This window comes from Litchfieldia stipae (assembly GCF_014837155.1).
In the GTDB taxonomy this organism is placed as follows: domain Bacteria; phylum Bacillota; class Bacilli; order Bacillales; family Bacillaceae_L; genus Litchfieldia.
This window is the reverse complement of record NZ_JACYHA010000015.1, coordinates 1-56,910: the sequence shown is the minus strand read 5'-3', so window position 1 is coordinate 56,910 and position 56,910 is coordinate 1. Positions and strand designations below refer to the sequence as shown.

Sequence of the window (56,910 nt, the reverse complement as noted above, 5' to 3'; positions counted from 1 at the left end):
TTTTAGTTCTTGCCTATCGTTCTTACAAGGAGCTTGGAACGGACAACATGGATAATTTGAGGGGAAATGATCGTCATGAATAATTTTGTCATTCTACCAATACTTATCCCGCTTGTCACAGGGATTGTGCTCATATTTTTCAAAAATAATATTCCCTTGCAAAAGTGGATAAGTGTTATTGCATCAGTCGCAACTATTGTAGTCTCTGCCATTTTAGTACAATCTGTATTCACTGGTGGAATCCAGACACTTCAAATCGGTAACTGGAATCCACCTTATGGGATTGTCTTAGTAGCTGATATGCTTGCAGCACTTTTAGTGTTAACAGCAAGTATCGTTAGTCTAGCTACTCTCTTGTTTGCCTTTAGAACTATTGGGGAGCCACGTGAAAGATTTTATTTCTACCCAGTTGTTCAATTTTTAATGGTCGGTGTGTTTGGAGCATTTATGACTGGAGACTTGTTCAATCTATTTGTATTCTTTGAAGTTATGCTTATGTCTTCCTATGTCTTAATCGTGCTTGGAGGAACAAAAGTTCAGTTAAGAGAATCGATTAAGTACATTCTTGTGAATATCATTTCTTCTGCATTATTCGTTGCAGCAGTTGCTTTACTTTACGGAGTGGCCGGAACGTTAAACATGGCTGATTTATCACAGAAGATCAGTGAATCTGGCCAAACTGGACTTCTCACTGTCATTGCTGTTATGTTCTTAATTGTCTTTGGGTTAAAAGGAGCTATTTTCCCATTATTCTTCTGGTTACCAGGCTCATATCAAGCACCACCGACAGCTATAACTGCTCTATTCGGTGCTCTTTTAACAAAGGTTGGGGTATATTCAATCACGAGAGTGTTTACACTTATTTTCCATCATGATACAGCCTTTACACATACAATCATCTCTGTGTTAGCTGCGTTAACGATAGTTGTTGGTGTCATCGGTGCGGTTGCATATTGGGACGTGAAGAAAATTATCATCTACAACATTATGACTGCTGTCGGCGTGATTTTAATTGGGGTAGCGACAATGTCAACTACTTCTCTTGCTGGGTCAATCTTCTATGTTGTTCACGATATGATTGTAAAAGGTGCTCTCTTCTTCCTTGTTGGTGCAATGGCTATCCTGTCTGGCACATTTGATTTAAAGAAGATGGGTGGATTAATTAAGAATCATCCAGTCTTAGGTTGGTTGTTTTTCATTGCTGTTGTGACAATCGCTGGTATTCCACCTTTAAGTGGATTTGTTGGGAAGCTACTGATTGTTCAAGGTAGTCTTGAAAATGGGGATTACATTTTAGCAGGTGTTGTTTTACTTTCAAGTTTACTTGTTTTGTATTCTGTTATGAAAATATTCATGAACGGATTTTGGGGAGAAACAAAACTAAGTATACAAGAGGAAAAAGGAACGACCAAAGGCCTTATCTTACCAACCGCTCTCCTTCTCTCACTATCAATTGCGCTCGGTTTAGGTGCAGAATGGTTCTTACCATACTTCAATGAAGCTGCTGAAACATTGATGAACCCTTCTATCTATATCGATGCAGTTTTAAAGGAGTAGATACTATGGCATTACAATTATTACTAAATATATTCCTAGCGTTCACCTGGATGTTTCTAGGAAATTCATTTACTGTCGGCTCCCTATTCGGAGGATATTTGGCTGGTTTGCTCATGATTTTTATGATGAGACGTTTTTTCCCACAACGTTTTTATTTATTAAATGTGATTGCAGCTATTAAGCTTGTCTTGCTATTTATCAAAGAGTTAATCCTATCAAATATTGAGATTTTCAAAATCATTTTAAGACCTAAATTAGATATGACTCCTGGGATTTTCGCATTGCCTACTGATTTAGAAAAGGATTGGGAAATTACTATGCTCGCAAATCTAATTACACTTACACCAGGAACACTCGTGCTAGATATATCTGATGATCGAAAAACCTTATATATCCATGCGATGGATTTGCAGAGCGTTGAGGAATCGATTGAAGGAATAAAGAATTCGTTTGAAAAAGCAATTAAGGAGGTGAGCCGATAATGATTAATGTACTCTTAAATATTGGTTTACTACTCTTATCGTTATCGACTCTGGGCTTTGTCTATCGTGTGATTAAAGGCCCGACGACTCCTGATCGCGTTGTTGCTCTAGATGCCATTGGAATTAACTTAATTGGTATGACTGCAATTACTTGTGTTGTACTAAGAACACAGGCCTTTTTGGAAGTCATCTTATTACTGGGTATCTTAGCTTTCATTGGTACTGTCGCCTTTTCAAAGTTTTTAGAGAAGGGAGTTATCATTGAGAATGAAAGAGAATCTTGAAATCATTTTTGCTGCTGTCATTGTGCTTGGAGCATTTGTAAATCTCGTTGGTGCGATTGGTGTAATTCGTCTACCCGATATTTATACAAGAAACCACGCTGCATCTAAAGGAGCAACATTAGGTACCTTACTTATTCTTACTGCTGCTTTTCTATTCTTCTGGGTTGAGGACGGACATATGAATGCGAGATTGGTTCTTGGAATCATCTTTGTCTTTGTCACTGCGCCAGTTGCTGGTCATTTAATTAGTCGAGCTGCCTATAATTCCGGAGTACCACTTTGGGAAAAAAGCGGTCAGGATGCGTTAAAGGCAAAGAAACAAAAAGCTCAAAGTAAATAGACATACAAAAAAACCGCCGATTGGCGGTTTTTTGTTAGATTGTTTGAAGAAAGTCTATGAACGCAGTTTTGCCTTGTTCAGTTCGTTTGTAGACACCACAATGTTCAAGGATTTCAGAGAACACTAGTCCAACTTCCTGCTTAAGAATTTCATCAATCGTTGATTCATTTATCTCACTGTACTTTTCTTTGATCGCCATTGCCCACTCTAAATGCTTCTCAATGTCTTCATTCTTCTTGATTTCTTCCTGGAATTGATCGTGGAGCATTAATTCTCCAAGGTGCTGTAATTCGTCCTTAAGTCTCCCTGGAAGAACTGCAAGCCCCATGACCTCAATTAAACCGATATTCTCTTTCTTAATATGGTGAACCTCTGCATGAGGATGGAATATTCCTAGTGGATGCTCATCATTTGTTCGGTTATTTCTAAGAACTAAATCAATCTCAAATAGTGAATTTCTCCTTCTTGCGATTGGTGTAATCGTGTTATGAGGGACATCACCTGTCATTGCATGAATCCCAACACTTTCATCACTATAGCCTCTCCACTTAGTTAAGATCTTCTCAGCTAACTCACTAAGCTCGTGTCTGTCTTCACCTTGTAATCGAATCACAGACATTGGCCATTTAACAATACCCGCTTTTATACTTGGATGATCCTTAAATGTGAATTCAGTTTCAATCTCAGCCTTTGCCATAGGAAAATCGTGATGACCACCTTGGTAATGATCATGACTTAAGATTGACCCACCAACAATCGGTAAGTCAGCATTTGACCCTAGGAAATAATGAGGCATTTGCTCAACAAATTCCAACAGAATATCGAATGTTCTTTTCGAAATTTTCATCGGTAAATGCTCACCTAAAAATACGATGGCATGCTCATTGTAATACACATAAGGTGAGAATTGTAGATACCATGCTTCTTTCCCTAATTCAACGGGAATCGTTCGTAAATTCTGTCTTGCTGGGTGATTGATTCGGCCAGCATAACCTACGTTCTCTTTACATAATAAGCAGCTAGGATAAGTTGATTGACTTGCATTCTTTGCATTTGCAATCGCAATCGGATCCTTCTCAGGCTTAGATAAATTAACGGTGATTTCAATATCTCCATACTCGGTTGGTGAGAACCAATGGTCATTTTTCGCGATTCGATCCATTCGAATATAATGACTTTCCTGAGATAATTTATATAAATACTTAGTTGCCTTTACTGGTCCCTCTTTTTCATATAAGGATGCAAAGGTACGATTTACAACAGAAGGCTTGGGCAAGAAACAGCCCATAATCTTTGTATCTAATAAATCACGATAAGTTACCGTGTTAGCTTCTAGCTTCCCATTTTCCGCAGCCCAATCTAGAATGGAATCAAGGAAGGGAGCTGGTGTATCAGTCTCAACTTCTGGTAGATCTTCTACGACATCCTTCCATTCTTCAATCTCTAGTATTTCTAGGATTTGATTTCTTGTGAAAATCATATCCTCTTGTTCGATTAATCCCTTTTTAACCCCAAATAAGAGAAGTTGCTGTATGTTTTCATAAATATGATTCATCATAATTCAGTCCCTCTTCCCGAACGTTTTTTATTTATCTCCATATCCTTCGGGGTGATTTTGGTGCCATTTCCATGCAGTCTCAATTATTTCTTCTAATGTGTCATGCTTAGGCTTCCACCCAAGCTTAGCAAGTGCTTTTTCTGATGAAGCAACAAGCATTGCTGGGTCACCTGCTCTACGTGGAGCAATTGTTGCTTTAATTTCTTTTCCTGTCACTTTTCTTGCCATATCAATTACTTCTTTAACAGAGAAACCATTACCATTCCCTAAGTTATAGATATCACTTTCTCCACCTGCACGTAATTTTTCAATCGCTAAGATATGCGCAGCGACTAAGTCACTTACATGGATATAATCACGGATACATGTGCCATCTGGAGTTTGGTAATCATCACCAAAAATCTTGATATCCTCTCTCTGACCTAATGCAACCTGAAGGATAATTGGAATAAGGTGAGATTCTGGCTGATGATCTTCTCCAATATCCTCTACAGTATGAGCTCCAGCTACATTGAAATATCTAAGGATGGTGTATTTAATTCCATATGCTTGCTCTGCCCATTTCAACATTTTCTCGATTGCTAGCTTCGTTTCACCATATGGATTCGTTGGAATCGTTGGATCACTTTCAACAATTGGAATTGAGTTTGGTTCACCATACGTTGCTGCAGTTGAAGAAAAGACGATACGTTCAACCTTATGCTTCACCATCGCTTTCAGTAAGCAAAGTGCCCCATTAACGTTGTTATCATAATATTTTAGCGGATCAACAACACTTTCTCCTACTAATGAATCTGCTGCAAAATGCATGATCGAATCAATGCTATGCTTTGTAAAAACCTCATCAAGAAATGCAAGGTCACGCAAATCACCAATTTCAAGTGTTGCACCGTTTAATACAGCATTTTTATGACCTGTTTGAAGGTTATCAACGACAACTACTTCCTCACCTTTTGCTACTAAATCTGCCACTGCATGACTTCCGATATAACCTGCTCCACCACATACTAAAACAGCCATGTTTTATTCCCTCCACTTTTTAAGATAATGTAATTTCTGAAGCTCCGTTTCCTACACTTACAATATAGAAGTCAGCTTGAAGTCCTGTTCTTTCACTGTACGTCTTGCCAACATTCTCAATGAAGCGTTCAACAGCGCTATTCTCAACAATACTCACTGTACAACCACCAAAGCCGGCTCCTGTCATTCTAGAACCAATGACTCCTTCTTCATTCCATGCTGATTCAACTAATGCATCTAATTCTGTTCCTGTTACTTCATAAAGGTCTCTTAATGAGATATGTGATTGGTTCATTAACTCACCAAACCCTTTGATATTACCTTGCTTTAATGAAACAACGGCATTCTTTGTACGCTCATTTTCATAGACGGCATGCTCTGCACGTTTACGGTCAATTTCATTCTTAATAAGATCCTTGTTCTTCTCAAATTCAGTAATTGTTAAATCACCTAATGAAGAGATTGCTAGCTCAGTTTGAAGGTCAGCAAGAGCACGTTCACACTCTGAGCGACGTTCATTGTATTTAGAATCAGCAAGTCCGCGTCGCTTGTTTGTATTCGCAATAACAAGTGTTGCTTCACCAAGTTCTACTGGACTGTACTCATACTTTAATGTATCACAATCTAACAGGATTGCGTGATTTGTTTTCCCCATACCGATCGCAAATTGGTCCATAATCCCACAACTTACGCCGATATATTCATTTTCAGCTTTTTGACTGTACTTGACCATATCTACCATTTCCACACCAAGGTCAAACAATGTGTTTAGCATAACAGATGTTGCTAATTCAATTGAAGCTGATGATGATAACCCTGCACCGTTTGGAATATTCCCGAAAAATAATACGTCAAATCCATTTTCAATTTCCAACCCTTGATCTTTGAAAATCTTTAATACTCCCTTAGGATAGTTGGCCCAGTCATGTTTTTCATTATAAGCAAGATCCTCTAGATCCACTTCGATTACACCAATTTCTTCAAAATTTGTAGAATACAATCTTACCTTTGTATCTTCTCTTCGTCTTGCAATCACATAAGTACCTACGCTTAACGCACATGGGAATACATGACCACCATTATAGTCAGTATGCTCACCTATTAAGTTAACTCTTCCTGGCGCAAAGAATGCTTTTACATTCTCATGACCACCAAATATTTTTATGAAATCGCTTTTAAGTTGTTGTAACATCATTTTTCCTCCTTCATGTATATGCTTAATACTTTGTTAATTTAATTAATTAAGTTCTTGTGTTCATTATAATATCATTTCAAATAACTAGCAATTGTTTTATTAAAATAGATGAAAAATAACCTATCGACCCATTCTTTTATTAATTAAATTAATTAAGTTATGCTATAATAAAAAAATATAATCATGACAAAGGTGGAAATTAGGATGCAGCAAGGGCAAAGAGGAAGCTTTCAGTTAATGAAATCACTGAATCGCTCAATCATTTTAAATAAAATTAGGGTAGACGGCCCAATTTCAAGGGCAGATATAGCTAAGGAAACAACATTAAGCCCCCCTACAGTAAGTAATATTGTCAAAGAACTACTTACAACTGAATTGGTTGTGGAAATCAGCCAAGGAGAATCAAGTGGTGGTCGCAAACCTACACTTCTTTCTATTAACTCAAATGGTTTTTTCCTGATTGGTCTTGATATTGGCCCAAAGTATTTACGTTCCATTTCAACAGATTTATCAGGTGAAATCCTCACTTCCTTCATTGAACCCATTCCATTCCCTGTCACAAATGAAGGCTTGTTAGACGTAGTAAAGCAACAAATAAATATGATTCTTGACGTTCATCAATCTGATTCAAAGAAATTAATCGGGATCGGCATTGGAATGCACGGTGTCGTAAAAGTTGACACTGGTGAGTCGTTATATGCACCAAGTCTTCAGTTACGTCATATCCCTCTTAAGATGGAGCTTGAATCGGAATTTAATACAATTGTTTTTGTTGAAAATGATGCAAGAGTGATGGCACTTGGAGAAATGTGGTTTGGAAAGCGTACACAGTACAATCATTCCATTACGGTTAATATTGGGAGAGGAATTGGAGCAGGTGTTATCATCGGTGGACAGCTTTTCCACGGAGAACATTTTATTGCAGGTGAAATTGGACATATGACGATCGACATCGGGGGTGCACGTTGTAGCTGTGGTAATTATGGGTGTCTAGAAACAGTTGCAGCAGGACCAGCTATTGCTGAAAGGGTAAAACGAGAATTAGCGATGGGTACATCAAGTCTGATTACTGACATGGTAGGTAATGACTTAGATCAAATTGATGGACAACTAGTGTATGAAGCAGCAAAAAAGGGAGATACATTATGTCTGGAAATCCTAAAGCAAACTGGTCGTTATATCGGGATTGGATTAACAAACTTAATTCATATTATCAATCCTCAACAAATCGTTTTGGCTGGTGGTGTATCAAAGGCCGGACATCTTATATTGGATAGCATTATTGAAACGATTGAACAACGTGTGTTAACTCAAGCTGCCAAAAAGACTGAAATTCGATTATCCGAATTTGCCGATAATGCGACAGCTATTGGAGCGATTACACTCATCCTAGAACATCTCTTCTCACCTACATCAATGAAGTAACCCCTCAATAATCGAGGGGTTACTTATTGAATAGGTAGGATCGCCATTGTACATCTTGAAACACAAACTAAACGTTCCTGTTCATCGACAATTTTAATCTCCCATACCATCGTTTTTCTTCCTTTATGTAACGGCGTTGCAACAGCTTTAACAATGCCGTCTTTTTTTGACTTAATATGGTTTGCATTGATTTCAAGTCCAACACAATATTCCTTCTTTTGATCAAGAAGATGATACGTCCCGATACTTGCAATTGTTTCTGCTAATGCAACTGAAGCTCCACCATGTAATACTCCAAACGGCTGTCTTGTGCGATCATCAACTGGCATTGTCGCTATCGCTTTTTCCTCTGATAGCTCAACAATTTTGATTCCTAATGTTTCTATTAATGAATTGGTTAAATTAATTGGTAGGTCCACTTTCATTCTCCTTTTAATTAAGCGCTTTATTGTCGGTATACTTCACCCGTGCTTTTTAACTTCCCTCTGCCTTTAGATCTTATATACATCCAGACTGTTACATAAATGAAGAAAATTGTAAGTAGTACACTCACGATTACATGAATTCTTGTATCTAACAACAGATAGATTTGATCCCCTAGAATGCTCCCTAAAACAAAATAGCTGGTTGCCCAAACTAAAATGGTGATATATGAAATCAAGGCAAACTTATAGAACTTGAGTCCGCTGATTCCAAACAATAAAGGAACCATTGTACGAAGACCTGGAATAAAGTAACTTACCACTAAAGCAAAAATTCGATATTTCTTATTTAGACGTAACGCCCGATTGAGTGTTTTCTCTGTGGATTTTCTTTTTTTTAATGCTGCAAGAACACGTGTACCAGCTATCCTTCCAAATAGATAACTAGTTGTATTAGCTGCTACTAATCCTAAAAACGTACAAGCAAATAGATAATATGGATCAAGAATCTCCAAGGAGGATGCATAACCAACAGACATCGTAATCACTTCATTTGGAATAGGAATGCCAAGTACTCCAAGCCATAACCACAAAAACAGACCGAAATAACCATAATCTTCAATATGGGCAATGATGGTCTCAAGTTCCATTTTACCCCTTCTTTCTGATCTGAAAATAGAAGAAAAATTGAATTAATATTTCTTCTATTATACTACGAGCAGCGAACAAATTCATGTTTCCAGCTACCGAATTGTGGGAAAATATGAAGGTCTTTCATGAGGGATACCACCTTCTGGGGAAGGACAACATATAAGACCCCCATAGATTATGAAGGTCTAATATTGTTTCTCATATGTTCATTTATAATAGATCCTGATTTTCATTTAGATATTTATTTTCGCCTGTTGCAAAGTTAATATTACGTAAATCCATTTCTGGATCAAGTTGATTTACGTGTTCCTCTTGACTAACAGTCTCAACAAATGAACGTTCTATTTTTTCTTTGTCCATATAGATAAACCTCCTCCTACTTTTATTTATTCCACATTTTTTTACTTTCATGCTAAAAAAAAAGCCCTTGTTCAGGACTTTATTTTTCACAGCAATTATTTACATTTCACGAACCCAATGAGTGATTTTGCTTGTTAGAGATTTCGCTGTTTCAGCTGCTAACAAATTCGCAAGGGAATTTCCTACACGTTCTTTTATTGATTGTGTTTCTTCATCATATGGAATTATAGTTGACCATTCTACAACAGGTACAGCAACTAATGTATATTCTTCTTTTTTATTTTCGTAAAGATAAATGCTTTCTGTTGTATCATTAATTATTGCTTTTCGAATTTTCATTAGATCACCTTCAGTATTATTGTTTCTTGATTATATAACAATCTAGAATTTAGTTCTAGTTGAAGGAATCGTTATTCTGTACGTTCTTCTTCTCTCATATTCTTAACAAATAAATACTTCACAGTTGCAACCGTTCCAACCCCATATAATGCATATTTAATTCCTTCTAGCAAGACATCGTAATTGAATGTTTCATATTCTAACATCGCAAACGCAATTCCTAGGATGACTGCTGTTAACGGAATATATCTATTTGATATTCCGGTTGCTTGTCTAATTGCATAAAGCAAGACAGCTAACGCCACATAGGCAGTATACTCAATTCCAATTAGTTCTTCCACGCTCATCCCTCCCTCATACTAATGTATCGCTGATGAGCAGAGAAAATAACTTCGAAGAGAAATAACTTGTCTTTTTTATGTCAACTTTAAATAATTTTAAGTTGACATAAATACCGTACTTGTTTTATTCTTTTGTTAACTAGAAACTAACGGAGGTTTACATATATGTTGATGAATAAAAGACGTTATCAAACACTTGATTTAACACTTGCCGGGATGTTTGTTGCATTAATGGCTATTGGCGCAAATATTACTTCTTGGGCACCATTTTTACAGATTGCGGGTGTTCCTTTATCAATGCAGCCTTTTTTTGCGATTCTAGCAGGATTATTACTTGGGAGTCGACTAGGAGCCTTATCAATGACTGTTTATATGTTCATTGGATTAGCAGGAGCGCCAGTCTTTGCTGAATTCTCTGCTGGTCCTAGGGTCTTACTTGGAAGTACTGGAGGCTTTGTGCTCTCTTATATTCCAGCCGCGTTTGTCGTTGGAAAAATGATGGAATTTAACGTTAAACCGAATTTGCGGCATTTCGTCACAGCTTCATTTGTCGGGATCATTATCATTTATTTAGTAGGGACGAACTATATGTACCTCTCATTAAATCTATGGCTTCAAATTGATATGAGCTATGGAGCTACTTGGTTGGTGATGCTCTGGTTTGGGGTAAAGGATATGATTTTCACTTTATTTGGGGCTTTCATTGCACCAAGAATTTATCGTGCAACCAGGAGGGTTCAGCGTACAGATCATCGTTCCATCGCTTAGTGTATAAGTCGTAAAAGAGAGCCTCCAGATAGGAAGCTCTCTCATTATTTATTCTTTATTAGCTTGATATAATTCAACAAATGTAGCCAATGTACGTACCATGGCACCTGTTCCACCAGCTGGACCTAATTCATAGTCTGATGTTGTTGTTGCTGTACCTGCAATGTCTAAATGTACCCATGGTGTGTCCTCTGCAAATTCACCAATAAACGTCCCCGCAAAGATCGCATGGCCATCTCTACCTGGAGAGTTATTTAAATCGGCTACTCTACTTTTACGAACTCTTGCCTTATGTTTTTCAGTAATAGGTAATCTCCAAATCATTTCTCCTGCCTCATATGAAGCTTCCAATACTTGTTCAAATAACTCTTCGTTATTTGTCATTGCACCAGTAATATCATGTCCAAGCGCAACAATTACGCCACCTGTTAATGTTGCTACATCAACCAATACGCTTGCACCGTGATGCTTTGCGTAGGTAACTCCATCAGCTAATGCTAAACGCCCCTCAGCATCAGTATTCAAAATCTCAATCGTTTTTCCACTTAATGCAGTGATCACATCATCTGGCTTAAAAGCATCACCACTAATCATGTTATCAGTTGACGGAATAACCGCAACTACATTTTGCTCAGGTCGAAGCTTTCCAATAACCTCCATTGCCCCAAGAACAGCTGCAGCTCCACCCATATCAGCCTTCATGCCAACAATACCATCCTTAGGTTTAATTGAATAGCCACCTGTATCAAAGGTAATCCCTTTTCCAACTAGACCGATTACGTCTTCCCAAGTGTCTTTTCCTTGGTATTTAAGAACGATCATTTTGGGTGGTTCAACAGAGCCTTTATTTACAGCTAAGAGGGCACCCATTCCAAGCTTCTCCATCTCTTCCTTATCAAGAATCTCTGCCTCAAATTCATATTTCTTTGCTAACTCAATCGCATGATTGGCTAAATCAGTAGCTGTTAACATATTTCCTGGAAGATTCACTAAGGTTCTAGCTGTATTCGTTCCCTGTCCATAAGCACTTCCAACAACTAGACCTGCTTCTACTTCCTCTGAATCCTCTTGTGAATACACAGTTACTTTTGCAATTGCATGTTCAGGAATATTTGACTTTTGCTTGTAATCTGCAAATGAATATGTTGAAAGGGTTACTGCCTCTCCTAATGCATGTGAACAATCTAGTGCATCTAGATTTTCTGTAGTAAAGGTATCTAATAACACGGCAAAGCTTTCAATTTTAGCAGTATGAATGGATTTAACCGCTTTTCCTATAACTTCACGAATCCCTTCAAAGGTTAACTCATCTTCTTTACCTAAACCAACAAAAATTAAGCGTTTGATGTTCATTCGACCTAATGTATGTATTTTCGAAATTGATTTCTTCTTTGCTGACAGATCACCATCGACTAATAGTTTTGTAATTTCACCATCAAGAATCGTATCTAATTCACCTACAATTCCATCTAGCTTCTTACTACGTTCAAATAAACCAACAACAATTGCTTCTTCTTTTTGAGAAAAATCTAACTCATTTTCAACAATAAACAAAACATCCACCTCCAGGCGTAATGATTATATTATATAAGAACGACGAATTTATTTCGAGTTTCTAAGATCAGTCTATTAAATAAAGAATTAAATCTGGAAGTTGTGGCAAAATGTTAACTTTTTCGAACGGAACTTGGTCAATATCTTGTGGTATAATAGTAAGACATTGCTCGATGAAATCATTCACATATTCTAAATCAATCCCCCAGTAAATAGGGCGATATTTCTGAATATAGCTGTGACCTACATTCATCATTAATCTAGCACCTTTGACATTGCCATATCCATAATGATAGAGAGCAACTGTCATTTGTAACAAGCCCTTAAGGAAAAGATTGTCCTTATCTGTCAACCATATTTCCTCAAGTAAATCATGACAGGTATAGTAGTCTCCTTCATTGAATTTCACAAAAAATTCGTAATATTCCATTGGGTAATCAGTCATTTCCCCACCTCTTTTAACGAATAGTCGTTAGTATCTATTCTAGCTTATTATGTAAATAATATAAAAACACTTTAACTCATAAAAAAAGAAGAAGTTCATAACTGAAAGGACGAATTTTCATGGATTTACTCACAAACTTTCCATTGTGGGCAGCTCTTGCAGCCATTGGATTTGCACAATTTATTAAAGTACCTATTCAATTTATCGCTTTTAGGAAATTAGATTGGTCATTAATTACAAGTACTGGAGGCATGCCAAGTTCTCATTCTGCAGCCGTAACAGCACTATGTACTGGTATTGCGATTGAACAAGGGTTAGGCTCACCATTTTTTGCGATTTCAACTGTGTTTGCAATTATCGTCATGTTTGATGCGACAGGTGTAAGGCGTCATGCTGGAGAACAGGCAACTGTGTTAAATCGTCTTGTGCTTGATTTTAATAAGTTTATGGAAGAAGCTAAGATGTGGCCAAAGCTTGATGAGAAGGAAAAACAAAAGGAATTAAAGGAGTTACTCGGGCATCAGCCGATCGAAGTATTTTTCGGAGCAGTTACAGGGATTGCTCTTACCATCCTTCTGCACTTCTTATTTAGTCTTTAATATTGTTAATTATTGCTTGTCATTGAATGTTGAATAGAAGCCAAAATAAAACTGACCCAAAAACATTTGGTCAGTTTTATTTGAGGATCATTAGTTTTTTTAACTTTTCGACCCAATATATTGCTGCCTAAATACTTGCATAGATTCGTCATTGTTCAGATTTGATAAATCCTTTTCAGTTAGCTTACCTTGACCGCGCTTTACTACATATACTTCAAGGGTCTTCTTCCCCCATTCATTGTATACATCATCAACTGTTTCATAATATAAGTCCACTTTATTTCCTTTGATTGCTCCACCCTTATCGGCTACTACTCCAAATCCATAGCCAGGAATCCATAGGATTGTCCCGATTGGGAACACGTTCAAATCTGCTGCAACCGTTGAATATAAATCTCTTTTCACTTTTACACCAGAATACGTTATTCCATAACCCGGATGATCTGGTGATTTCCCAGTTGACTCTACTCCAGCAGTATAGCCCGTTGCCGTCACCGTGGCCTTTGGATACTTTGTCCAATCAAATACATCCTCAATCGTAAGATCATTTTGAACCTCTTCACTTGAAGAAATTTCTGTCTTAACAACGCTTGCTACATTTAAAACCTTTGTTGATAGTTTTGTTTGTTTTGCAGCATTGTCCTGTACACTTTGATATTTCTCATCTTCCTTATAATCATTAACCCAATCTGATAAATCCATTGCTTTAACATTTGAAATTGATTGAAACGTCGTAAAAATGGCCAAAACAAATAAAAATGTCATGATACTTCTTCTAAGTATAGTTATCATCATGATTCATTTTCCACTCCTCTCACGAATCTATTAATTTCCAATTCCATTGAAAATTATTCGTCCAGAGTAGGAAAAACTTTCTTTTAACACTTGAAAATCTCATAATTCCCTATATTTCAAGGCTTTTCAGGAGTATAAATTAAATAAAAAAAGACCTTCACTTATTAAAGTGAAAATCTAATTAACTAGTAAATCATGTAAAATATTAAAACATTTGATAACCTTTGGCTCTCAACAATCTAATGACTAGACCTGAAGCAATAGCTCCAAGTAATCCACTTATTAAAATAATGACATCCGCTACAGCAAGAGAAATAATCTTTTCTCCTAATAATGCGAATGAAGAAGACGGAGCTCTAAAATAGTCGATAAATTTCACATCTTGGATAATAAAGATTGAAACCACAGGATAGATGATGGCCATAATCCATGTCATTCGTAAGAGCATATTTAGAAGGAATCCGATTCCAAAAAATAAAACAAAAAATAAAACAACAGAAATTAATAAAACGGGTAAACTCATTGGCATGACTCTTCACCTCCAGTACACACATTCATAGTGTACTAAAGGGATGTTCAAAGAGTCAATTTTATTTCTAATTAAAATTTATTTATGCTTTCCAGTTCCCTCACATGATGAACAAGTTTCAGATCCGCCGAGAATCAATTGGAAATAGCCTTTTCCATTACAATATGGACATTCGTTTTTGATTGTTTGCTGATTATTCATTGATATCTCCCCTTTAGTTCTAATATTCAGATAATTATAACAGCTTTTTTTGTATATGGAAAGAGGAATAATTTAGGGTTTATTTTTCTAAATGATAAGTGCGTAGCTATCTTATAGAACGATATTGTGTTATTGTTGACAACATCTGCTTGGTTTATAAGTATTAAAATAAGCAAAAACATATATAAACGATCAATTATCGTATTTAATAAATGGAGTGATTTGTATGGCAAAAAGCAAAGGCGGAACAGGTAGAGGAACGGGAAAGAAAGGCTGGACGCGTTGGAAAGCAAGTGAGAATAAAGCAAAAAGCTTCAAGCCGTATGTAAGTAAGCGTACCTCTGAAGCGACAAAAGCAAAAAAGGACTAAAATAAAGAAGGCGATCCTAGTTGTAACAAGCACATTAGGATCGCCTTTTTATTTATACTGATTATAATACGTTAAATTTACCTTTTTTAAGGACTAGAGATGGTCCTCCAACCATAAATAGTGCACGATTGTCGACCATTTTCTTCATAAATGATGCAGTTGATCCAGTTACTTTCTTACCGAATACAACTCCAATTGCATCATGTTCACCAAGAGAACAAACTGTTCCTTTAAGATCTGGTACGAAGTTTTCTAATTCGCCTTTTCCTCTTACTAATGCTGTAAGGTTCTTAGCAACTGAAATACCCTGCTGCATCGCAATTTGTGCTGTTGGTGGGTATGGACGGTCGATTTCTTCATTGATTACAAGTGAGCTATCACCAATAATGAATACATCTTCATGTCCAGGTGCTCTTAAATTTGAGTCAACCTTAACACGTCCACGCATTGCTTCAAATCCAGCTGCTTCTACTAAGCTACTTCCGCGTACACCCGCTGCCCAAACAACAGTTGCTGCTTTGATTTCTTCCACATTGTCATCTTTCCCAACAATAATGCCTGTTTCTGTTGCTTCTTTGATTGCAGTACCGATTTTGAATTCGATTCCTTTGCTTGTTAAATGATTTACTGCATATTCAACAAGTTCTGGATCAAATCCTGGTAATACTGTTGGCGCAGCTTCAACACAAATAACACGTACATCATTATGGTCTACATCGTACTCTTTACATAATTCAGGAACGCGATTAGCTAATTCACCTAAGAATTCAATTCCAGTAAATCCAGCCCCACCTACAACAATTGTTAAGCGTTCTTTACGCTTTTCTTCTTCTGTTGCATATGTTGCAAATTGATAATCAATATGTTCACGAATTTGGCGTGCTGAATTAATATTGGAAATTGAGAATGCATATTCTTTAAGTCCCTTAATTCCGAAAGTTTCACTCTCTGCACCTAGTGCGAACACTAAGTAATCATAGTGATATTCACCTTCATCAAGAGTAACAACCTTTTTGTCCTTATCAATTCCAGTAACAGTACCTTTTACAAAATTCACTTTGTTACGGTCAATAACAGATTCAACTTTATAACGAGCACGATCATGGTGTAATGTTCCAGCAGAAGCTTCATGTAACCATGTTGTTTCATAATGGTAATCATTTTTGTTAATTAACGTAATCTCTGCTTCATTGACTCCCAATGATTTCTGTAATCTTGTAACAGTCATAAGACCGCCGTAACCTGCACCTAAAATAACTATTTTTGGTTTATTCAACTGAATCACATCCACTTTTATAATTTTTAATATGAGTGTCAGATACTTATAGCATCTACCTCTTTTTATCTTTTTATTTGCACAAAAAGATTGTGATATCCTTCACGAAGAATCACACGAATAGACGTAGAAATATGTCATAAAATATAAACACAATGTCTATATTACATATTATTATTTTTATGTACTCTTTTCAAGCCAATTTGTGAAATTGTTATCAATTTACTAAAAAAATCAAGTGTATCGCTAAATTGTCATAATAATTTAACTAGTGTGGACATTAATTATTCACATTTCAATAAAATCTGATAAGATGCTTTAGTCTAAAAGAGATAAATTATAATAATTATGATATTATATAAACTATATGAAAAATAGTAATCGTCCCTTATTTATAGGGATTGTCATTATTCAACAGGGGGGTATTTAGATGAAAGAAGATCAAAAGGTTTACGATATAACAGTAATTGGTGGAGGCCCTGCTGGACTGTTCACAGCATTCTATGGCGGTATGAGACAAGCAAGTGTCAAAATTATTGAGAGTCTCCCTCAACTTGGTGGTCAATTATCTGCACTTTATCCAGAAAAATATATATATGATGTGGCAGGTTTTCCAAAAATCCGTGCACAGGAATTAATCGATAATTTGAAGGAACAAATGTCAAAATTCGATCCAACTATTTGTCTTGAGCAATCAGTTGATACGGTTGAGAAACAAGAAGATGGTGTATTCCAATTAACAACAAATAGCGAAATCCATTATACAAAGTCAGTCATCATTACAGCTGGAAACGGTGCGTTCCAACCTCGTAAGCTTGAGTTAGAGTCAGCTGCACAATATGAAGGAAAGAATCTTCATTATTTTATTGATGACCTTAACAAATTTGCTGGTCAAAAAGTATTAGTATGTGGTGGTGGAGATTCAGCTGTTGACTGGGCTATGATGCTTGAGCCAATCGCAGAGAAAGTCTATTTAACACATCGTCGTGATAAGTTCCGTGCACATGAGCACAGTGTTGAGAATTTAATGAATTCAAAGGTTGAGGTTCTTACTCCTTATATACCAGTTGAATTAGTCGGTGAAGACAAGATTGAGCAAGTCATCTTAGATGAAGTAAAAGGGGATAATAAAGTAACTGTTGACGTTGATGCAGTTATCGTTAACTTCGGGTTCGTTTCTTCACTTGGACCAATCAAGGAATGGGGTCTCGAAATTCAAAAGAACTCAATTCTAGTAAATTCAAAAATGGAAACAAATATCCCAGGAATTTATGCTGCTGGCGATATTTCAACTTATGAAGGCAAGGTTAAGCTGATTGCTTCTGGTTTTGGTGAAGCACCAACTGCCGTAAATAACGCGAAATCATACATCGATCCAAAAGCAAAAATCCAACCACTTCATAGTTCAAGTATGTTTTAAAAAAAAATGCTGTCCTCCGTGTGATTAACACGTTGGACAGCATTTTTTAATGTTAACATTCTTCTGGTGTACCTGTATTAGTTGCTGTACGGAACGAAGAACCACAGCCACATGAAGCAATCGCGTTCGGATTATCAATCGTGAAGCCGCCACCCATCATGGATTGCTTGAAATCAATTACAACACCTTTTAGGACTGGTGCGTCTTCTTTTTTTACAAGCACATTTAAGCCATGCTGTTCTAATTTATAATCGTCTTCACTGATTTCTTCTTCAAAACCCATACCGTAAGAGAGGCCACTGCATCCTCCACCCTTTACAGCAACACGAAGATAAGAAGATTCCTCTCCATTTTCCTTCATCATATCTTTAATTTGAAAGCTTGCTGCTTCTGTAATTGTAAGGATATTTTCCATATTGTCTCCCTCCTTATTTAATAAAGGCTGATTCATATATATTGTTGCTTGTAATGCCGCAGCCCGAATACACTCCGCGTCCTGTGGGTGACCAGTGAGCCTCCTCGTCGCTATGCTCCTGCGGGGTCTCACTTTGGCCACGCATCCCACGGGAGTCTACGTGTATTCAGTCTGCTAAAAACTTCAATTTCAATTAATTAAGTTTAAAACAACAAACTTTGAGAAAACAGCCTTAATAAAACAATATTTATACTCCTTAGTATAGTATCTTACAGACCTACACTCAACTATCTAGCCTCTATAATGAATAGTAATATATCCCTTCACAAATCGTAGCGGCTGGACCTGTCATTAATACTTCATTGTCATCGTTCCAAGTAATAAATAGATCTCCCCCAGCTAAATGTACGGTTGTTTCTACATTCCTTTTCGTCTTTCCGTTTAATACAGAAGCAACTACTGCTGCACATGCACCTGTTCCACAGGCTTGAGTTATTCCTGACCCACGTTCCCAAACGCGGAAGTGAAGTTCATTTTCACTAACCACCTCGACAAATTCAACGTTTACACTCTCTGGGAAACGTTTGTCTTTTTCAATCACTGGTCCTAATGTTGTTAATGGGGCATCATTGATCTCGTCTACATAAAAAATGGCATGTGGATTTCCCATTGAAACGGCGGTCACTGACATGTCGACATCTCCAAACGTCATGCTTTCGTTAACAACCTGAACAATGTCTTCACCGACCATCGGAATACTTGCACGATTTAACCGAGGTTTTCCCATGTTAATGGTGACAGTACTAACTTTGCCATCTTCTACAATGACTTCTGCTGATACTAATCCTGACAGAGTTTCAATTTGAAACTTTTGTTCTGTTACTAGTTTATTCTCGTACGCATATTTAGCAACACATCTTAGCCCATTTCCACAATTTTTCCCTTCAGATCCATCATTGTTGAAAATACGCATCTTCACAGGAGCAACATCCGATGGGCAAATCAATATCATCCCATCTGAGCCGATCCCAGTATTGATATTTGAAACACTCTTCGCAATTGCTGAAAGTTCCTCTTCTTTTAATTCTTCTTTAAACAGATCGACATATATATAATTATTACCTAAACCATGCATCTTAGTGAAATGAAAGCTTCCCATGTTATCCTCCAAAAATTGTTGTTTTCAAAAGGTAGTTTTCGTATTAAGTGTTTCTTTAAAAAGCCGCAGTCTGAATACACTCGGCGTCCTGCGGGGTGAGCGGTGAGCCTCCGTGTATTCAGCCTACTAAAAATTTAAAACAGCCTTTTTTTAAGTATAAAGTGAAACATATATGTTAACAATTAGAATTATCCCCTATTTAATATTATATAAAAAAAGCTGCCATACGTAGGCAGCTTTTTTCATGTATAATCACCTATTAAAACATAGGATTTTCTTCTAAAAATTGATAAATATGCTCCACTAGCTCATCGGGTGTTGAACCTGTTACGACTTCACCGTTTACAAGTGCAAACATCGTGCGTGCACATTTTCCACAATAGCTCAGACAACCATATTCAACGATATCTAGATTAGGGTCTTTCTCAAGCTTCTCTAAAGCCTTTTGCGCTCCACTTGCTAAATTGCTAATGCAAAATTCAATAATCGGTTGCACTATGATCACCTCTACTGCCACATATCCTACCTTGTTTCCCCCATTTCGTCAATAAAAACTGTATCGACCAGGTCTTCATCCAAGAAAATTGTTGTTATTTTGTCATAAATTAGCTATACTTTTAGTGTCATTTTGAAAAGGTTTTCTGTTAAATAAGCAACATATTTACCCGCAAATACCGTATTCTTTCACTTAATTGATTAATTAGAATAACATTTTTATATAAAAGCACTCATCATATAGCAAAAAGAGGATGAAATCGAAACCATACGTATGCAAAGGGGAAATTCATATGAAAAATCTAGTCATTCTTGGTGGCGGCTATGGAGGAATGCGTCTTTTACAACGCCTCTTGCCTAATCAATTACCTGAAGATATAGAAATAACGTTAATTGATCGCGTTCCATATCATTGCTTAAAAACAGAGTATTATGCTCTTGCTGCTGGTACAATCGCAGATCAGCATATTCGTGTCCCATTTCCAGAACACCCTCGTTTAACAATTAAATATGGAGATGTCACTAGCATCGATATTGAAAACAACCTTGTACACCTGAACAATCAAGATCCAATCACCTATGACGATTTAGTTATTGGACTTGGATGTGAAGATAAATATCATAATGTACCTGGCGCAAAAGAAAATACGTATAGTATTCAATCTATCAATAATTCCCGTCTTACCTATCAAAAATTAAATAATCTAGCTCCTGGAGCACAAGTAGCCATCGTTGGTGCAGGACTAAGTGGTGTTGAGCTAGCAAGTGAACTGAATGAAAGTCGACCTGACCTTAATATTTCGTTATTTGATCGTGGACAGCATATTCTTTCGATGTTCCCTGAAAGATTAAGCAATTATGTTGAAAATTGGTTTACTGAAAGACATATTACCATTATTAATGGAGCAAATATTACGAAGGTAGAACCTAATGTTCTCTACAACCATGATACACCTATGGATTTTGACATCATTGTGTGGACTGCAGGAATTCAACCAAATCAAGTGGTTCAACAGCTGGATGTTGAAAAGGATGCTCAAGGGAGAGTCGTTTTGACCATCCAACATAATCTACCTACAAACGAGCATGTGTATGTCGTTGGTGACTGCGCAAGTCTACCGTATGCACCAAGTGCCCAATTAGCAGAGGGGCAAGCAGAACAAATCGTCCAAGTGCTCCTTAAGCGCTGGAATAACGAAGAACCACCTTCTGAATTCCCACCAATTAAGCTAAAAGGAATTCTTGGATCACTGGGGAAAAAACACGGCTTTGGATTAGTCGCTGATCGACCTATTATTGGGCGAGTTCCGCGTTTATTAAAGTCTGGTGTCCTTTGGATGTATAAATATCATAATGGATGATTATCAAAAAAGCTGCTCAAAATGGGCAGCTTTTTCATTAATTTTCTTCACGGTAACCGTACTTCTCCATCTCAGAATAAATGGTCTTCAACTTTGGGTTCCCTTCCCCAACAATTTCATCCTCAATCACGACCACTGGATAAAACATATCTTCCTCAATGACACGTTCAGCGAATTGCTTTTTTTGTTCATCATCAGCTGGAGGATTATAAATATCAACATAGCTAATTAAAAATGGTTGATTAGGAAATTTTCTACTCACTGCTGCCTCTAACCATTCATACGTTTCCTTTGATGATGGTAAATTTACACAGCTTGGACATAACACCTCTGCTCCATAAACGACTAATTCAATACTTTTCGTTCCCATTTGATTATTCGCTCCTTTTTCCAAGCTTTTTATTCCTCTATTGTACAAAATTTATGATAAAATAGACACTACATTGTATTTCATGAAAAGTAGTCAACCACATCAATTTTGATGGTAGACATATCACAGAATAGATTTTTCCGAATAAAGTAAGTATAATATAGGTAAGGAAAGGAGTAGATTTAAATGACTGTAGAATTGAACCAAAAAGAGCAAGTTCAAGAAGTATTAGATAAGCTTCGTCCATTCCTTCTTCGTGATGGCGGGGATTGTGAATTAGTTGATGTAGAAGATGGAATTGTAAAGCTTCGTTTATTAGGTGCTTGTGGAAGCTGCCCAAGTTCAACGATTACTCTTAAAGCTGGGATTGAAAGAGCACTATTAGAGGAAGTACCTGGAATCCTTGAAGTAGAACAAGTTTTCTAATCAATCTTCTCTATATAAAAAGCGAAACCGACACGGTTTCGCTTTTTTTTATAGGACCAATGAAGTAACTTGGCTACCTACATTTTCGATTCTCAATTCGTCGACGATAAAGTGCCCAAATAATGGGGCGATTGTCTTGACTACTGACCTTGCGTATCCAACCTCGGTAAAACAAATCACTGAAGGTCCGGCTCCACTCAGGGCAACCCCAAAGGCGCCTGAGAGCTTGGCTGCTTTTATGATATCAGCCATCTCCGGAACAAGGTCTTGTCGATAGGGTTGATGAAATAGGTCACGATCCATCATTTTCCCTGCCAATTCCCAGTTTTTTGTTGCAAGTGCTGCAACCAGGACATTACTCACAGAGCTTGCTTCAACTGCATTCTGACGTGAAAATGAGGTTGGTAGAACCGCTCTTGCTTCCTTTGTCATTACTTCATAACGTGGAATCACAATGACAATATCCATGTCCACATCCTGCAATTGCACAAGATCTGTGCCGTCCTCACGGTGGCTACCTATAACCAATCCACCATATAAAGACGCACCTACATTATCTGGATGTCCTTCAAACTCACTTGCTAGACGGAGTTTTTCTTCACGAGAAAGTCTTAAATCACAAAGCTGATCCACTAGCTCAATAGCCGCAATAATTGCTGCTGCACTACTTCCCAATCCTCTAGCAAGAGGAATATCACTTTTCATTTGAATTTTACATGGTGGCAGTGACTGATTGTATTTATCAGCTACTTGTTTGGCAATTTGGTAAACAAAATTATCCTTCCCTGTTGGAATTTCTGCAACATCCTTTGACAGGGGAATAAATAGCCATTCATCACTAGGTTCGACGATCAATGTCAAATAACGGTTAACAGCAAGTCCAATTGAGTCAAATCCTGGACCGAGGTTAGCGGTGCTACCTGGAACCTTGATTTGAAACATTTCTCCGGCACTCATTGCAAAACGACTCCTTTGATATGCTCAAATACAACCTCTTCATCACTTGGTAATACAACTGGTGAAATTTCATTTGCTTCAATGGCTGTTGTTGGATCCTTTAAGCCATTCCCCGTTAATACGGCAACGACAGTAGATCCTTTACTTATTTTTCCTTGTTTTAAATGTTTAATTACCCCAGCAATAGACGCACATGATGCAGGTTCTGCAAAGACACCCTCTTTGCTTGCAATAAGCTTATAAGCTTCTAGAATCTCTTCATCCGTTACCTCGTCAATCTCACCACCAGATTCCTTCTGTGCATTAACCGCATGCTCCCAGCTTGCCGGATTCCCAATTCGAATCGCTGTTGCAATCGTTTCTGGATTTTCAATTACTTCTCCACGAACAATCGCAGCTGAACCTTCTGCTTCAAATCCATGCATTTGCGGAAGACCAGATTGATATTTATCATTGTATTCTTTGAAGCCTTTCCAATAAGCAGTTATGTTTCCTGCATTCCCTACTGGAATCGCAAGTACATCAGGAGCCTTCCCCCCTAGTTGAGCACAAACCTCAAATGCAGCTGTTTTTTGTCCCTCAATGCGGTAAGGGTTAACAGAGTTCACTAATGTGATTGGAGCATTTTCACTAATTTTACGAACAATTTTTAGTGCCTGATCAAAATTTCCTTGAATTGCATAAATTTCTGCCCCGTACATGACCGCTTGAGCAAGCTTACCCATCGCAATTTTCCCATCTGGGATGACAATAATACAACGCATCCCCGCTCTTGCAGCATAAGCAGCAGCTGCAGCAGACGTATTACCCGTTGATGCACAGATGACTGTATTACTTCCCTCTTCTTTGGCTTTTGCAACAGCCATCACCATTCCACGATCCTTAAAAGAACCAGTTGGGTTTGTTCCTTCTGTTTTCACATATAATTCAATCCCAAACTGCTCGGATAAATGATGCAGCTTTATTAATGGAGTATTTCCTTCATTAAGTGTAAGCTTTGGAGTTCTCTCAGTTACAGGGAGGAATTCTTGAAATTCCTCGATTAATCCATTCCATTTCATTGGACGCCATCTCCTTCAACACGATATGAGCTTTTAACTTGTGCAACAACATCTGAATCACTAAGATGTTGCAAGATCTCCTCATAGTCCTGTAGAGAGGCCCTATGAGTCACAACAACGATTTCAGCTAAATCTTTTTCTTTTAACGGTAATTGGAGAATCTTTTCAAAGCTTACACCGTGTGAAGAAAAGATTGTTGTAATTTTCGCGAAAGAACCAACCTGATCCTTTACATGAATTCTTAAGAAATACTTAGAGAAAATGTCTGAATGCTCTTTTAAGCTTTTCTCATATTGTGGTGAAATACTACTCTGACCATTTACGCCAAGCCTCATATTTTTCATCACAGCAACCAAATCAGATACAATCGCAGTAGCAGTAGGTAGACTACCAGCCCCTGGTCCATAGAACATCGTTTCACCTACAGCTTCTCCAAAGACATATACTGCATTATATTCATCATTAACAGAAGAAAGTGGATGTTCATCAGGCAGTAAGGTTGGTTGAACACTGACTTCTACCTTTTCACCGTCCTGTTGTGCAATTCCAATTAATTTCATTGTGTAGCCTAATCTCTTGCTATAATTCAAATCCTCTTCTGTGATTTGAGTGATTCCCTTCACAGTGACATCACTTAAGTCAATATTCATAGAGAATCCCAATGTAGCAAGGATTGCCATCTTTCTTGCAGCATCTAAGCCTTCAACGTCTGAGGTTGGATCTGCTTCAGCAAAGCCTAATGCCTGAGCCTCAGCAAGAACTTCTTCATATGGGCTCCCATTCTTACTCATTTTTGTTAGGATAAAGTTTGTTGTTCCATTCACAATTCCCATCAGCTTAGTAATTTTATCTGAAGATAAGCCATCAACTAATCCTCTTAAGATTGGGATGCCACCCGCTACACTCGCTTCATAATAGAAATCACAGCGATTTTCACTTGCTAGTTTGTGTATTTCTGAACCATATACAGCAACCAAATCCTTATTAGCTGTTACGACATGCTTTTTATTTCGAAGGGCTGCGAGGATATATGATCTTGTTTCCTCTATACCACCCATTACTTCGATTACTACATCTACCTCTGGATGTTCAATCACTTCATTCACGTCTGTTGTAAGTAAATTAGGACTTACTTCAACATCACGTTCTTTTGTTATATTTTTAACTAGGATTTTCTTTACTTCAATTGGACATCCAACCTGGTGCATCAGCTTATCCTGATGGTTTTTTATAATTTTTACAACACCTGATCCAACTGTTCCTAATCCTAATATTCCTACCCCAATGCTTTTCATTTCTTCACTCCCCTTGCTGTATTCTCCAGAAATACAATTGTTTATCTATAAAGGACATTATAGAGAGATTTAGCACTTTTTACAAGTGTGATTGTTCCTTTTTTCAAAACTTTTAAATAATATGAATACACAATTATAACATAGGAATGATTTTATAGACCACTTGAATGAGGAAAATTATAGGAGATTGTCCAAATGAGGCCTTGCTTAGTACACTACAATCCGTACTAAGCAAGGAGACTAAATTAACCTTTTTTCATCAACCATTGAACAACTGGAGCATTTGCTTGTCGGTGTTGAACATGAATGAGCCCATGAACAGCTCCCAAAAATGTTTCATACCCTGAAGAATTCTTCAGGATTTTGTTTAATTGATTTTCACATCTCATTTTTTGTACTTCTGATTGGGTCAGATAATATCCTTCTATCGTCTCAAAGTAGTGAATTGGAAATAGCAACCTGGCATATAGTAGTCTCCAAGAAAAGGAACTAATAGGAGTTACTTGATTGTACTCTTCTAAAAACTGATTCCATTTATGTTGATCAATCTGATTGTCCTGCAAATAACTGTCTCTGATATATTCAGCAAGGTCACGACTTCCATGATCAAATACCCAACTATTTGGCAATTCAATCAGATGGCTCTCTTGCCACTCCTTCACGGTTAAACGCTCATGACAAACTGTCGCTGAATCAATTAATAATGGTCGGTCATCCATTTCAGTATCGACTAAGTACTGAATCGCATTTTCAGTTAACCCGACATAGTACAAAAAAGATTCAATAAATTGTTTTTCAAAATGGTTTGTAGGATGCTGATTTAATCGTTCTTTCCAAAACAACTCCATTTGATCGACTCGTTTCTCCCACAGATGCTTCCATTGGCCGATTCGATTTACTTTAGTGAGTGGATATGGAAATGTTCTCCCTCGCCCATGGAAGCTGGCAAGATCCCTCCCTGTAAGGCTCTCCCTGTACTGATTCGCTCTAGGGCATCTAAGAATCATACTAGGTTTTTCATTGATGATCGAGGTAAGCTTTCCATCCTTTGTAGGGACAATGAGTGCAACACTTGTTTCACCTTGCTGAATCATGTAATCACTTAATTGTTTAAGCTCAATGATTTCTTCCTGTTCCAAAAAACCTATTGGCACAATAGTATATAGTATATTTCTATATTTAAATGCTTGATATTTTCCAAACCTCTCTATTTTTCGAACCTGCAAGCCGTAGTTTTCTGAAATTTCTGTACTCATAATATTCCCTCCAGCTTAGGTAAATGGGATATGTCTGAAGAAGCCCCTTCTCCTGACAAACTTAACGTTATTCTGAATATATACAATTTCATCGGTCAATATGAAGATATACGTTTTGTTTTGAGAAAAGTTATCTTTTTTTGCTGGCTTGGGAATTATAAACAGGATACAAAAAAAATAGTTGCGGTTCAATTTATGAAGAGAACATGAAAAAAATTTGTGAGATTGGGTGAAAACATGTCTGAGAAAAAAATAATGGATCCAATTGAATTAAAGGCAAGAACCTGGTTAGAAGAAAGGGGCGTGACAATTAAGGATATCGCAGACCTTGTCTATTACCTCCAGCATAAGTACCATCAGAATCTTCAAATTGAAGACTGTATTGAAAATGTTGATCGAGTGCTTTCTAAGCGTGAGGTGCAAAATGCGATTATTACAGGGATTCAATTAGATATCCTTGCTGAGAAGAATTTGTTAGAAGAGCCTCTCCTTTCAGTAATAAAAGCGGATGAAGGATTGTACGGGGTTGACGAGGTTCTTGCTTTTTCAATCGTTAATGTGTATGGTTCAATTGGGTTTACGAATTATGGATATATTGATAAGAAAAAGCCTGGCATCCTGGAAAAACTAAATGATAAATCAGCTGGGTGTCATACATTTTTAGATGATTTAGTGGGTGCAGTTGCAGCCGCAGCCTCAAGCCGACTTGCACATCGTGCAGCTAATACAGAATGATTGAAAAAAGCAAGGTACATTCTAAGTACCTTGCTTTTAGTTTGTTAGATATATGCTAACCATTCTGTCAGACTTTTTACAGAGTAAGTTGGTTTTCTTTCAATCGTTTCTAGCATGACTTCAGTTGTCACACCGGTATGTACTAATAAGGTATCAAGGCCCGTATTCATCCCTGCCATAATATCCGTATCATAATTATCCCCGACCATCAATGTGTCAGCTAGAGGCGTTCCTAATACCTTTAATGCCTGTTCCATAATGATCTGTTCTGGTTTCCCAATGAAGATAGGCTGGACACCTGTTGAGACAGTAATCACTGAGGTTAGCGATCCATTCCCTGGGACAAGGCCTCTTTCAGTTGGAATCGCGATATCAGCATTTGTTGAAATAAACCTCGCTCCATCCCTAACAGCAAGACAAGCAGTTGCTAGCTTCTCATATGTAAGCTCTCGATCAAGACCGATGACTACATACTGGGGACGTTGATCTGTGATAATAAACCCCTTCTCACTAATTGCTTCCTTTAACCCTTGTTCCCCAATCACATACACTGAGGCTGCTTTTTCCTGTTCATTGATAAAGTTCGCCGTTGCTTGGCTTGTTGTAAAAATATGCTCCTTCGTCGTTGGGATATCAAATTCTAGTAACTTTTCAGCAACCTGTTCAGGTGTTCTTGAAGAATTATTTGTGACAAATAAATAGGGAATGTCCTTTTTTACTAGCGCTTTTACAAAATCACTTGCTGCTTCAATCTTTTCACTGCCTCTATACATCGTTCCATCCAAATCAATTAAATACCCTTTATACTGTTTCATTCTTTCACCTCAATACTTAGTGTAACCCGAATGTTCCATTCCACCTAAAAAAACGCAATCACAAGGACTGCGTTCTAGCTCTAGTTTCTGAATGCAGAAACAGGACCAAGCTCATTGGCCAGATAGTTTCTTACCGATTCTGGAAAAAGAGCGAGATGCTCGTATTCCTTCTTCATCGTCTCTAGGAGCAAGCTATGATCAATTGTTAAATACTCTTGAACAAGGATCTTTCTTAGCTCAATCACCTTTTTTAAGCCTGCAGCTCTTGTGTCAGTAATTACTCGTTCATCCTCTAAAATAATGATGATATCCTCAAAGCTGCCGGGATCTCTCATGATAAAACCATCAATCATCGCATTCCCTACATCTACCATTGATTCAATGATTGTATGGACAATTCGCTCAAGTGCTTTTTTCTCAATTGTGGTTTCCCACGCTTCTTGAGCTGTTAATAGCTCTAGACTGTTCTCCAAATAAATCAGTGTTTGTTCAATATGTTCTCGATCTACAAAATACATAATGGTGACCACCTTTTCTTGCTGTAATATATTAAATAGTCATTAAACCAGGCTTAGCATAAAAGTAGCCCTGTGCTAGATGGACTTTATTTCGCGACAGAACTTCAGCCTCTCCAGCTTTCTCTATCCCTTCTGCAACGACAAGAGAACCAATCTCTTCAGCAATTAATAATAGCCCTTTAAGCATCGTTTCTTTCACAGAGTTTGTATCTATATCCTGTATAACTGAACGGTCAATTTTGATAATATCAGGAAGAATTTCACTTATCGTGTGTAAGCTTGCATACCCCGCTCCTGTATCATCCACCGCAATTTGGAAACCAAGTGTTCGTACTTTCCTTAGATTCTCAATGAATGTTGGTAGTTCATCGATTGAATCTCTTTCTGTCACTTCAAAGATGATTTTACTAGGAATAATATCTTTATGTTCTTCAAGCAATTTAGTTAGTTCAATGAAAAACCGAGGATTGCTTAATGTTAGCGGTGTGAAGTTGATAAATACTTGTTGCTTACACCCTGTCTCTGAAATAAGCATCAAGGCCTTCTCTAGAATAATCATTTCTAAATCGAAAGTCGTACCAGTTTGTCTAGCTACCCCAAAAAGCTGCAATGGGAATTCTAATGGCGTATTATGTGGTCCCCTACATAAGATTTCCCAGGCCTCCACTCTTTTTGTAGAGACATCAATAATTGGTTGGGCTAATAGGTTCACATTTCGATGTTCAATAATATTTTTCATTTCAATGAGCATGCTGTTATAACTAGAATCGACCTTTTTTTCAGCCATTGCAAAAGCTTGATGGTGTGCATTTATCACCGTTTCTTGTAGCGCTTTATGCTTGTCAATAAACATATAACCAGTTTGAATACGAAGGGTAAGGTCAGAGTTAGGATCTTTACTACATAGGATTCGCTCGGCCTCCGAGGTAATCTTTTTCAACATCGCCTCTACATCAGGAACACTTGTTTTCTCATCTTTAAACTCGACAATCAAAGATAAGCCTTTATTATAAAAATCATGCAATGAAATAAGTGATTGATCTTGTCCAAACTCAGACTTAATAACATCTTTAAACAATTGATTAATCATCTGTTTACACTTGCTAATTTTATCCTCACCATACCATTCAGTAAGCTCTTTCATATTAGAAATATAAAAAGCTAGAACAGCTACTTCATTTCCCTTACGTAACGAACTTCGAATCCCCTCAGCTATAGGATTCCTTACAATAAATATTGGTGGGAAATACGTTAATAACCTTTGTGGTAAAAAAAGCTTACTCCATTTCACTGCCAATCTTTTTATGGTTGTCCTATAACTCAGATGCATTCGCTCTAAACCCCTTCACAGCAAGACGATTTTTAGTCTATTTTATCATATTTAGACTTCATTATCTGTAAAAACAGGAATATTTACAAAATCATTAAAAATTTTCCAACTTCATATAAAAGTCATTCGTTGATATGATATTCTTAAGTACATGGACATATGGTTAAACTGTTTTTGCTGATATGTGACTAATGAGAATGGATGGGAGGACTCCTTATATGTCTGAACGATTTTTTTTATACGATGATACGGTTGAAACTAAAACCAGATTTGTTAGTTTTATGGGTGAGCAACAGAGGTTTGATTTAGCTATTATTCGATCTGATCGATATTATGGCAAAAGTCTTATATTAGATATTCAAAGTCATCGCTTTGCCATCATTGGAACGGATGACCTTGACGAACCAGGATATCTTGAACACGCATATAATCTGTCAGAGGAAGACGCAGAGGAATTACGTTCATTTTTATACGAAGTGGTATAATTTGATTAAGTGAACCTCCTCACTCTAGGGAAACCTATGGGTAAGGAGGAGATGCTTTATGAACAACAACAAAAAAAAGGAATATACTGACTTTTCAAATGTTGAGACGATGAGAAACTTTTTAGTTCCCGAACAAACGCCTGAGGGTCCTTATGGTTCTCCGATTGGAAATAACGATTTAGTCCAATCAAAAAGCACACCTTGGAAGGATGGACAAACCTTCTATAGTGGCTTCACCTATGAAAATCGAACCCTCCACCAGAACTTACCACGCCAATATCCAGGGGCACATCCAACTCATGATGACCCAACAAAAGATTCTGAGTCACCTTATGAGGATGTATAACTATAAAAAAAATCACCTGGGTGCGAAAAGCACAATCAGGTGATTTTTTTATTTCTTAATTTTCCTTAGAACAAAGTATGCACAACCGAAATTACAATACTCATACAAATACTCAGAAAGTGTACTTATTTTTGTATCAAAGGTTGCCTTTTGATTGGTATCTTCAAAAAAACCTCTTAAGCGCAGCTGATTATAGCCCCAATCACCAACAATATAATCATACTTAGTCAAAATCTCACTATATCGGGCACGAAACGCCTCTTCATTAAAGCCCTGCTTGATATCTTCAACAAGTTCATAAGATAAATTATTAATCGTTATCACTCAAATCACCTCGTTATTATCACTTTATCATAAATTATAACCATTCAACCATCAATTTCTAAGAGAAAAAAGTCGATACTTGGTCACTCTAAGAACTAGGAGGTGTTACCGTTGATAAAAAAATCAATTCTAACTGCTGGTGTATGTTGTTTAATTGCCCTAACTGGTTGTAATACGGAGGACAATGCTGACCTCTACCATGAAAGTGGCCATACGGTCAATAGAACAGATCGTAGTGAATTATTAAATGAAAACGTAACAGACGACAATAAACATTTTGGGTATGTACGACATCAAAAAAGTCCGATTCCTGGTGATTCCACGGTCTACAATATGCCGACAATTGACAGGGAAGTTGTGGCAGATATGATAAGCAAAATGTCAACAGAACTAGTCCCTCATGTGAATGAGGCTGCTACACTTGTCACAGATGAAGAAGTCTTAATTGTCTATGACACAGACAGTGATAACCGCTTTGAAACAGCAGACCAAGTAAAGAAAACAGCCCTTTCAGTTGTGCCAAGATTTTACCATGTATATGTATCTGACAATCCAAGATTAATCAAGGATATCGAACGTTTTGGTGTGTTGGATGCGACGAGTAGAAATGTTGATCAAATTATCACAACAACCATTGAACGTATGCTAGAATCACCTCAAGGTCGAAAAATTAGTGATGGTGAAAATGCAAATGGAGAAATGTCTGGTGGAGTCAATAATCAATTTGAACGAAAAATGAATGATTTACCAGAAAATCTTCAAAACCCCAATACTAAATCATCTAATCCTCAATCTGATGTAACTGACATTGAATCATCAGACATTGAAGAAGGAAAAACAGAAACAAGAGGTAGAACTAGAACAACGGATGAAAATTAATCACTGAAATAGAAAGAGGCTGCTCCCTACATGAAATTTTCATATCGGAGCAGCCTTGTTTATTTTATGCTTCTTTTGCTTGCATTTGTTTTGTTGCTGCATTTACTTGCTCATCTGCATGGTAAGAAGAACGTACTAATGGACCTGCTTCACAATGGCTGAAGCCTTTAGATAAAGCAATCTCTTTTAGTTCTTGGAACTCATCTGGATGATAATATTTTTGAACCTTCAGATGTTTCTTTGAAGGCTGTAAATATTGACCAATCGTCATGATATCAACATTATTTGCACGAAGATCGTCCATTGTTTCGATAATGTCTTCCTTCGTTTCACCAAGCCCCACCATAATGCTTGATTTTGTTGGAATAGACGGTTGCATTTCCTTCGCACGACGTAAAAACTCTAATGAACGGTCGTACTTTGCTCTTGCTCTTACACGATCTGATAATCGACGTACTGTTTCGATATTGTGATTTAAAATATCTGGTTTAGCATCCATTAGCATTTTCAAGTTCTCTTCAACCCCACCCATATCTGATGGCAGAACTTCAATCGATGTGAATGGATTTGATTTACGGATAGCTCTTACTGTTTCAGCAAATACTGCGGCACCACCGTCTTTTAAATCATCTCTAGCAACGGCTGTCACAACCACATGCTTTAGTCCCATTTGAGTAACTGACTCAGCTACTCTTTCAGGTTCTTGCCAATCTAATTCAGTTGGAAGACCTGTTTTAACGGCACAGAAGCGGCATGCACGAGTACACGTATCTCCAAGAATCATAAATGTGGCTGTTTTTCTTACTGCCCAGCATTCGTGAATATTTGGACATCTTGCTTCTTCACAAACTGTATGTAGCTTCTTTTCTCTCATCATTTTCTTTAAACCAGTATAGTTTTCGTTCGTATTAAGTTTTATTTTTAACCATTCTGGCTTTCTTGTGTATTCGTTTGTTGACAATTTCATCACTCCAAATAAAAAATACTTACCAAGTTGGTAGGTAGAATATAACATTTCACTTAAAATCATTATGTCCTAATAAGTACACGCTGTTGCAACTTTACCATAACAAATTCCCTTTCACAAGGAAAGTGTTTGTGAACATTTCCAACAATTAGTATTTATTAAAATGCCGATTTTTAACAAACTAAGTAAAGAGCTAATTTAACATTTGGGCTGATTTTATTATAAGGTTGTGGTCAAAACCGCAGCTTGAATACACTCCGCGTCCTGCGTGGTCTCACTATGACCACTGATCCCGCGGGAGTCTCCGTGCATTCAGTCTGCTTAGTAGTAGCCACCCAATTATTTTTTACTTTCTTCTTGTGAATGTTGAGAAAGATGAAAGGAGTTTACTTTTGTGCGAAAGCTATTGTTATTACTTCTTATCATAACATGTGTGATAACGAATTCACCTCTAACGAGTTATGCTGAAGAAACGGAGCAGGAAAAAATTTATCGGGAACGGATGACTTTGTACACGAAAATGGAGTCAATCACTCTCATCCCTTGGTATTATTATGCTGCGATTGACCAATATGAGAGAAGTATAAGACGAGCAAGAAAAGATATTCCAAAAGAACAAGGTGTCATCGGCATTTACTTCAAACCTGAGCAGTGGGCTGGATATTTAAATCCTAATCCTGAAGACACAAATCCCTTAAGTATCGAGATTTTTGGGGGAATGGGTCAAGATGGGAATGGAGATGGAATTGCAGATATTAATAATGATGAAGATGTTTTATTTGCTTTTGCTACCCATCTGTTAGGTTACGGTACTGATGAAGAGAACATAAAAATCGCTTTATGGGACTATTATAAGCGTGATCGATCGGTTGATTTAATTATGGGGAAGGTCAAGATTTACAAAACATATGGAACACTTGATTTAGATAAGCATGCATTCCCTGTCCCACTAAGGTTTAATTATAGCTATAAAAATACGTGGGGAGATGCACGTGGTTGGGGTGGTAGACGGATCCACGAAGGTACAGATATCTTTGCAGGCTACTCAACTCCCGTTCGGGCAACTGGATATGGAATTGTAGAGATTAAAGGATGGAACAAGTATGGTGGTTGGCGGATAGGGATTCGTGACATTAATAACACGTATCATTATTTTGCTCATTTAAATGGCTTTGCGAAGGATTTAGCTGTTGGTCAAGTTGTTGAACCAGGACAGATTATTGGTGGTGTTGGGAGCTCAGGTTATGGCCCTCCAGGTACATCAGGTAAATTCCCGCCTCATTTACATTATGGGATGTATAAGGATAATGGGAAGACTGAATGGTCCTTTGATCCATATCCGCATTTAAAACAATGGGAGCGAGCAGAACGACAAGCTATTCGGAAAAACAAAAAAGGATGATTCTCATTTAGTGTGGGATCATCCTTTTTTCTAATTTACAAATTAGTCTTTCTTAACTCTTTTTTGATTTGACGACTGCATTGGTTATGCTTGCGATGAGGCCTCCCCAAATGACCACAATACCAACAATCATCATGACGATTGCACTTGTTTCCATTATTGTGATTCCTCCTTACCTACGTTGTTCTCTAATTGTCCTTGATTCCATTTCTTTAATGAAATAAGTACACCAACAAATAACGCACCTAAAGCGACCGTCCAGCCCCAATTGAATAAGAACTCTCTTGGGTAACCTTCATATTCACTTGTTAAATTCGTTCTTAAATTATCAAACATCATATACCCTAATACAATTGGAGTGATGACGCCTAAGCAAAGTCTCCACCATACTCCAAGCTTCATATCAGAGATGCCATCTGCATGTCTTTGGAAGTTACGTAATTCCTTTGCAAACCATGCAATTGCAATTACTTCAACCAATCCTAATAGCGCAACACCAAAGTTATTGATGAAATAATCTGCTGAATCTAGGAAGAATAGTCCACCTTGAGTCGCGAATACGATTGAAAGTAATGCTGATAATCCTCCACCGAATAACACGGCTTTCGTACGTGAAATCTTAAATTTGTCCTGTACACCAGCAACATACGTTTCAACAATAGAGATTAATGATGATAGTCCCGCTAGCACTAATGATGCAAAGAACAAGAATCCAAATAATTCTCTAAATGCAGGAAACTCATTAATGATTTGTGGAAAGACAACAAATGCTAAACCAATACCCGCTGATACAACATCCTTCACTTCCGCACCTTGAGTGTATGCCATAAATCCTAGTGCACTAAACACTCCGATACCTGCCAATAACTCAAAGCTAGAATTAGCAAACCCAGTAATAAATGCGTTGTTTGTAATATCAGATTTCTTTGGTAGATAACTTGAATAGGTAATCATAATAGCAAAAGCAATTGATAAACTAAAGAAAATCTGACCATAAGCAGCAACCCAAACCTTACCACTAGTAATACTATCCCAATCTGGCTTAAAGAAAGCATTTAATCCATCAACAGCTCCATCAAGAGTAATAGCACGAATAACAATAATTAAAAATAAGACCACAAGTGCTGGAATGAAAATTCGGTTTGCCATTTCAATTCCTCTTTTAACACCTGCGAAAAGCACGCCAAGTGCAACAACCCAAACAAGAACTAATGGAATAAATACACCAGGAACAATTGAACCAAATTGGCCAATTTCTCCACCTGCTAAATCAATACGATCTAGGTAATCTGCCATTAGGAACGTACCTGGATCACTACCCCAGCTAAGTTTTAACGAGAATACCGCGTAAGACATAGCCCAAGCAATAATGACTGCGTAATAGGTTGAAATAACGAATGATACAGCTACCTGCCACCATCCAATCCATTCTTTTCCCTTCCCTAATCTTGCATATGAAAGCGGTGCTGAACCTCTGAATTTATGACCCATTGTGAATTCTAAGATTAATAATGGAATACCGGCTGTTAAAAGAGCAAATAAGTACGGTAAGAAAAATGCGCCTCCTCCATTATCATATGCAACCGCTGGGAATCTCCAGATATTCCCTAGTCCAATTGCTGAGCCAACGGCTGCTAGAATAAATCCAGCTCTTGTACCCCATTGTGGACGATTATCCATAAAAAATGCCTCCCCTTATCTTTATTCCGACCTTAGCCTTATTCTATTTCTCTTTATGTATGATAAGAATAACTAAAGTTGGAAAGTTTTATATTTTCTGATTTTTTAATATAATCTATAAACAGTATAGCTAGTCTTTATACATCTGTCAAAACATTCTTTTAATAATCAAAAAAAAAGAGAGACAGAGGTTCTAAAACCCTGTCTCTACAGTATATATATAGTTTACTCATTTCAAATAACTGGGATTTGAAACGAATTTCTATTCAATTATTTTTGCATAAAATTATTATACTACAGTACTTTTCTTACGAAATAAGAGAATAAACAATACAATAAGTGTCACCGATACAATCACACCTGCAATTGTACTACCTGTAAAGCCTAAGACTACATAACCAATCATCGCAATCACTGCTGAGATAATCGCGTACGGAATCTGAGTCAACACATGGTCAATATGATGACTTCCAGCCCCAGTAGATGATAGAATCGTTGTATCTGAAATCGGAGAACAATGATCACCAAACACACTTCCCGCTAACACAGCAGCTAAAGTAGGCAGCAATAATGTCGCATCAGTCGAAGTAATAATATCACCCGCTATCGGGAGCATGACTCCAAACGTTCCCCATGAAGTTCCCGTCGAAAACGCCATTAAACCTGCAACAACAAATAAGATAACTGGTAGAAAAGCTGTATTCAAATTTGAATTCTCTACTTGAATCGCTAAATATTGACCTGTCCCTAGCTGACTAATTAAATCAACAATCACCCACGCAAATACTAGAATATAAACAGCTGGAAGCATTGATTTGATTCCCTCAATTACTGCTTTTGAGAAAAGAGTTGATTCAATATTCTTCTTCACTCGTGCTTGGATAAAGAAGAGAACAAGAGTTACGGCAAGACCTAATAATCCACCATATAAAAGGGATGGTGCAACGGCTGCGTTCCCAAAGATATCTATTAGACTCGCATTCTTTTCTGATTCTAGGATTCCGGTCCAAATCATTGAGCCAACCGTTCCAACAACAAGAGCAATGATCGGCCAAATTAAATCACCAATTGTCCCTTTGTTATTGGTTGGAAGATCTTCCTTTAAAGCACCTAGAACTGGCTTTGAAGGATCTACAACTTCACCCGTTGTCATCGCTCTTTCTTCATGCTTTTTCATTGGACCGATATTAATATTAAACAATGAAACACCAAGGACCATTATTAAAGTAGTAATAACATATAAGTTCATTGGAATCATTTGTATAAATGCTGAAAAGGCAGTGATATCTGTCATATTATGAGCAACAATAATCGTACCAATAATCCCGATAATCGATGCCCCCCAGCTTGATACAGGTGAGACTACACAAATTGGTGCTGAGGTTGAATCTATAATATAAGCTAGCTTTGCACGAGACACACGTTGACGGTCTGTTAACGGTCGACTAACTTGTCCCACAGCTAGTGCATTAAAGTAATCATCGATAAAAATCACGATTCCCAAAACAAAAGCAGTTAGCTTTGCGCCTACTCTCGTTTTCACACGCTTCATCGCCCATTCGCCAAACGCACGACTTCCACCAGAGATGGAGATAAATACGGTAATCATTCCTAGAAGTAATAAAAACAATAGAATATAAACAGTTGAAGTGGCAATCGCTCCATCATCGATAAAAATAGCGGCTAAGCTATTCCATATCGAAAGAAATGAATCAACTAACCAAGTACCAACTCCATTTTCTTGAATCGTTGGTACATGTAGAATTAATGCGGCAGAAATGATTCCAACACCAAGTGATGGGAGCACCTTTCTTGTTAATATAACCATAAGGATCGCCACAATTGGTGGGATAAGTGAATAGATTGTTGCTGTCATGTTTTTTCTCCTCCATTAAATACATAGTTATGTTTTTAAAAGAGGCTAGCTGTGTGAGAGAGAATCATTTCCAATTTTGACGCAAAAAAAGCGCAAAAAAGAGCAATGATAGAAAATAACTATCATTACTCTTTCTGTAATGTTATGTTATCCTCCATCACGATCAGTAGCCCTCCATAAGAGTAAAAAGCTAAAATACATACTCTTATGACAGTGTTACCCCTATTAAAGGCAACACCAGCAAAAATAAAGATTGACGTTTTATTTTCACTTCGGCAGGAGACTCCTTTCAGCTATGATCACAGTTGTCATCCTCACATAGCGTACTATTAATCCCTGCTCCTCTACCTCATCGATCTGAGATAAGGTGAATATTAAATTTTGAATTTACTTTTGTATTATAGTAATTTCACCTTAAAAAAGCAATGGTAATTTTTTGTCTGTTTTATGGCGCATTAGGTAATTCAATGGCTGGTGCACCATCTCCACCATTATTGTAATATAATGGAACTTCTCCAGGTATGAAGATTGGTCCAGCAATAGGAACACTAGTAGGAACAACAACCTCCTCTGTTGCAAATGGAATAATTACCTGAATCCTTACTTCAATATGAACAAGGACTTCAATCCACGTATTATTAATACCATGATCAGTTACTTTTCTAGAAAAGTCTGTCGCTACATCTCCAACCATATGAAAGCGTATTGGAATCTTGGGCCCTAAGTTACCTAAAATCACATTATTTGTAGCCTGCCCCAAAGGAATTTCATATAAAAAACCGGGGTTATTATCATCTGATTGAATTTCAATTTCTGGTAACTCTAAGGCAGCAACATCTCCCTTATTAACAGATTTTAGATACTTATCTACATTGTTAGTGGTCTTCGTAAGTATTTCGTTAATTAACTTAGCATTAAAGGTCACACTGGTTATTTTTCCATTACTATCAACCTGTGTCATGATTATGTCTTCATCACTTAAATTTTCTTCAGTTATTTGTTTATTAATGGCATTTTTAATGACTACTGTTGCGATTCGACTTGTTTCATATCGTGCATACTCAACTAAAGTGGGTTCAATTCCTTTATTAACAATAACCAATCCGAGTGCTGTCGATAACATAAAGAAGACAAAGGTTAATAAGAATACGTAGCGAAAAGGCAAGGGCCCTTTCCGCGGTAGTAGACGATGACCGCGAAATTTTGGCACATTAAATCCCCCCTTACAAGCTATATTTATGCAGACAAGGGAGGATGTACGATAAAATATTTAAATTATTTATTCAGTTGTTCTTTTGCTCCTGCCATTGTTGGGTCACAGGCAGTAATAATCAAATGGAGCTCTTTCATCAAATCGACCTCATAAGGCTTGTCTAGAACCTGATTATTTTCTTCAATAATCCTTACGACGGGTCTCTCACTCAGCTCTTGATTTTGTTTTGACACAACACCCTTTCGCCCATCATTTAAAACGATAGTTAAGCCTAAAGGATAGATCACGACCGCTCGACGGAAAGCTTCAATGATCTTTGCATCATATAGCTGACCAACACCCGCGTATAAAATCTCTAAGCCTTCATGTGGCAGCATCGCATTACGATAGATTCGATTAGAGGTGACTGCATCAAACACATCAGCTACAGCAATAATCCGTGCAAAATAATGAATATCATTGCCTTTTATTCCACGTGGATACCCGGAACCATCTAAACGCTCGTGATGCTGATACGCACAATGTGAGGCAATTAAAGGAATGGTTTGTACACTTCTTAATATTTCAAAGCCATTGCTTGTATGAGCCTTCACAATTTCATATTCTTCTTCGGTTAGTTTTCCATTTTTCATTAAGATATCAGTGGGGATCGACATTTTTCCAACATCATGGAGAATTGCTCCAAGGCCAAGAATCTCTAATTCCTTCACTGACAAATTTAGCTTCGCCCCAATTGCCAAGCTATATAGCGTTACATTTAATGAGTGGGAAAAAATATAGTTATCATAAGTGATTACATCTGATAATAAGGTGATTAAATCCTTATTTGATTTAATTTCAAAAAGAAGAGAACGAATGACTTTTGACAGTTCCTTAGATGTCTTCTCTAGAACGACAGCCTGTGCGAGCTTGTCCTTCTTTTGAATATCATTAAACTGATTTTCAATCGTTGCCTTTGCTTCTTTCCTTAACTGATCAGAGATGGGCTTCTTCGCTTTTATATCCTTCGTTCGCTCATCCTCAACATACACATAAGAGATTCCTAGCTCGATCAACCTCTTTATCATGCGTTCTGTTAAAGGAACTTTTTCACTAATTAAGATGAATTCACTTTCAGTGTAGACTGGCATGGCAAGACATTTGCCTGGTTTTAATGTATCTGTAGATACTAGTATCATGATTAACTCCTTAGATTTGAGCATTTTTCCCACAAATGATAAGGGGAACCTAATATTTTAATTAGGCGCCCCTTCTATAACACTCTATAACATCTTTAAAAGGGCGTCTTTTCCTTTCATTCCAACCGTAATTCCTTTGTTCTCTGCCTCTATTGTAACAGATTCAAGCGGTGCTTCAAGTAGCTGTTCGATCGTACGCACGCCTACTGCTCTACCAGCAATAATCCCTCGATCTTTTAGTTTTTCATTTAAAAGGGCAACATCAAGAGCGCCACACATAATATAGCCTTTATCATTTGTAACAGCCATAAAATTAGTCTTTGGCAACTTAACGGTAATGGCCGTAAATTGTTGATTATCGATAATAATCGGTGTCATTGTAACCATTTCCTATCACACTCCCTTCTTTATCACTTTATGAGATATTGAAGATTTCGTGATAAAAAATGAGAGGGTATCCGCCTTTTTCTATGTTTGTATTTGTATGATTTTAGCGTTTTTAAACCAGCAGCCTGAATACGCTCCGCGTCCAGCGGGTGCCCAGTGAGCCTCCTCGTGCCTGCGGGGTCTCACTTCGGACACTGGTCCCGCAGGAGTCTTTGTTACTAGGATACTTCCATCGAGATTCCTACATTCTCATAAATTTATCAATTAACAGATCTCTCATTAATTCCGGCATGAAGAATTCCTTTTTTTCTGCGTCTCTAATTATTGGATATAAGTGGCCAATTGTGAACATGTCAATTGTCGAGATTTTGTAGGTTCTATTCATCTCTAATGGTTCCTGATTAATCAAAATTGACCGTATGTGCTCTTCACCGTCTGAGAGCCTTACAGATTCCAGCTGGACACCTGAATAAATCATTTTCCCCATGACCTCACCCCTGAAGCCCAACCCTTTAAATCTGAGATTCTTCATTTGTTCCGTCTCGGCCTGGAGAATGATTTCTTTTAACTCTGCCCCGGTTAACCATATGTTACATGGATTAATAGGATGTGGACATATGCGATGAATGTCTTTCCTTGAAATAGGTCCTTTCGGTAATGAATCTAGAATGATTCCAGCATTCACCATTGCAATTTCACCCTCGCACCAATCCTTAAGTGTTTCTATAAGCATCTGGGAAAATGCTGATTCTTCAAACCAGTCATGATGAAGTTCCTCGTCTAACACTGAAATTTGTTCGCTTAATACTTGCTGACTCTCTTTAAAAGCGAGATCAATCTTCTTTTTGATAGAAAGCGACTCTTCCATTAAATTCTTTGTGTGAATCACTTTTGCCTTTTTTGAACTGACTGATTTTGAGTCTGTATTCACCTTAAGTTCTACATACCCAATACAATTTCCATATTTACCAGCACCACAAACTAATGTATCGTTAATGAGTTTTCCATCATCCAATATATGATGTGTATGTCCTCCAAGGATAATATCAATCCCTGTTTGCTCGGCTAACATTTCATCTTCATTTAGACCTAAATGTGATAACAGAACATTGACATCCGTTTTTCCTTTTAACTCATCAACTATTTGGAGAACAACTTCAAACGGATCACGAATCTCCCAGCCTAATAGATCATAGAATAATTGATAGTAAACTGTGACCCCAATTACACCAATTCTAATACCAGAAGGCGTCGTGTAAATTTGATAGGGCTTCGCCCACTCTGGCATCTTGCCTGCTTTTGTATATAAATTGGCTATCAGGACATCAGCGTCTGCCTCTTGATATAACTCATCTAATGCCTCATATGGTAGAGTGATTCCTTCATTATTACCAATTGTCACTGCATTGTAAGCCAATTGATTAAGGAACTGAATATTCACTTTCCCCATTGACGCTTCAGAAATAGGATGAACTCTGTCAATAAAGTCACCTATGTCAAATAAGAATACTTCCTCTTCGTTCTTACGATGTAGATTTCTTTGTTTTTCTATAAAATGAACAATTTTCGGCCACTGTTCAAAATGGCTATGTAAATCATTTGTATGGTAAATATGTATGGTTTCAATCATGATAGCCACCTCCATAAACAGCCTTTTGTATTCTATTTCTCTTCGTTATGATATTCCCTGATAGATTAATCGAAAACCGATAATCAGTAAGGCAATCCTTAGGATGATGACAATGGTATTGCTTTCAAGCTTAGAATTGATATAGACTCCTAGCTTTCCCCCAAACCATGCTCCTGGAACAAGAATAAGTGCAAGCAACCAATCAATATTATTCATACTGATATGAGCAATCGAGCTTGTAATCGATGATAATAAGATCATTAGCATTGATGTGGCAACCGCAATTTGCGGTGGGAAAGCAAATAATAATAACATCGCTGGAACCATTAATGCTCCCCCGCCCACTCCGAACAAGCCACCAATCATTCCAACAAAAAAGGAGATGATGATGGCGATTGGAGGATGGTATCCATACATTTTTTCAACACCGTGATGATCAGTATAATTATTTGTTATTGTATGTTTGCCTGGTTTGACTTCTAATGGCTTTATTCTGTTTCTCAGCATTAATAGAGTAGAAACGAACAGCATGAAAATTCCAAAGTACAGTAGAAATGTTTCAACGTTAAAATAACTATTCAGCCATGCCCCAACGATTCCTCCTGGACCACTGCCAATAAAAAAGATAAAACCACTTCGATAATCAACTTTTTGGAGCTTCATATATGATAAGGTCGATGATAGACCAGTAAAGATGATCACAATGAGAGAAGTACCTACGGCAACCTGTGGGCTAATCTCAAATACCTCTGGAAATACTCTATTTAAGTATATCAATGCAGGGACAGTAATTATTCCTCCACCTAATCCAACTAGACTGCCTAAGGTTCCAGCCGCGATTCCGATCATAAAAAGCAAAAGATAAAACATCTTGTTTCTCCTAACTAAACAAATCTAATTGCCTCGGGGCTAGATTCTGATAAGTAATATTCAATAGCTCGATGAATTGTTTGGCATTGGTGGCTGCATCTCCACCAGAATTATTGTTAAATAACACATATAATTGCTTCGTTTTCTTTTTGAGTTCGTTGATATGATCAACCCATTCTAAAAGCTCTACATCATTATAGCGATACAAATAACGAACCTCGCGCCAGTTCCCTTGATTCGGCCTATTCCAACCGTGTACATTTCGGCCATGGAAACGTATTAACGTCTTATCCTCTGTTGTCGGCGAAAGGACGGTTGGAATGGAGCCACTGCCTGCTTGTGGTTCATCACAAATACTATGAACCCATTTCTCCGCCTCCATAAAAGCTAATGTTTTCTCTCGATATTGACTAGAAAACCAGGATTGATGACGAAATTCTAAAGCAACAGGTAGATCCCCCATTTGTTCACGACACCAGCGAAGATAATCGACATTTTCCCGCCGACAATCAAACCAGGGTGGAAATTGAAAGAGGATTAAACCTAGCTTATTAGCGTTTATATATGATTGCAATGACAAGTGAAAGGCCTCAAACATCTTCTCTTTCGACTCAAATGGGATGTCACCACGTAAATGTCCAGTCATCCCTTGATAAGCTTTGACAATAAATTCAAAGGTCTTTGGCGTCTCACGCACCCATTTCTCCGCATTTGCTTGTGATTGTATCGCGTAGAAGGACGAATCCACCTCAACGATGGGAAAGTGGCTTGAATAGGTTTGTAGCTTCGCCCTTGCCTGTGCTGCATTTGTATACAATTCATCATGGTCTCCCCAGCCAGTTAAGCCGATATAGATCATACCCTTGTACCAACTTTCTCTTAGAAACTTATGTACCTCAATCATACACCAAATCCATTCATCGGAAAAATAAAAGAAGATGAATTTTAGATCAAAAAAACCTTTGCTCCTCTTGCGATATGAAGATATGATATTCTCATCATCATATCTTTTAACAAATTGGGGTGGAGTGTATGGAGCTATCGAGTATTTTTAGTGATGGAATGGTTCTTCAGCGTCATAAGGAAATCACTATTTCTGGAAAGACCAAACCTTTTCAACAAGTAAATCTTATTTTTCTTGAAAAATCTTATCCCACAATGTCTGATCAAACAGGTGATTGGTCCGTTATATTAGATCCATTAGAACCTGGTGGACCCTATCAAATGGAAATTGTAGCTGAAGACAGACAGACCATTCAAGATATTTTAATTGGGGATGTATGGATACTTGGTGGTCAATCCAATATGGAGTTACCAACTAGTCGTACACTTGATTTATTTTACGATGAATTGAAAGCGGTTAATTATCCAAATATCCGTCAATTCTCAATACCTCTACATTATGATTTCCATGGCCCTAAAAAGGTGTTAACTGGGGGGAGTTGGATAAGTGCTACGAATGATGACGTCATGAAATTTAGTGCTGCTGGTTATTTTTTTGCAAAAGAACTATATGAAAAATACGATATTCCAATTGGACTTATTCTAACCGCTGTAGGTGGCACACCAATTGAAGCATGGATCAGCGAACCTACACTTCGTCATCTTGGAGGATATGATTCAGAGTTAGATCAACACAAAAATGATGAATATATTGCAACTGTGAAGTGGAGCGATGAAACTCGGCAAAATCGTTGGAATCAATATTTGAATGAAAAAGATTTAGGATTAAAAAATGATGGCTGGTTTGGCGAAACGATTCAAATGGGGGACTGGAATGACTTTGAGGTTCCTAATTCTTGGGAAGGCACTCATCTAGAGGCAATCAGGGGATCTGTTTGGTTTAGAAAGGAGTTTGACGTTCCTGAATCGATGCTTGGTGGGGATGTGAAGCTTGAACTTGGAACGATTATTGATGCTGACGAGACTTACATAAATGGGACATTAATCGGGACAACTGGGTACAGGTATCCTCCTAGAAGGTACTCTATCCCAGATGGCATCTTAAAGCCTGGAAAAAATACGATAACCGTTCGAATCATTAGCACTCATACAACTGGTGGCTTTGTTGAGGATATGCCATATAAGCTTATTGCCAATGGACAAGAAGCTAGTTTGGAAGGAACTTGGAAGTATAAGATTGGTGCCATTACTGAAACGCTCGAGCCTCAAACATTCTTTCAATACAAGCCATCTGGTGTATACAATGGAATGATTTCACCACTCAGAGATGTTTCTATAAAAGGAGTTTTATTTTATCAAGGAGAGTCAAATACAGCTCATCCAAAAGGCTATAGCGAACTGTTTCAAGCGATGGTCAAAGATTGGCGGACTAATTGGGGACTTGGTGAGATTCCATTTATCTTTACACAACTGGCGAATCTTGAAACAGGTGATGCAAATCATCACTGGGCCATTTTGCGGGAAGAACAGCGTCTATCTCTCCAAATACCAAATACAGCAATGGCCGTAACGATTGATATCGGAGAAGCGAATGATTTACATCCACAGGATAAGAAAACATTAGGTCAACGACTCGCATTAGCTGCCCAAGGAATAGCCTATAATGAACCGTTTGTTTACAGTGGGCCACTGTTTAGCCATATGGAGAAAATTGGACAGGCGATTCAGCTTTTATTCGATCATGTTGGGAGTGGCTTAATTGCTCGTGGTTCTATGGAGGGGGTGCTTCGCTCTTTTACCATTTGTGGAGCGGATAGTGAATATGTACCTGCAACTGCACATATTTCAGGTGCCAAAATTATTGTTCAAAACGAGAATGTATTGGAGCCCCTTCACGTTCGTTATGCTTGGGAGGATAATCCAAAAGATGCAAATCTCTATAATAAAGAGGGGTTACCTGCATCACCGTTTAGTACAGAGAATTCATGATGATTTTTAAATCAAAGCAAAAAAACCCTTGATATACAAGGGTTTTTTTCTATATTAACCGATTGAACCTTCCATCTCGAACTTAATCAGGCGGTTCATTTCTACTGCATATTCCATTGGTAGTTCTTTTGTAAATGGCTCGATGAAGCCCATTACGATCATTTCTGTTGCTTCTTGTTCAGAAATACCACGGCTCATTAAGTAGAATAATTGTTCTTCTGATACCTTAGATACCTTCGCTTCATGTTCTAATGAAATATTATCATTTAGAATTTCATTGTAAGGAATTGTATCAGATGTTGATTGATTATCCATAATTAATGTATCACATTCGATATTAGCACGTGCGCCATCTGCTTTACGTCCAAAATGAACAATACCACGGTATGTTACTTTACCACCGTGCTTAGAGATTGATTTTGATACGATCGTAGAAGAAGTATTTGGTGCAAGGTGAAGCATTTTTGCTCCAGCGTCTTGGTGCTGACCTTTACCTGCAATTGCAATTGAAAGTGTCATACCACGAGCGCCCTCACCCTTAAGGATAACAGCTGGATATTTCATCGTTAGCTTAGAACCGATGTTACCATCAATCCATTCCATTGTTGCATTTTCTTCACAAACTGCACGCTTAGTCACCAAGTTGAACACATTGTTTGCCCAGTTTTGGATTGTAGTATAGCGGCAGTATGCATCTTTTTTAATCGCAATTTCAACAACCGCACTATGAAGTGAGTTAGTTGTATACACAGGTGCTGTACAACCCTCAACATAGTGAACATGAGCACCTTCATCAACAATGATAAGTGTACGCTCAAATTGACCCATGTTTTCTGAGTTGATACGGAAGTATGCTTGTAATGGTGTTTCAACTTTTACACCAGGTGGAACGTATATGAAAGATCCGCCAGACCAAACTGCTGAATTTAACGCTGAGAACTTGTTATCTGTTGGAGGGATAACCGTTGCCCAGTGTTTACGGAAAATCTCTTCGTTTTCTTTTAAGGCTGTATCCGTATCCTTGAAAACAATCCCTAAATCTGTAAGCTCTTCCTTCATATTGTGATAAACAACTTCAGATTCATACTGTGCAGAAACACCTGCAAGGTATTTTTGCTCAGCTTCAGGGATTCCTAGCTTATCAAATGTTGCTTTAATTTCATCTGGAACCTCATCCCATGATTTTTGTGATTTCTCAGATGGTTTTACATAATAAGTGATTTCATCAAAGTTTAAGCTTTGAAGATCCCCACCCCATTGAGGCATTGGCATGTTATAGAAATGCTCTAATGATTTTAAGCGGAAGTCTAACATCCACTGTGGTTCTTCTTTCATTTTTGAAATTTGTTCAACGATTTCTTTTGTAAGTCCGCGTTCTGAACGAAAGATCGATACGTCCTTATCATGGAATCCATATTTATAATCGCCGATTTCAGGCATTTTTTTAGCCATTCTTTTTCCCTCCATTCAAGAGTTCAGCTTAACGCTATTGCTCTATTGTTGTTGATTATTAAGACCTTTTTCCATTGCCTTCCATGCTAATGTGGCACATTTGATTCGGGCTGGAAACTTAGATACTCCTTGGAGAGCTTCGATATCGCCTAAATCGATATCGTCATCATATTCTTTTCCTTGCATCATATCAGAGAAAATGGTTGATAGCTTCATTGCTTGATCAATAGGTTGACCTTTGATCGCTTGCGTCATCATTGAAGCAGAAGACATTGAAATTGAGCAGCCTTCTCCATCAAATTTCGCGTCTGTGACAATTCCATCTTCAACCTTTAATGTTAAGTGAATACGATCTCCACATGTCGGATTGTTCATGTCAATGGTTAATGTTTCATCCTCTAAAGACCCACGATTACGTGGATTTTTGTAATGATCCATAATGACTTGGCGATACAGTGTATCAAGGTTATTATTAAAAGCCATTGCCGAAATACTCCTTTGTTTTTATGAGTCCTTCAACTAGTTTATCAATTTCATCCTTTGTATTATAGAGGTAAAAACTAGCACGTGCAGTAGCTGACACTTCTAACCATTTCATCAATGGCTGTGCACAATGATGTCCTGCTCGAACAGCAATACCCTCTGCATCTAGAACGGTTGCAACATCATGTGGATGAACATCATCAATATTAAATGTAACTAAGCCTGCACGTTTTTTCGGACCATAAATGGTTAAGCCGTCGATCTCAGGCATACGCTCTAACGCATATTGTGCTAAATCATGCTCATGCTTTTCGATGTTCTCTAAACCAATTTCTTCTAAGAAATCAATCGCGGCACCTAAACCAATCGCACCTGCAATGATTGGCGTTCCTGCTTCAAACTTCCAAGGAAGCTCTTTCCATGTTGATTCATATAAACCAACAAAGTCAATCATCTCTCCACCAGTTTCGACAGGCTCCATTTTTTCTAAATGCTCTTTTTTACCATAAAGTGCACCAATACCAGTAGGTCCACACATTTTGTGTCCTGACAATGCTAGGAAATCACAGTCTAGCGCTTGAACATCAATTTTCATATGTGGGGCTGCTTGAGCAGCATCTACAACCATAACGGCTCCATTGCTGTGAGCAATGTCAGTTATTTCTTTAATCGGGTTGATGGCACCTAAGACATTAGATATCATCATTATCGATACGATCTTGGTGTTCTCAGTGATTGTGTTATTGACGTTTTCAATGGTGATTGACCCGTCTTCACTTAGTGGAATATATTTTAATGTTGCACCAGTTTGCTTAGCAACCTGTTGCCAAGGAATGATGTTTGCATGATGCTCCATATAAGAGATGACAATTTCATCACCTTGCTTAAGATTATCTCTACCATAGCTTGATGCAACCATATTCAAAGCCGTTGTCGTTCCTCTTGTGAAAATGACTTCCTGCATTGAACGTGCATTTATAAATTTCTGAACTTTTTCACGTGCTCCTTCATAGCCATCAGTCGCTAAGGTTCCAAGCGTATGAACGCCACGGTGAACATTTGAATTATATTCACGATAGTAACGATCTACCGCTTCAATCACCTGAATCGGTTTTTGAGAGGTAGCCGCACTATCAAGATAAACTAATTGTTTACCGTTGACTTCCTGATCTAGAATCGGAAAGTAGGAACGAATATCTTGGATATTCATTATTTTACTTTCCTTTCGATGATTTCAACTAGCTGCTTCTTAACTCCTTCAATCGGTAGTTCATTTACAACTGGTGCTAAGAAACCATGAATAACAAGTCTTTCCGCTTCAACCTTAGGGATTCCACGGCTCATTAAATAGTACAGCTGTACAGGGTCTACACGTCCAACTGATGCAGCGTGACCTGCTGTTACATCATCTTCATCAATTAGAAGAATTGGATTTGCGTCACCACGAGCTTTTTCACTTAACATAAGAACGCGTGATTCCTGTTCTGCATTTGATTTAGAAGCACCATGTTCAATTTTCCCAATACCATTAAAGATTGAACTTGCGCTATCCTTCATAACTCCATGCTTCAGGATTTGTCCGTCTGAGTTTTTACCATAATGAATCACACTTGTTGTGAAGTTTTGCTTTTGTTCTCCGCGACCAACGACAACCGTCTTTGTGTCACCAGAAGAACCATCGCCCATTAGGTAAGTAATGTTTTCTGAGATTGTATCTCCATCGTTCATAAGTCCAAGAGCCCATTCAATACGGCTATCTCTGCCGATGATTGCACGACGGTTAACATAAGTTGTTACGCCTGTTGCTAAATGATCAACTGCTCCAAATGTTACCTTTGCGTTAGCACCTGTAAATACTTCAGAAATAATATTTACAACTGCGTTATCAAACGTTCCAGTTGAAAGATAGTTTTCAACATAAGTCACTGAACTATTGTCTTCCGCAACTACGATCACATGATTGAATAAAGTTGCTTCTGGATTTTCATGAATGTATACCGCTTGAAGTGGAGCTTCAACCTCTACATTTTTAGGAACATAGATAAATGCCCCACCGTTTAGTAATGCAGCATGAAGCGCTGTTAAACGATGCTCATCAACCTTTACACCATCCATGAAGTACTTTTGTAATAGGTCACCGTGATTCTTAGCAGCAGTGAAAATATCTGTAAAAATCACACCTTTATCCTTCAATTCTTGTGAAAGTTCTGTGTATGCTGGTGTGTTATCACGTTGAATATATAAATTTTTAGTTTGATTATCTTCATCGATCAATGACTTTACTTCAGCAGAAAGCTCCTCTAATGAAGTATATGGAGTACTTTCAACAGTATGTGTACTGAATTGTGTGAAGTTCCATTTGTCAATTTTCGTCTTATCAGGCTTTGGCATTGGAAGGTCTTCGAGCTTAGAGATCGCTTGTAAGCGAAGATCTAATAGCCAGCTTGGTTCACCATGTTTTGTTGATAGCTCTCTGACATAGTCCTGATCGAATGAGAATTTCGTCTCAATTGTCATTTTAATCCCCCTAACGCTTACGCTTCTTGACCTACAGTTTCATCTTCAATGCCTAGCTCTTGTTTAATCCAGTCATATCCTTCTGCTTCTAGTCTTTGAGCAAGCTCAGGACCACCTGATTTAACAACACGACCTTGCATCATTACGTGTACATAATCCGGAGTAATATAGTTAAGTAGACGTTGGTAGTGAGTGATAATTAGGCAACCAAAGTCTTCTCCGCGCATTTCATTAATCCCTTTAGATACAACCTTTAATGCATCGATATCAAGACCTGAATCGATTTCGTCTAGAATCGCAATTTTCGGTTGAATCATCATTAATTGAAGAATTTCGTTACGCTTCTTTTCCCCACCTGAGAACCCTTCGTTTAAGTAACGTTGAGCCATGTCTGGGTCCATTTCAAGGAATTCCATGCTCTTATCCATCGTACGGATAAATTTCATTAATGAGATTTCATCGCCTTCTTCACGACGAGCATTGATTGCTGAACGTAAGAAGTCAGCGTTTGTAACCCCACTGATTTCACTTGGATATTGCATTGCTAGGAATAAACCAACGCGAGCGCGCTCGTCTACTTCCATTTCTAATACATCTTCCCCATCAAAAGTAATGCTTCCACTTGTTACTTCATATTTTGGGTGTCCCATGATTGCTGATGATAATGTGGATTTACCTGTACCGTTTGGTCCCATGATTGCATGGATTTCTCCACCTTTTACTTCAAGGTTTACACCCTTAAGTATTTCCTTACCATCAATTTCTACATGAAGATCCTTAATTGTTAAAGTTGAACCTGCCATGACTTATACCTCCAGTTTACCTATAAAATTTGTAAAGGATTGACGAATTGTCATCAATTCTTCTTATTCTCAATTTATTCTCATTCTAATCTTATAACAAATTAAATGTGACTGCAACCATTTGCCCTTTTATTACTATACTTTCTAAATGCTTATGTATAGTAAGAATTACAGAGAAAAAACAGGAATTAATAAAGTATTTTCCTATGATAGCTTCATCATATCTACTTTATTTTCTTCTTAAATCTCAAAACAATTCTAAAAATACACGGTCGACATTTTTTTACTTTATGTATGTATTTGCCGCAACCATTAAAAAAAGCTGTCCCGGTAGCGCAAGGCACATGCAGGGACAGCTTTTCTATTCATTATTCAGTTACAGGAACAACTGCACCTTTGTATTTTTCTGTGATAAAGCTTTGGATTTCTTCTGAACGTAATACTTCGATTAATGTAAGAATTTCTTCTCGGTTTTCGTCACCTGTACGTACAGCAATCACATTCACATATGGTGATTCAGAACCTTCAAGAGCAATTGCATCTTCAAGAGGGTTTAAACCAGCATCAATTGCGTAGTTAGTGTTAATTAATACTGCATCACCTTCATCCTGATTATATACCTGTGGTAATAATGCAGCCTCAACGTCCGTTTTGAACTCTAGATTTTTTGGATTTTCAGCAATGTCTTCGATTGTAGCAGTGGTTGTATCCTCTAGATCTGATCTAAGAGTTAATAAACCTTGATCTTGAAGCATTGTTAAAATACGGCCATGATCTGGTACTGAACTACTCATGATTACTAATGCGCCATCCGGAAGCTCATCAAGTGACTTGTATTTCTTAGAATATACACCGATTGGCTCAATATGGATTCCACCAGCATTTGTGAATTCATAGTTATTATCAGCAATTTGAGAATTCAAATAAGGAATATGTTGGAAATAATTCGCATCAATTTCTTTATCTGCTAATGCTTTGTTTGGTAAAATGTAATCTTGGAAAGGAACAATTTTTAAATCGATTCCTTTTTCTTTTAATAATGGTTGTGCTTCTTCTAAAATTTCAGCATGTGGAACATTAGATGCTCCAACAACTAATTCGACAGGCTCATCTCCAGCTTCTTCACCTGTACCAGTATTTTCATCTTCGTTTGCAGTTCCGCAAGCAACAAGAGAAAAGACTAATCCTACTAAAAACAATAAACTAAGAAATTTCTTCATTTTATAAAATCCCCTTTTGTTTTATTTATCTTTTATCTATTTTAGAAGTGACAATGTCACCAATAAACTGAATAACAAATACTATAACTAGGATTAAGACAGTAGCCACTAAAGTGACTTGACTATTACTTCGTTGAAACCCTTCTAAATATGCCAGGTTACCTAGTCCACCTGCACCTACTACCCCCGCCATAGCTGTATATCCTACTAGTGCAATAGCTGTAACTGTAATCCCCGATACTAGAGCTGGTAAAGATTCTGGTAATAATACCTTCCAAATAATCGTACTAGTTTTAGCTCCCATAGACTTAGCTGCTTCAATAACACCCTTATCAATTTCTCTAAGAGCAATTTCAACCATTCTCGCATAAAACGGGGCTGCGCCAATAATTAACGCTGGAAGTGCTGCATTGGCTCCAAGCATCGTCCCCACTAGTGCTTTCGTAAACGGAATAAGTAAGATGATCAAAATAATGAATGGAATCGATCTAAACACATTTACAAATGCGGAAACAATTGAATTCAAGAGTTTGTTTTCCCATATGTTACCCTTTGAGGTTAAGAATAATAACAGTCCTAAAACAATACCTAGTATGAAGGTGATAATGACAGAGATGGCAGTCATATACATCGTTTCATTTGTTGCTAGAGTTACTTTTTCCCAATTCACATCAGGCAATAGCTCATTAAGCATTTGCTATCACCTCGACTTCCACTTGTTGATTTTTGATATAGTCAATTGCTTGCTCTACGACTTTTGCGTCTCCATCCATGTGAATAAATAATGTTCCGTATGAACCATTTTGTGTTTGAGATATTTTCCCCTGAAGAATATTTATGTTTAGATTGAAGTTACGAATTAGATTTGTGATTAATGGCTGTTCAGTTGCGTCACCAACAAAAGCTAATTGAATCACCTTACCATTTGGAAATTGATCAACTAAATGTTCAATCGTTTCCTTCGTTTCCTCTGGTTCAGTTACTTGTTGAACAAATCTTTTTGTGATTTGTTGTTTTGGCTGTCTGAAGACGTCCAATACTTCCCCTTGTTCGACAATCATCCCATTTTCCATCACTGCTACGCGATGACAAATTTTTCTGATTACATGCATTTCATGGGTGATAAGAACAATCGTTAATCCTAACCGTTCATTAATATCTACTAACAGCTCTAGAATCGAATCTGTCGTTTGTGGGTCCAAAGCAGATGTTGCTTCATCACATAATAATACCTTTGGGTTGTTAGCTAGCGCTCTAGCAATACCCACTCTTTGCTTTTGTCCACCACTTAATTGGGAAGGATAAGCATTTTCACGACCTTCGAGCCCAACAAGCTTAATTAGCTCATCCACTCTTTTTAATCGTTCCTTTCTTGGTACACCATTGATTTCAAGAGGAAAGGCGATATTGTCTCGAACTGTACGAGACCACAATAGATTAAAGTGTTGAAAAATCATACTGATTTCTCGTCTCGCTTTTCGAAGCGAGCTCCCTTTTGCTTTCGTGATTTCGTGGCCAGCTACTGAAACGCTCCCCTCACTAGGTTTCTCTAAGCCATTTAACAAGCGAATCAGTGTGCTTTTACCAGCTCCACTGTAACCAATAATTCCGTAGATCTCACCAGATTGAATATCCAAATTTATATGATCAACTGCTGTTACTTTATTGTTTTTAGTGTTATAAACCTTCGTCACATTTTCTAACTTTATCACTGGTATATCACCTTCCTTCTAAATCTACTACCCATTTAGTTTGCACTCTCCTGGAATAGAAAATGTACCTTTCTATGCCAATAAAAAAATGCCTTTTGCACAAATGAGCAGAAAGGCATAATCTATATTCCTTCCTCTCATTTCCCAAAGCAATCGCTTTGTGTGAATTGGCACCATTTCAACATCGTTGACGGTTGCCGGGCTTCATAGGGCACATCCCTCCACCTCTCTTAATAAGAGTGAATTTATTTAAATGTAAGTTTGTAGATTTTTAATTATGTTCGTGATTGTATAACAGAAAAAATCCATTGTCAATTATAAAATATTAAACAAATACAATTTTAGAGCCCCTCAAATTTGGACATAATCGACATTTTATCCTAAAACCGCAGAAATACGACCGCAAAATGTTCGAAAGGACTCTATTATTAGGCAATTTTTCAAATCATTTCCCGAGAAATATGTCATTTTTATGAACTCTGTGCAAAAGTGTGTTGAAGCTTAACTTGAAACGACATTTAACAAAAAAAATCCCCCAAAGGAGATGATCAAATTTTCAGCTTGTTATATATATATTCAACAGAATGAAAAGCATAGATTTTCTCTGTCACTTGGCCTTTCTCAAATGAAAGCAAGCATGGTACACTTTCTATTTCCCACTCTAATGCTTTTTCGGGAATAAAGTTTAAATTAGCTTGTCCTAGTGGTAAATTGGGAAGTAGTTCATTCACCACGGTTAACATTTTCTTCGCCATTTGGCATGTACCGCACATAGGTGTATATAAATATAGATATGTCTGTTCATTCCCTCCGATTTCCCGCTCTAACTCTTGTTTTGTCCACTCATTCATTTCTCTAATTCATCCTATTCTTAATTTCTCTTTCCATCATTTTAACATAACACATGGTTTAATTGAGTTATTAAATACTGTAGCCTGAATACACTTTAGGTCCGGTTGGACCCTGGTAAGCCCACAAAAGTTTCAGTGTATCAGGCTACTAATATAATTGATTTGAACATCATTATAAAAAATCAGCATGAACATCGATGTCTGCACCTAGTAGCACTGTTGCAATATGTTGTTCTGGAGCTGTGGCTACTTCACGGTACGTACGATCAATATATAAATGCTCTGCTTCAGGCAACTCTCTTTTAAATTGCTTTCTGAGTTTTTCGCCAGAGTCATCAGAGTCCACTAAGATATAAACTTCTTTATCATATAAATATTCAATCAGTTCATCAAGCTTTGCAATACTTATTGTTCCGTTCGTACATATGATTTCGACATTATCCTTCATCACGGTTTCGACCTTTATCTTGTCTGATTTACCCTCCACAATAATGACTTTCTCCATATCATCTATACACAAAGTAACCACCCTATTTTCAAAGTAAAACGTTATATATATTATTCTTGCTATGATTGAATATTCCTCTTCGTTTTATGAATTATTGTATATTATGCTTTATCATACCCGAAGGACTTAGATTCATGTTGTTTTGACACCTATTTTACAAAAAAAGACAGGGGGTTTCCCCTCTGCCTTTTAACACCAGCCATTTTCGTCGTCACAGTCTACATACTTTTGATCTGGACCTGTAGTGACATCAACATGTTGATATATCTTATTTTGTTCTTCCTCAAACCCATTCTTTAGCTCGTATTGATTTCCTTGCTCTGATTGTACCATTTTTCCAATCATTTCATTTTCCATATATAAATCCATTTGATTAGCTCCAAGCTTTGCAACGACACGATCGGTTACGTCAATTCGTTTTTTTTCAAGTACCATCATTAACACCTCTCATTAAAGATACTTCTATTGTTTACTTTTTTCTTAATCGATACACTAACGATTATTTCCACAAAAACTTGGATTTCTAGTCATATTTAGTGATTGGACATGCGTATGATAGAATAATGAACGCCTTTGAAGGGAGTTATGAAGATGTTATCGAAAGCAGCTTCAACGATATTCACTGTCCTCTTTCTGCTCTTTATTTTTGGAATGACTGCTTATTTAGAGACGACGTTTATAAGCGATGAAGATACTTCTGGTATCCTTACAAACTTTTCTGCTGCTGATGAAGTACAGGAAACTTTAAGTGAGGAGCAATCTGAGGAAGAAGAAGTGACAGAAATTTTAATCCCCACTCTTGAGGATCGATTAGTAAACACAGAATTAATTGATGGCTATATTGTTGAGGAATACCGGGAATTTGAAGTGTATACAGATGAAGAGGGGAATGTTGTAAAAACAGTTCCTACAGCAAATTACAATTACATAAGATATATGAATAATTAATATGTTGAAAACCTTATTCTCGCTCATGTTTAGTTAGGAAGAAGCATGAGAATGTAGTGCACCCCAAAAGTTAGAGTGAAATCTGACTTTTGGGGTGTTTATTTTTGAGTAAATATAGCGAAGATTTTAAGCTTATGGTTGTAAAAGAGTATCAGGAGGGGAA

Annotated in this window: 65 protein-coding genes, 1 pseudogene and 2 riboswitches (1 of these 68 only partly in view); of the genes and pseudogenes, 19 read left to right on the top strand and 47 right to left on the bottom strand. The window is 37.5% G+C overall.

What is annotated here, in order from left to right; all coding sequences use genetic code 11:
- The 5 genes in view from F7888_RS16305 to mnhG are tightly spaced (at most 5 nt apart) and all read left to right on the top strand, a layout consistent with a single transcriptional unit that may run on beyond the window.
- A protein-coding gene (locus F7888_RS16305; protein WP_191781238.1) for a Na(+)/H(+) antiporter subunit C crosses the window boundary here: on the top strand, positions 1-83 show its 3' portion. It extends 259 nt beyond the left edge of the window; the window shows 83 of its 342 coding nt (coding positions 260-342); its start codon lies off the left edge, out of view; it ends in the stop codon at positions 81-83.
- A complete protein-coding gene (locus tag F7888_RS16300) occupies positions 76-1,557 on the top strand; it encodes a Na+/H+ antiporter subunit D (protein WP_191781236.1) in 1,482 nt (493 codons plus the stop codon). Before F7888_RS16305 ends, F7888_RS16300 begins: the two co-directional genes overlap by 8 nt.
- A gap of 5 nt (positions 1,558-1,562) precedes the next feature.
- Complete coding sequence (locus F7888_RS16295; RefSeq protein ID WP_191781234.1) at positions 1,563-2,039, top strand: Na+/H+ antiporter subunit E; 477 nt, start codon at positions 1,563-1,565, stop codon at positions 2,037-2,039.
- Positions 2,039-2,323, top strand: coding sequence for a Na(+)/H(+) antiporter subunit F1 (locus tag F7888_RS16290; protein ID WP_191781232.1), 285 nt, complete (start codon positions 2,039-2,041; stop codon positions 2,321-2,323). Before F7888_RS16295 ends, F7888_RS16290 begins: the two co-directional genes overlap by 1 nt.
- Entirely contained in the window at positions 2,307-2,663 is a 357-nt protein-coding gene (mnhG, locus tag F7888_RS16285; protein WP_191781230.1) for a monovalent cation/H(+) antiporter subunit G, read from the top strand. Before F7888_RS16290 ends, mnhG begins: the two co-directional genes overlap by 17 nt.
- Before the next feature lie 34 nt (positions 2,664-2,697).
- Here the strand turns inward: mnhG and galT are convergent, their stop codons facing one another.
- From galT to F7888_RS16270, 3 genes are read right to left on the bottom strand one after another with little or no spacing between them, the layout of a single operon-like run.
- Complete coding sequence (gene galT / locus F7888_RS16280; RefSeq protein ID WP_191781228.1) at positions 2,698-4,221, bottom strand: UDP-glucose--hexose-1-phosphate uridylyltransferase; 1,524 nt, start codon at positions 4,219-4,221, stop codon at positions 2,698-2,700.
- Positions 4,222-4,248: 27 nt separating this feature from the next.
- Complete coding sequence (gene galE / locus F7888_RS16275; protein WP_191781226.1) at positions 4,249-5,241, bottom strand: UDP-glucose 4-epimerase GalE; 993 nt, start codon at positions 5,239-5,241, stop codon at positions 4,249-4,251.
- A 19-nt stretch (positions 5,242-5,260) separates the two neighbouring features.
- Entirely contained in the window at positions 5,261-6,433 is a 1,173-nt protein-coding gene (locus F7888_RS16270; protein WP_191781224.1) for a galactokinase, read from the bottom strand.
- 207 nt (positions 6,434-6,640) lie between these two features.
- On the opposite strand from F7888_RS16270, the gene F7888_RS16265 reads away from it, so the two are divergent.
- Positions 6,641-7,861, top strand: a complete 1,221-nt coding sequence (locus F7888_RS16265) for an ROK family transcriptional regulator (protein WP_191781222.1) — start codon at positions 6,641-6,643, stop codon at positions 7,859-7,861.
- A gap of 23 nt (positions 7,862-7,884) precedes the next feature.
- Here the strand turns inward: F7888_RS16265 and F7888_RS16260 are convergent, their stop codons facing one another.
- The 5 genes from F7888_RS16260 to F7888_RS16240 form a co-directional block, all read right to left on the bottom strand.
- Complete coding sequence (locus F7888_RS16260; RefSeq protein WP_191781344.1) at positions 7,885-8,268, bottom strand: hotdog fold thioesterase; 384 nt, start codon at positions 8,266-8,268, stop codon at positions 7,885-7,887.
- Positions 8,269-8,306: 38 nt separating this feature from the next.
- Positions 8,307-8,933, bottom strand: coding sequence for a DedA family protein (locus tag F7888_RS16255; RefSeq protein ID WP_191781220.1), 627 nt, complete (start codon positions 8,931-8,933; stop codon positions 8,307-8,309).
- 211 nt (positions 8,934-9,144) lie between these two features.
- A complete protein-coding gene (locus F7888_RS16250; protein WP_191781218.1) occupies positions 9,145-9,294 on the bottom strand; it encodes a hypothetical protein in 150 nt (49 codons plus the stop codon).
- A 99-nt stretch (positions 9,295-9,393) separates the two neighbouring features.
- Positions 9,394-9,633 carry a YueH family protein gene (locus F7888_RS16245; RefSeq protein WP_191781216.1) on the bottom strand — a complete coding sequence of 80 codons (240 nt, stop codon included), beginning with the start codon at positions 9,631-9,633 and terminating at the stop codon, positions 9,394-9,396.
- 71 nt (positions 9,634-9,704) lie between these two features.
- Positions 9,705-9,974 carry a phage holin family protein gene (locus tag F7888_RS16240; protein WP_318246310.1) on the bottom strand — a complete coding sequence of 90 codons (270 nt, stop codon included), beginning with the start codon at positions 9,972-9,974 and terminating at the stop codon, positions 9,705-9,707.
- A 171-nt stretch (positions 9,975-10,145) separates the two neighbouring features.
- Here F7888_RS16240 and F7888_RS16235 point away from each other — a divergent pair.
- Positions 10,146-10,756, top strand: a pseudogene (locus F7888_RS16235) (biotin transporter BioY).
- Positions 10,757-10,790: 34 nt separating this feature from the next.
- Here the strand turns inward: F7888_RS16235 and F7888_RS16230 are convergent.
- Together F7888_RS16230 and F7888_RS16225 are read right to left on the bottom strand one after the other, a co-directional pair.
- Positions 10,791-12,296, bottom strand: coding sequence for a leucyl aminopeptidase (locus F7888_RS16230; RefSeq protein WP_191781212.1), 1,506 nt, complete (start codon positions 12,294-12,296; stop codon positions 10,791-10,793).
- Positions 12,297-12,363: 67 nt separating this feature from the next.
- Entirely contained in the window at positions 12,364-12,741 is a 378-nt protein-coding gene (locus F7888_RS16225; RefSeq protein WP_191781210.1) for a DUF309 domain-containing protein, read from the bottom strand.
- Between the two features lie 119 nt (positions 12,742-12,860).
- On the opposite strand from F7888_RS16225, the gene F7888_RS16220 reads away from it, so the two are divergent.
- Positions 12,861-13,340, top strand: coding sequence for a divergent PAP2 family protein (locus F7888_RS16220; RefSeq protein ID WP_191781208.1), 480 nt, complete (start codon positions 12,861-12,863; stop codon positions 13,338-13,340).
- 99 nt (positions 13,341-13,439) lie between these two features.
- Here the strand turns inward: F7888_RS16220 and F7888_RS16215 are convergent, their stop codons facing one another.
- The 3 genes from F7888_RS16215 to F7888_RS16205 all read right to left on the bottom strand — a co-directional run bounded on the left by F7888_RS16215 (position 13,440) and on the right by F7888_RS16205 (position 14,865).
- On the bottom strand, positions 13,440-14,135 hold the full coding sequence (locus tag F7888_RS16215; protein ID WP_191781206.1) for a 3D domain-containing protein: 696 nt from the start codon (positions 14,133-14,135) through the stop codon (positions 13,440-13,442).
- 205 nt (positions 14,136-14,340) lie between these two features.
- Positions 14,341-14,664, bottom strand: a complete 324-nt coding sequence (locus F7888_RS16210; protein ID WP_191781204.1) for a YuiB family protein — start codon at positions 14,662-14,664, stop codon at positions 14,341-14,343.
- Between the two features lie 78 nt (positions 14,665-14,742).
- Entirely contained in the window at positions 14,743-14,865 is a 123-nt protein-coding gene (locus F7888_RS16205; protein ID WP_191781202.1) for a YuiA family protein, read from the bottom strand.
- A 220-nt stretch (positions 14,866-15,085) separates the two neighbouring features.
- Between F7888_RS16205 and F7888_RS16200 the strand changes: the two genes are divergently transcribed.
- Positions 15,086-15,235: a DUF3934 family protein gene (locus tag F7888_RS16200; RefSeq protein WP_191781340.1), complete on the top strand. Its 150-nt coding sequence runs from the start codon at positions 15,086-15,088 to the stop codon at positions 15,233-15,235.
- A gap of 61 nt (positions 15,236-15,296) precedes the next feature.
- On the opposite strand, the gene F7888_RS16195 is transcribed toward F7888_RS16200, so the two are convergent.
- Positions 15,297-16,511, bottom strand: a complete 1,215-nt coding sequence (locus tag F7888_RS16195) for an NAD(P)/FAD-dependent oxidoreductase (protein ID WP_225228845.1) — start codon at positions 16,509-16,511, stop codon at positions 15,297-15,299.
- A 430-nt stretch (positions 16,512-16,941) separates the two neighbouring features.
- On the opposite strand from F7888_RS16195, the gene F7888_RS16190 reads away from it, so the two are divergent.
- Complete coding sequence (locus tag F7888_RS16190; protein WP_191781197.1) at positions 16,942-17,931, top strand: NAD(P)/FAD-dependent oxidoreductase; 990 nt, start codon at positions 16,942-16,944, stop codon at positions 17,929-17,931.
- A gap of 52 nt (positions 17,932-17,983) precedes the next feature.
- Here F7888_RS16190 and F7888_RS16185 read toward each other — a convergent pair whose 3' ends face one another.
- The 3 genes from F7888_RS16185 to F7888_RS16175 all read right to left on the bottom strand — a co-directional run bounded on the left by F7888_RS16185 (position 17,984) and on the right by F7888_RS16175 (position 20,004).
- Positions 17,984-18,346 carry a HesB/IscA family protein gene (locus tag F7888_RS16185; RefSeq protein WP_191781195.1) on the bottom strand — a complete coding sequence of 121 codons (363 nt, stop codon included), beginning with the start codon at positions 18,344-18,346 and terminating at the stop codon, positions 17,984-17,986.
- Positions 18,347-18,644: 298 nt separating this feature from the next.
- On the bottom strand, positions 18,645-19,505 hold the full coding sequence (gene dapF, locus F7888_RS16180; RefSeq protein ID WP_191781193.1) for a diaminopimelate epimerase: 861 nt from the start codon (positions 19,503-19,505) through the stop codon (positions 18,645-18,647).
- A 259-nt stretch (positions 19,506-19,764) separates the two neighbouring features.
- Complete coding sequence (locus tag F7888_RS16175) at positions 19,765-20,004, bottom strand: YuzB family protein (RefSeq protein WP_191781338.1); 240 nt, start codon at positions 20,002-20,004, stop codon at positions 19,765-19,767.
- Positions 20,005-20,293: 289 nt separating this feature from the next.
- Here F7888_RS16175 and F7888_RS16170 point away from each other — a divergent pair, with 289 nt between their 5' ends.
- Complete coding sequence (locus tag F7888_RS16170) at positions 20,294-21,361, top strand: NAD(P)/FAD-dependent oxidoreductase (RefSeq protein WP_191781191.1); 1,068 nt, start codon at positions 20,294-20,296, stop codon at positions 21,359-21,361.
- Positions 21,362-21,398: 37 nt separating this feature from the next.
- Here F7888_RS16170 and F7888_RS16165 read toward each other — a convergent pair whose 3' ends face one another.
- Complete coding sequence (locus F7888_RS16165) at positions 21,399-21,731, bottom strand: YuzD family protein (protein WP_191781336.1); 333 nt, start codon at positions 21,729-21,731, stop codon at positions 21,399-21,401.
- A gap of 186 nt (positions 21,732-21,917) precedes the next feature.
- Between F7888_RS16165 and F7888_RS16160 the strand changes: the two genes are divergently transcribed.
- On the top strand, positions 21,918-22,157 hold the full coding sequence (locus F7888_RS16160; RefSeq protein WP_191781189.1) for a NifU family protein: 240 nt from the start codon (positions 21,918-21,920) through the stop codon (positions 22,155-22,157).
- A gap of 48 nt (positions 22,158-22,205) precedes the next feature.
- On the opposite strand, the gene thrB is transcribed toward F7888_RS16160, so the two are convergent.
- From thrB to yutH, 4 genes are all read right to left on the bottom strand, one after another.
- Positions 22,206-23,114, bottom strand: coding sequence for a homoserine kinase (thrB, locus tag F7888_RS16155; RefSeq protein WP_191781187.1), 909 nt, complete (start codon positions 23,112-23,114; stop codon positions 22,206-22,208).
- Positions 23,111-24,175 carry a threonine synthase gene (gene thrC, locus F7888_RS16150; protein WP_191781185.1) on the bottom strand — a complete coding sequence of 355 codons (1,065 nt, stop codon included), beginning with the start codon at positions 24,173-24,175 and terminating at the stop codon, positions 23,111-23,113. The genes thrB and thrC overlap by 4 nt, the downstream gene beginning before the upstream one ends.
- Complete coding sequence (locus F7888_RS16145) at positions 24,172-25,470, bottom strand: homoserine dehydrogenase (protein ID WP_191781182.1); 1,299 nt, start codon at positions 25,468-25,470, stop codon at positions 24,172-24,174. Before F7888_RS16145 ends, thrC begins: the two co-directional genes overlap by 4 nt.
- 245 nt (positions 25,471-25,715) lie before the next feature.
- Positions 25,716-26,726: a spore coat putative kinase YutH gene (gene yutH / locus F7888_RS16140; protein ID WP_191781180.1), complete on the bottom strand. Its 1,011-nt coding sequence runs from the start codon at positions 26,724-26,726 to the stop codon at positions 25,716-25,718.
- A 237-nt stretch (positions 26,727-26,963) separates the two neighbouring features.
- On the opposite strand from yutH, the gene F7888_RS16135 reads away from it, so the two are divergent.
- On the top strand, positions 26,964-27,461 hold the full coding sequence (locus F7888_RS16135; RefSeq protein ID WP_191781179.1) for a phosphatidylglycerophosphatase A family protein: 498 nt from the start codon (positions 26,964-26,966) through the stop codon (positions 27,459-27,461).
- Between the two features lie 44 nt (positions 27,462-27,505).
- On the opposite strand, the gene F7888_RS16130 is transcribed toward F7888_RS16135, so the two are convergent.
- The 3 genes from F7888_RS16130 to F7888_RS16120 all read right to left on the bottom strand — a co-directional run bounded on the left by F7888_RS16130 (position 27,506) and on the right by F7888_RS16120 (position 30,124).
- Positions 27,506-28,276 (bottom strand): TIGR01457 family HAD-type hydrolase, encoded by a 771-nt coding sequence (locus tag F7888_RS16130; protein ID WP_191781178.1) that lies wholly within the window; start codon positions 28,274-28,276, stop codon positions 27,506-27,508.
- 80 nt (positions 28,277-28,356) lie between these two features.
- Positions 28,357-28,794 carry a DUF86 domain-containing protein gene (locus tag F7888_RS16125; RefSeq protein WP_191781177.1) on the bottom strand — a complete coding sequence of 146 codons (438 nt, stop codon included), beginning with the start codon at positions 28,792-28,794 and terminating at the stop codon, positions 28,357-28,359.
- Between the two features lie 31 nt (positions 28,795-28,825).
- Entirely contained in the window at positions 28,826-30,124 is a 1,299-nt protein-coding gene (locus tag F7888_RS16120) for an EAL domain-containing protein (protein WP_191781176.1), read from the bottom strand.
- Positions 30,125-30,342: 218 nt separating this feature from the next.
- Between F7888_RS16120 and F7888_RS16115 the strand changes: the two genes are divergently transcribed.
- Both F7888_RS16115 and F7888_RS16110 read left to right on the top strand, forming a co-directional pair.
- Entirely contained in the window at positions 30,343-30,609 is a 267-nt protein-coding gene (locus F7888_RS16115; RefSeq protein ID WP_191781175.1) for a DUF3055 domain-containing protein, read from the top strand.
- Between the two features lie 58 nt (positions 30,610-30,667).
- Entirely contained in the window at positions 30,668-30,955 is a 288-nt protein-coding gene (locus tag F7888_RS16110; RefSeq protein WP_191781174.1) for a cytosolic protein, read from the top strand.
- A gap of 48 nt (positions 30,956-31,003) precedes the next feature.
- On the opposite strand, the gene F7888_RS16105 is transcribed toward F7888_RS16110, so the two are convergent.
- Positions 31,004-31,279, bottom strand: a complete 276-nt coding sequence (locus F7888_RS16105; RefSeq protein ID WP_191781173.1) for a YutD family protein — start codon at positions 31,277-31,279, stop codon at positions 31,004-31,006.
- 114 nt (positions 31,280-31,393) lie between these two features.
- Between F7888_RS16105 and F7888_RS16100 the strand changes: the two genes are divergently transcribed.
- The gene (locus F7888_RS16100; RefSeq protein ID WP_191781334.1) at positions 31,394-32,158 is read left to right on the top strand and encodes a YhcN/YlaJ family sporulation lipoprotein; all 765 of its coding nucleotides are present in this window, start codon (positions 31,394-31,396) and stop codon (positions 32,156-32,158) included.
- 64 nt (positions 32,159-32,222) lie between these two features.
- On the opposite strand, the gene lipA is transcribed toward F7888_RS16100, so the two are convergent.
- Positions 32,223-33,119: a lipoyl synthase gene (lipA, locus tag F7888_RS16095; protein ID WP_225228843.1), complete on the bottom strand. Its 897-nt coding sequence runs from the start codon at positions 33,117-33,119 to the stop codon at positions 32,223-32,225.
- A 439-nt stretch (positions 33,120-33,558) separates the two neighbouring features.
- On the opposite strand from lipA, the gene F7888_RS16090 reads away from it, so the two are divergent.
- A complete protein-coding gene (locus F7888_RS16090; RefSeq protein ID WP_318246311.1) occupies positions 33,559-34,527 on the top strand; it encodes a M23 family metallopeptidase in 969 nt (322 codons plus the stop codon).
- 52 nt (positions 34,528-34,579) lie between these two features.
- Here the strand turns inward: F7888_RS16090 and F7888_RS16085 are convergent, their stop codons facing one another.
- From F7888_RS16085 to F7888_RS16045, 9 genes are all read right to left on the bottom strand, one after another.
- Positions 34,580-34,684, bottom strand: a complete 105-nt coding sequence (locus tag F7888_RS16085) for a methionine/alanine import family NSS transporter small subunit (RefSeq protein WP_191781169.1) — start codon at positions 34,682-34,684, stop codon at positions 34,580-34,582.
- Positions 34,684-36,207, bottom strand: a complete 1,524-nt coding sequence (locus tag F7888_RS16080; RefSeq protein ID WP_191781167.1) for a sodium-dependent transporter — start codon at positions 36,205-36,207, stop codon at positions 34,684-34,686. Before F7888_RS16080 ends, F7888_RS16085 begins: the two co-directional genes overlap by 1 nt.
- Before the next feature lie 289 nt (positions 36,208-36,496).
- Positions 36,497-38,083, bottom strand: a complete 1,587-nt coding sequence (locus tag F7888_RS16075) for a Na+/H+ antiporter NhaC family protein (protein ID WP_191781165.1) — start codon at positions 38,081-38,083, stop codon at positions 36,497-36,499.
- 159 nt (positions 38,084-38,242) lie between these two features.
- Positions 38,243-38,438: riboswitch (Lysine riboswitch) on the bottom strand.
- 90 nt (positions 38,439-38,528) lie between these two features.
- Positions 38,529-39,293, bottom strand: coding sequence for a sporulation protein YunB (gene yunB, locus F7888_RS16070; protein WP_191781163.1), 765 nt, complete (start codon positions 39,291-39,293; stop codon positions 38,529-38,531).
- 65 nt (positions 39,294-39,358) lie between these two features.
- Positions 39,359-40,474, bottom strand: a complete 1,116-nt coding sequence (locus F7888_RS16065) for an HD-GYP domain-containing protein (protein ID WP_191781161.1) — start codon at positions 40,472-40,474, stop codon at positions 39,359-39,361.
- A gap of 84 nt (positions 40,475-40,558) precedes the next feature.
- Entirely contained in the window at positions 40,559-40,861 is a 303-nt protein-coding gene (locus tag F7888_RS16060) for a YunC family protein (protein WP_191781159.1), read from the bottom strand.
- Between the two features lie 241 nt (positions 40,862-41,102).
- On the bottom strand, positions 41,103-42,491 hold the full coding sequence (locus F7888_RS16055; RefSeq protein ID WP_191781157.1) for a bifunctional metallophosphatase/5'-nucleotidase: 1,389 nt from the start codon (positions 42,489-42,491) through the stop codon (positions 41,103-41,105).
- 45 nt (positions 42,492-42,536) lie between these two features.
- The gene (locus tag F7888_RS16050; protein WP_191781155.1) at positions 42,537-43,361 is read right to left on the bottom strand and encodes a sulfite exporter TauE/SafE family protein; all 825 of its coding nucleotides are present in this window, start codon (positions 43,359-43,361) and stop codon (positions 42,537-42,539) included.
- Positions 43,362-43,371: 10 nt separating this feature from the next.
- The gene (locus F7888_RS16045; RefSeq protein WP_191781330.1) at positions 43,372-44,220 is read right to left on the bottom strand and encodes a DUF72 domain-containing protein; all 849 of its coding nucleotides are present in this window, start codon (positions 44,218-44,220) and stop codon (positions 43,372-43,374) included.
- Between the two features lie 173 nt (positions 44,221-44,393).
- Between F7888_RS16045 and F7888_RS16040 the strand changes: the two genes are divergently transcribed.
- Positions 44,394-46,253, top strand: coding sequence for a sialate O-acetylesterase (locus F7888_RS16040; RefSeq protein WP_191781153.1), 1,860 nt, complete (start codon positions 44,394-44,396; stop codon positions 46,251-46,253).
- 54 nt (positions 46,254-46,307) lie between these two features.
- Here F7888_RS16040 and sufB read toward each other — a convergent pair whose 3' ends face one another.
- From sufB to F7888_RS15985, 11 genes are all read right to left on the bottom strand, one after another.
- On the bottom strand, positions 46,308-47,705 hold the full coding sequence (gene sufB / locus F7888_RS16035; protein WP_191781151.1) for a Fe-S cluster assembly protein SufB: 1,398 nt from the start codon (positions 47,703-47,705) through the stop codon (positions 46,308-46,310).
- A 42-nt stretch (positions 47,706-47,747) separates the two neighbouring features.
- On the bottom strand, positions 47,748-48,188 hold the full coding sequence (gene sufU / locus F7888_RS16030) for a Fe-S cluster assembly sulfur transfer protein SufU (RefSeq protein WP_191781149.1): 441 nt from the start codon (positions 48,186-48,188) through the stop codon (positions 47,748-47,750).
- Complete coding sequence (locus tag F7888_RS16025) at positions 48,178-49,398, bottom strand: cysteine desulfurase (protein ID WP_191781147.1); 1,221 nt, start codon at positions 49,396-49,398, stop codon at positions 48,178-48,180. The genes sufU and F7888_RS16025 overlap by 11 nt, the downstream gene beginning before the upstream one ends.
- Entirely contained in the window at positions 49,398-50,705 is a 1,308-nt protein-coding gene (gene sufD / locus F7888_RS16020; protein ID WP_191781145.1) for a Fe-S cluster assembly protein SufD, read from the bottom strand. Before sufD ends, F7888_RS16025 begins: the two co-directional genes overlap by 1 nt.
- Positions 50,706-50,722: 17 nt before the next feature.
- Positions 50,723-51,508 carry a Fe-S cluster assembly ATPase SufC gene (gene sufC / locus F7888_RS16015; RefSeq protein ID WP_191781143.1) on the bottom strand — a complete coding sequence of 262 codons (786 nt, stop codon included), beginning with the start codon at positions 51,506-51,508 and terminating at the stop codon, positions 50,723-50,725.
- Positions 51,509-51,876: 368 nt separating this feature from the next.
- Positions 51,877-52,728: a MetQ/NlpA family ABC transporter substrate-binding protein gene (locus F7888_RS16010; protein ID WP_191781141.1), complete on the bottom strand. Its 852-nt coding sequence runs from the start codon at positions 52,726-52,728 to the stop codon at positions 51,877-51,879.
- A gap of 25 nt (positions 52,729-52,753) precedes the next feature.
- On the bottom strand, positions 52,754-53,422 hold the full coding sequence (locus F7888_RS16005) for a methionine ABC transporter permease (RefSeq protein ID WP_191781140.1): 669 nt from the start codon (positions 53,420-53,422) through the stop codon (positions 52,754-52,756).
- On the bottom strand, positions 53,415-54,440 hold the full coding sequence (locus tag F7888_RS16000; RefSeq protein ID WP_191781138.1) for a methionine ABC transporter ATP-binding protein: 1,026 nt from the start codon (positions 54,438-54,440) through the stop codon (positions 53,415-53,417). The genes F7888_RS16005 and F7888_RS16000 overlap by 8 nt, the downstream gene beginning before the upstream one ends.
- A gap of 134 nt (positions 54,441-54,574) precedes the next feature.
- A riboswitch (SAM riboswitch) is annotated at positions 54,575-54,680 on the bottom strand.
- 308 nt (positions 54,681-54,988) lie between these two features.
- Positions 54,989-55,300: a thioredoxin family protein gene (locus tag F7888_RS15995; RefSeq protein ID WP_412096009.1), complete on the bottom strand. Its 312-nt coding sequence runs from the start codon at positions 55,298-55,300 to the stop codon at positions 54,989-54,991.
- 163 nt (positions 55,301-55,463) lie between these two features.
- Complete coding sequence (locus tag F7888_RS15990; protein WP_191781328.1) at positions 55,464-55,796, bottom strand: toprim domain-containing protein; 333 nt, start codon at positions 55,794-55,796, stop codon at positions 55,464-55,466.
- A 192-nt stretch (positions 55,797-55,988) separates the two neighbouring features.
- On the bottom strand, positions 55,989-56,237 hold the full coding sequence (locus F7888_RS15985) for a YusG family protein (RefSeq protein WP_225228842.1): 249 nt from the start codon (positions 56,235-56,237) through the stop codon (positions 55,989-55,991).
- Between the two features lie 153 nt (positions 56,238-56,390).
- Between F7888_RS15985 and F7888_RS15980 the strand changes: the two genes are divergently transcribed.
- Positions 56,391-56,747, top strand: a complete 357-nt coding sequence (locus tag F7888_RS15980) for a hypothetical protein (protein WP_191781134.1) — start codon at positions 56,391-56,393, stop codon at positions 56,745-56,747.
- The last annotated feature ends 163 nt before the right edge of the window (positions 56,748-56,910 follow it).

Excerpts from the sequence above, each read along its gene's own strand:
- F7888_RS16045 (WP_191781330.1), bottom strand. The coding sequence starts at position 44,220 with ATGATCTATATCGGCTTAACTGGCTGGGGAGACCATGATGAATTGTAT.
- F7888_RS16060 (WP_191781159.1), bottom strand. The coding sequence starts at position 40,861 with ATGGTTACAATGACACCGATTATTATCGATAATCAACAATTTACGGCC.
- sufU (WP_191781149.1), bottom strand. The coding sequence starts at position 48,188 with ATGGCTTTTAATAATAACCTTGATACACTGTATCGCCAAGTCATTATG.
- F7888_RS16075 (WP_191781165.1), bottom strand. The coding sequence starts at position 38,083 with ATGACAGCAACAATCTATTCACTTATCCCACCAATTGTGGCGATCCTT.
- F7888_RS16055 (WP_191781157.1), bottom strand. The coding sequence starts at position 42,491 with ATGATTGAAACCATACATATTTACCATACAAATGATTTACATAGCCAT.
- F7888_RS16165 (WP_191781336.1), bottom strand. The coding sequence starts at position 21,731 with ATGGGAACGAAAAGTATTGAATTAGTCGTTTATGGAGCAGAGGTGTTA.
- galE (WP_191781226.1), bottom strand. The coding sequence starts at position 5,241 with ATGGCTGTTTTAGTATGTGGTGGAGCAGGTTATATCGGAAGTCATGCA.
- F7888_RS16265 (WP_191781222.1), top strand. The coding sequence starts at position 6,641 with ATGCAGCAAGGGCAAAGAGGAAGCTTTCAGTTAATGAAATCACTGAAT.
- F7888_RS16145 (WP_191781182.1), bottom strand. The coding sequence starts at position 25,470 with ATGAAAAGCATTGGGGTAGGAATATTAGGATTAGGAACAGTTGGATCA.
- F7888_RS16170 (WP_191781191.1), top strand. The coding sequence starts at position 20,294 with ATGAAAAATCTAGTCATTCTTGGTGGCGGCTATGGAGGAATGCGTCTT.
- F7888_RS16135 (WP_191781179.1), top strand. The coding sequence starts at position 26,964 with ATGTCTGAGAAAAAAATAATGGATCCAATTGAATTAAAGGCAAGAACC.
- dapF (WP_191781193.1), bottom strand. The coding sequence starts at position 19,505 with ATGGGAAGCTTTCATTTCACTAAGATGCATGGTTTAGGTAATAATTAT.
- F7888_RS16160 (WP_191781189.1), top strand. The coding sequence starts at position 21,918 with ATGACTGTAGAATTGAACCAAAAAGAGCAAGTTCAAGAAGTATTAGAT.
- F7888_RS16255 (WP_191781220.1), bottom strand. The coding sequence starts at position 8,933 with ATGGAACTTGAGACCATCATTGCCCATATTGAAGATTATGGTTATTTC.
- F7888_RS16300 (WP_191781236.1), top strand. The coding sequence starts at position 76 with ATGAATAATTTTGTCATTCTACCAATACTTATCCCGCTTGTCACAGGG.
- sufD (WP_191781145.1), bottom strand. The coding sequence starts at position 50,705 with ATGACAATTGAGACGAAATTCTCATTCGATCAGGACTATGTCAGAGAG.
- yutH (WP_191781180.1), bottom strand. The coding sequence starts at position 26,726 with ATGAGTACAGAAATTTCAGAAAACTACGGCTTGCAGGTTCGAAAAATA.
- F7888_RS16010 (WP_191781141.1), bottom strand. The coding sequence starts at position 52,728 with ATGAAGAAATTTCTTAGTTTATTGTTTTTAGTAGGATTAGTCTTTTCT.
- F7888_RS16225 (WP_191781210.1), bottom strand. The coding sequence starts at position 12,741 with ATGACTGATTACCCAATGGAATATTACGAATTTTTTGTGAAATTCAAT.
- F7888_RS16065 (WP_191781161.1), bottom strand. The coding sequence starts at position 40,474 with ATGATACTAGTATCTACAGATACATTAAAACCAGGCAAATGTCTTGCC.
- F7888_RS15985 (WP_225228842.1), bottom strand. The coding sequence starts at position 56,237 with ATGATGGTACTTGAAAAAAAACGAATTGACGTAACCGATCGTGTCGTT.
- F7888_RS16210 (WP_191781204.1), bottom strand. The coding sequence starts at position 14,664 with ATGCCAATGAGTTTACCCGTTTTATTAATTTCTGTTGTTTTATTTTTT.
- F7888_RS16205 (WP_191781202.1), bottom strand. The coding sequence starts at position 14,865 with ATGAATAATCAGCAAACAATCAAAAACGAATGTCCATATTGTAATGGA.
- F7888_RS16190 (WP_191781197.1), top strand. The coding sequence starts at position 16,942 with ATGAAAGAAGATCAAAAGGTTTACGATATAACAGTAATTGGTGGAGGC.
- F7888_RS16080 (WP_191781167.1), bottom strand. The coding sequence starts at position 36,207 with ATGGATAATCGTCCACAATGGGGTACAAGAGCTGGATTTATTCTAGCA.
- F7888_RS16270 (WP_191781224.1), bottom strand. The coding sequence starts at position 6,433 with ATGTTACAACAACTTAAAAGCGATTTCATAAAAATATTTGGTGGTCAT.
- F7888_RS16245 (WP_191781216.1), bottom strand. The coding sequence starts at position 9,633 with ATGAAAATTCGAAAAGCAATAATTAATGATACAACAGAAAGCATTTAT.
- thrC (WP_191781185.1), bottom strand. The coding sequence starts at position 24,175 with ATGAAATGGAATGGATTAATCGAGGAATTTCAAGAATTCCTCCCTGTA.
- F7888_RS16120 (WP_191781176.1), bottom strand. The coding sequence starts at position 30,124 with ATGCATCTGAGTTATAGGACAACCATAAAAAGATTGGCAGTGAAATGG.
- F7888_RS16250 (WP_191781218.1), bottom strand. The coding sequence starts at position 9,294 with ATGGACAAAGAAAAAATAGAACGTTCATTTGTTGAGACTGTTAGTCAA.
- F7888_RS16005 (WP_191781140.1), bottom strand. The coding sequence starts at position 53,422 with ATGCTTAATGAGCTATTGCCTGATGTGAATTGGGAAAAAGTAACTCTA.
- F7888_RS16040 (WP_191781153.1), top strand. The coding sequence starts at position 44,394 with ATGGAGCTATCGAGTATTTTTAGTGATGGAATGGTTCTTCAGCGTCAT.
- sufC (WP_191781143.1), bottom strand. The coding sequence starts at position 51,508 with ATGGCAGGTTCAACTTTAACAATTAAGGATCTTCATGTAGAAATTGAT.
- F7888_RS16085 (WP_191781169.1), bottom strand. The coding sequence starts at position 34,684 with ATGGAAACAAGTGCAATCGTCATGATGATTGTTGGTATTGTGGTCATT.
- F7888_RS15980 (WP_191781134.1), top strand. The coding sequence starts at position 56,391 with ATGTTATCGAAAGCAGCTTCAACGATATTCACTGTCCTCTTTCTGCTC.
- mnhG (WP_191781230.1), top strand. The coding sequence starts at position 2,307 with ATGAAAGAGAATCTTGAAATCATTTTTGCTGCTGTCATTGTGCTTGGA.
- F7888_RS16115 (WP_191781175.1), top strand. The coding sequence starts at position 30,343 with ATGTCTGAACGATTTTTTTTATACGATGATACGGTTGAAACTAAAACC.
- F7888_RS16025 (WP_191781147.1), bottom strand. The coding sequence starts at position 49,398 with ATGAATATCCAAGATATTCGTTCCTACTTTCCGATTCTAGATCAGGAA.
- F7888_RS16220 (WP_191781208.1), top strand. The coding sequence starts at position 12,861 with ATGGATTTACTCACAAACTTTCCATTGTGGGCAGCTCTTGCAGCCATT.
- F7888_RS16125 (WP_191781177.1), bottom strand. The coding sequence starts at position 28,794 with ATGTATTTTGTAGATCGAGAACATATTGAACAAACACTGATTTATTTG.
- F7888_RS15990 (WP_191781328.1), bottom strand. The coding sequence starts at position 55,796 with ATGGAGAAAGTCATTATTGTGGAGGGTAAATCAGACAAGATAAAGGTC.
- F7888_RS16215 (WP_191781206.1), bottom strand. The coding sequence starts at position 14,135 with ATGATGATAACTATACTTAGAAGAAGTATCATGACATTTTTATTTGTT.
- F7888_RS16295 (WP_191781234.1), top strand. The coding sequence starts at position 1,563 with ATGGCATTACAATTATTACTAAATATATTCCTAGCGTTCACCTGGATG.
- F7888_RS16185 (WP_191781195.1), bottom strand. The coding sequence starts at position 18,346 with ATGGAAAATATCCTTACAATTACAGAAGCAGCAAGCTTTCAAATTAAA.
- galT (WP_191781228.1), bottom strand. The coding sequence starts at position 4,221 with ATGATGAATCATATTTATGAAAACATACAGCAACTTCTCTTATTTGGG.
- thrB (WP_191781187.1), bottom strand. The coding sequence starts at position 23,114 with ATGAGTGCCGGAGAAATGTTTCAAATCAAGGTTCCAGGTAGCACCGCT.
- F7888_RS16290 (WP_191781232.1), top strand. The coding sequence starts at position 2,039 with ATGATTAATGTACTCTTAAATATTGGTTTACTACTCTTATCGTTATCG.
- sufB (WP_191781151.1), bottom strand. The coding sequence starts at position 47,705 with ATGGCTAAAAAAATGCCTGAAATCGGCGATTATAAATATGGATTCCAT.
- F7888_RS16110 (WP_191781174.1), top strand. The coding sequence starts at position 30,668 with ATGAACAACAACAAAAAAAAGGAATATACTGACTTTTCAAATGTTGAG.
- F7888_RS16050 (WP_191781155.1), bottom strand. The coding sequence starts at position 43,361 with ATGTTTTATCTTTTGCTTTTTATGATCGGAATCGCGGCTGGAACCTTA.
- F7888_RS16130 (WP_191781178.1), bottom strand. The coding sequence starts at position 28,276 with ATGAAACAGTATAAAGGGTATTTAATTGATTTGGATGGAACGATGTAT.